This window comes from Pseudomonas sp. G3-39, from assembly GCF_054790485.1.
This window is the reverse complement of sequence record NZ_CP186497.1, coordinates 1,777,125-1,833,311: the sequence shown is the minus strand read 5'-3', so window position 1 is coordinate 1,833,311 and position 56,187 is coordinate 1,777,125. Positions and strand designations below refer to the sequence as shown.

Annotated in this window: 59 protein-coding genes (2 of these 59 running past the window's edge); 37 read left to right on the top strand and 22 right to left on the bottom strand. The window is 59.9% G+C overall.

All coding sequences use genetic code 11. The features are described 5' to 3' along the window. The 6 genes from ACOYXG_RS08350 to ACOYXG_RS08325 all read right to left on the bottom strand — a co-directional run. On the bottom strand, positions 1-114 hold the beginning of the coding sequence (locus ACOYXG_RS08350; protein ID WP_027613323.1) for a hypothetical protein. It extends 120 nt beyond the left edge of the window; 114 of the gene's 234 nt are visible here — the first part of the coding sequence; the start codon lies at positions 112-114; its stop codon lies off the left edge, out of view. Between the two features lie 289 nt (positions 115-403). Next, the gene (gene speE, locus ACOYXG_RS08345) at positions 404-1,279 is read right to left on the bottom strand and encodes a polyamine aminopropyltransferase (RefSeq protein WP_041068886.1); all 876 of its coding nucleotides are present in this window, start codon (positions 1,277-1,279) and stop codon (positions 404-406) included. A 255-nt stretch (positions 1,280-1,534) separates the two neighbouring features. After that, positions 1,535-1,726, bottom strand: a complete 192-nt coding sequence (locus tag ACOYXG_RS08340) for a PLDc N-terminal domain-containing protein (protein WP_007960694.1) — start codon at positions 1,724-1,726, stop codon at positions 1,535-1,537. Positions 1,727-1,797: 71 nt separating this feature from the next. After that, positions 1,798-2,328: a hypothetical protein gene (locus ACOYXG_RS08335; RefSeq protein WP_330207806.1), complete on the bottom strand. Its 531-nt coding sequence runs from the start codon at positions 2,326-2,328 to the stop codon at positions 1,798-1,800. Between the two features lie 158 nt (positions 2,329-2,486). Continuing rightward, complete coding sequence (locus tag ACOYXG_RS08330; RefSeq protein WP_027613325.1) at positions 2,487-3,005, bottom strand: ankyrin repeat domain-containing protein; 519 nt, start codon at positions 3,003-3,005, stop codon at positions 2,487-2,489. A gap of 97 nt (positions 3,006-3,102) precedes the next feature. Beyond that, the gene (locus tag ACOYXG_RS08325; protein ID WP_460356973.1) at positions 3,103-4,941 is read right to left on the bottom strand and encodes a long-chain-acyl-CoA synthetase; all 1,839 of its coding nucleotides are present in this window, start codon (positions 4,939-4,941) and stop codon (positions 3,103-3,105) included. 379 nt (positions 4,942-5,320) lie between these two features. Here ACOYXG_RS08325 and ACOYXG_RS08320 point away from each other — a divergent pair, with 379 nt between their 5' ends. After that, complete coding sequence (locus tag ACOYXG_RS08320) at positions 5,321-5,599, top strand: DUF3509 domain-containing protein (RefSeq protein ID WP_027613327.1); 279 nt, start codon at positions 5,321-5,323, stop codon at positions 5,597-5,599. Between the two features lie 193 nt (positions 5,600-5,792). Here the strand turns inward: ACOYXG_RS08320 and mtnC are convergent, their stop codons facing one another. From mtnC to aroC, 5 genes are all read right to left on the bottom strand, one after another. Then, positions 5,793-6,476, bottom strand: coding sequence for an acireductone synthase (gene mtnC, locus ACOYXG_RS08315; RefSeq protein ID WP_027613328.1), 684 nt, complete (start codon positions 6,474-6,476; stop codon positions 5,793-5,795). A 4-nt stretch (positions 6,477-6,480) separates the two neighbouring features. After that, complete coding sequence (locus tag ACOYXG_RS08310) at positions 6,481-7,026, bottom strand: 1,2-dihydroxy-3-keto-5-methylthiopentene dioxygenase (protein ID WP_027613329.1); 546 nt, start codon at positions 7,024-7,026, stop codon at positions 6,481-6,483. Positions 7,027-7,118: 92 nt separating this feature from the next. Further along, the gene (locus ACOYXG_RS08305) at positions 7,119-7,745 is read right to left on the bottom strand and encodes a methylthioribulose 1-phosphate dehydratase (protein ID WP_041068872.1); all 627 of its coding nucleotides are present in this window, start codon (positions 7,743-7,745) and stop codon (positions 7,119-7,121) included. Further along, a complete protein-coding gene (locus tag ACOYXG_RS08300; protein ID WP_086794744.1) occupies positions 7,742-8,887 on the bottom strand; it encodes an MFS transporter in 1,146 nt (381 codons plus the stop codon). Before ACOYXG_RS08300 ends, ACOYXG_RS08305 begins: the two co-directional genes overlap by 4 nt. 31 nt (positions 8,888-8,918) lie before the next feature. Then, positions 8,919-10,010 (bottom strand): chorismate synthase, encoded by a 1,092-nt coding sequence (aroC, locus tag ACOYXG_RS08295; RefSeq protein ID WP_027613332.1) that lies wholly within the window; start codon positions 10,008-10,010, stop codon positions 8,919-8,921. 130 nt (positions 10,011-10,140) lie between these two features. Between aroC and ACOYXG_RS08290 the strand changes: the two genes are divergently transcribed. After that, a complete protein-coding gene (locus ACOYXG_RS08290; RefSeq protein ID WP_414888137.1) occupies positions 10,141-11,094 on the top strand; it encodes an alpha/beta hydrolase in 954 nt (317 codons plus the stop codon). A gap of 99 nt (positions 11,095-11,193) precedes the next feature. Continuing rightward, positions 11,194-11,985 carry a hypothetical protein gene (locus ACOYXG_RS08285; protein ID WP_183782106.1) on the top strand — a complete coding sequence of 264 codons (792 nt, stop codon included), beginning with the start codon at positions 11,194-11,196 and terminating at the stop codon, positions 11,983-11,985. Between the two features lie 99 nt (positions 11,986-12,084). Here the strand turns inward: ACOYXG_RS08285 and prmB are convergent, their stop codons facing one another. Then, positions 12,085-12,993, bottom strand: a complete 909-nt coding sequence (prmB, locus tag ACOYXG_RS08280; protein WP_007960672.1) for a 50S ribosomal protein L3 N(5)-glutamine methyltransferase — start codon at positions 12,991-12,993, stop codon at positions 12,085-12,087. A gap of 238 nt (positions 12,994-13,231) precedes the next feature. Between prmB and ACOYXG_RS08275 the strand changes: the two genes are divergently transcribed. From ACOYXG_RS08275 to ACOYXG_RS08255, 5 genes are all read left to right on the top strand, one after another. Continuing rightward, the gene (locus tag ACOYXG_RS08275; protein WP_003223193.1) at positions 13,232-13,822 is read left to right on the top strand and encodes a cysteine hydrolase family protein; all 591 of its coding nucleotides are present in this window, start codon (positions 13,232-13,234) and stop codon (positions 13,820-13,822) included. Positions 13,823-13,952: 130 nt separating this feature from the next. Continuing rightward, positions 13,953-14,273 (top strand): hypothetical protein, encoded by a 321-nt coding sequence (locus tag ACOYXG_RS08270; protein WP_003223191.1) that lies wholly within the window; start codon positions 13,953-13,955, stop codon positions 14,271-14,273. Positions 14,274-14,347: 74 nt separating this feature from the next. Then, positions 14,348-14,905, top strand: a complete 558-nt coding sequence (locus ACOYXG_RS08265) for a Smr/MutS family protein (RefSeq protein ID WP_096797013.1) — start codon at positions 14,348-14,350, stop codon at positions 14,903-14,905. Between the two features lie 77 nt (positions 14,906-14,982). Continuing rightward, on the top strand, positions 14,983-15,528 hold the full coding sequence (folE, locus tag ACOYXG_RS08260) for a GTP cyclohydrolase I FolE (RefSeq protein WP_003442011.1): 546 nt from the start codon (positions 14,983-14,985) through the stop codon (positions 15,526-15,528). A 104-nt stretch (positions 15,529-15,632) separates the two neighbouring features. Beyond that, positions 15,633-16,004: a glutathione S-transferase N-terminal domain-containing protein gene (locus ACOYXG_RS08255; RefSeq protein WP_007960660.1), complete on the top strand. Its 372-nt coding sequence runs from the start codon at positions 15,633-15,635 to the stop codon at positions 16,002-16,004. A 167-nt stretch (positions 16,005-16,171) separates the two neighbouring features. Here the strand turns inward: ACOYXG_RS08255 and ACOYXG_RS08250 are convergent, their stop codons facing one another. After that, the gene (locus ACOYXG_RS08250; RefSeq protein ID WP_460356964.1) at positions 16,172-17,338 is read right to left on the bottom strand and encodes an aminotransferase-like domain-containing protein; all 1,167 of its coding nucleotides are present in this window, start codon (positions 17,336-17,338) and stop codon (positions 16,172-16,174) included. Between the two features lie 82 nt (positions 17,339-17,420). Between ACOYXG_RS08250 and ACOYXG_RS08245 the strand changes: the two genes are divergently transcribed. The 3 genes from ACOYXG_RS08245 to ACOYXG_RS08235 all read left to right on the top strand — a co-directional run bounded on the left by ACOYXG_RS08245 (position 17,421) and on the right by ACOYXG_RS08235 (position 20,251). Continuing rightward, on the top strand, positions 17,421-17,867 hold the full coding sequence (locus tag ACOYXG_RS08245) for a MarR family winged helix-turn-helix transcriptional regulator (protein ID WP_183782100.1): 447 nt from the start codon (positions 17,421-17,423) through the stop codon (positions 17,865-17,867). A 318-nt stretch (positions 17,868-18,185) separates the two neighbouring features. Beyond that, a complete protein-coding gene (locus ACOYXG_RS08240; protein ID WP_027613339.1) occupies positions 18,186-19,535 on the top strand; it encodes an NCS2 family permease in 1,350 nt (449 codons plus the stop codon). Between the two features lie 89 nt (positions 19,536-19,624). Beyond that, complete coding sequence (locus tag ACOYXG_RS08235; protein ID WP_003223174.1) at positions 19,625-20,251, top strand: LysE family translocator; 627 nt, start codon at positions 19,625-19,627, stop codon at positions 20,249-20,251. Between the two features lie 192 nt (positions 20,252-20,443). On the opposite strand, the gene uraH is transcribed toward ACOYXG_RS08235, so the two are convergent. After that, positions 20,444-20,797 carry a hydroxyisourate hydrolase gene (gene uraH, locus ACOYXG_RS08230; protein WP_003223171.1) on the bottom strand — a complete coding sequence of 118 codons (354 nt, stop codon included), beginning with the start codon at positions 20,795-20,797 and terminating at the stop codon, positions 20,444-20,446. Positions 20,798-21,217: 420 nt separating this feature from the next. On the opposite strand from uraH, the gene puuE reads away from it, so the two are divergent. From puuE to ACOYXG_RS08190, 8 genes are all read left to right on the top strand, one after another. Further along, complete coding sequence (puuE, locus tag ACOYXG_RS08225) at positions 21,218-22,144, top strand: allantoinase PuuE (protein ID WP_096797017.1); 927 nt, start codon at positions 21,218-21,220, stop codon at positions 22,142-22,144. Continuing rightward, a complete protein-coding gene (gene uraD, locus ACOYXG_RS08220) occupies positions 22,141-22,656 on the top strand; it encodes a 2-oxo-4-hydroxy-4-carboxy-5-ureidoimidazoline decarboxylase (protein WP_096797018.1) in 516 nt (171 codons plus the stop codon). The genes puuE and uraD overlap by 4 nt, the downstream gene beginning before the upstream one ends. 88 nt (positions 22,657-22,744) lie before the next feature. Next, positions 22,745-23,740, top strand: a complete 996-nt coding sequence (gene alc, locus ACOYXG_RS08215; RefSeq protein ID WP_003223166.1) for an allantoicase — start codon at positions 22,745-22,747, stop codon at positions 23,738-23,740. A gap of 117 nt (positions 23,741-23,857) precedes the next feature. Continuing rightward, the gene (locus ACOYXG_RS08210; protein ID WP_027613342.1) at positions 23,858-24,361 is read left to right on the top strand and encodes an ureidoglycolate lyase; all 504 of its coding nucleotides are present in this window, start codon (positions 23,858-23,860) and stop codon (positions 24,359-24,361) included. A gap of 51 nt (positions 24,362-24,412) precedes the next feature. Beyond that, complete coding sequence (locus tag ACOYXG_RS08205; RefSeq protein ID WP_414888174.1) at positions 24,413-25,729, top strand: urate hydroxylase PuuD; 1,317 nt, start codon at positions 24,413-24,415, stop codon at positions 25,727-25,729. A 169-nt stretch (positions 25,730-25,898) separates the two neighbouring features. After that, positions 25,899-27,257, top strand: coding sequence for a nucleobase:cation symporter-2 family protein (locus ACOYXG_RS08200; protein WP_047292943.1), 1,359 nt, complete (start codon positions 25,899-25,901; stop codon positions 27,255-27,257). A gap of 159 nt (positions 27,258-27,416) precedes the next feature. After that, the gene (locus ACOYXG_RS08195; protein WP_222015615.1) at positions 27,417-28,202 is read left to right on the top strand and encodes an outer membrane protein OmpK; all 786 of its coding nucleotides are present in this window, start codon (positions 27,417-27,419) and stop codon (positions 28,200-28,202) included. Between the two features lie 373 nt (positions 28,203-28,575). Continuing rightward, positions 28,576-29,361, top strand: coding sequence for an outer membrane protein OmpK (locus ACOYXG_RS08190; protein WP_027613346.1), 786 nt, complete (start codon positions 28,576-28,578; stop codon positions 29,359-29,361). 90 nt (positions 29,362-29,451) lie between these two features. Here the strand turns inward: ACOYXG_RS08190 and ACOYXG_RS08185 are convergent, their stop codons facing one another. Next, the gene (locus tag ACOYXG_RS08185) at positions 29,452-30,624 is read right to left on the bottom strand and encodes a patatin-like phospholipase family protein (protein WP_460356953.1); all 1,173 of its coding nucleotides are present in this window, start codon (positions 30,622-30,624) and stop codon (positions 29,452-29,454) included. A gap of 35 nt (positions 30,625-30,659) precedes the next feature. Continuing rightward, positions 30,660-31,595: a lipid A biosynthesis lauroyl acyltransferase gene (locus tag ACOYXG_RS08180; protein ID WP_460356950.1), complete on the bottom strand. Its 936-nt coding sequence runs from the start codon at positions 31,593-31,595 to the stop codon at positions 30,660-30,662. A gap of 117 nt (positions 31,596-31,712) precedes the next feature. Between ACOYXG_RS08180 and minC the strand changes: the two genes are divergently transcribed. The 10 genes from minC to ACOYXG_RS08130 all read left to right on the top strand — a co-directional run bounded on the left by minC (position 31,713) and on the right by ACOYXG_RS08130 (position 42,231). Next, the gene (gene minC / locus ACOYXG_RS08175; protein ID WP_027613349.1) at positions 31,713-32,450 is read left to right on the top strand and encodes a septum site-determining protein MinC; all 738 of its coding nucleotides are present in this window, start codon (positions 31,713-31,715) and stop codon (positions 32,448-32,450) included. Positions 32,451-32,649: 199 nt separating this feature from the next. After that, a complete protein-coding gene (minD, locus tag ACOYXG_RS08170) occupies positions 32,650-33,462 on the top strand; it encodes a septum site-determining protein MinD (RefSeq protein ID WP_007960626.1) in 813 nt (270 codons plus the stop codon). Continuing rightward, positions 33,462-33,716, top strand: a complete 255-nt coding sequence (gene minE, locus ACOYXG_RS08165) for a cell division topological specificity factor MinE (protein WP_003223146.1) — start codon at positions 33,462-33,464, stop codon at positions 33,714-33,716. The genes minD and minE overlap by 1 nt, the downstream gene beginning before the upstream one ends. A 91-nt stretch (positions 33,717-33,807) precedes the next feature. Then, a complete protein-coding gene (locus tag ACOYXG_RS08160) occupies positions 33,808-34,443 on the top strand; it encodes an RluA family pseudouridine synthase (protein WP_027613350.1) in 636 nt (211 codons plus the stop codon). 53 nt (positions 34,444-34,496) lie between these two features. Next, positions 34,497-35,594, top strand: a complete 1,098-nt coding sequence (locus ACOYXG_RS08155; RefSeq protein WP_103368929.1) for a hypothetical protein — start codon at positions 34,497-34,499, stop codon at positions 35,592-35,594. 172 nt (positions 35,595-35,766) lie between these two features. Beyond that, positions 35,767-37,056, top strand: coding sequence for a M18 family aminopeptidase (locus tag ACOYXG_RS08150; RefSeq protein WP_003223140.1), 1,290 nt, complete (start codon positions 35,767-35,769; stop codon positions 37,054-37,056). Positions 37,057-37,244: 188 nt separating this feature from the next. Further along, positions 37,245-37,421: a hypothetical protein gene (locus ACOYXG_RS08145; protein WP_007965354.1), complete on the top strand. Its 177-nt coding sequence runs from the start codon at positions 37,245-37,247 to the stop codon at positions 37,419-37,421. 77 nt (positions 37,422-37,498) lie between these two features. Further along, the gene (locus tag ACOYXG_RS08140) at positions 37,499-39,652 is read left to right on the top strand and encodes a mechanosensitive ion channel family protein (RefSeq protein ID WP_460356942.1); all 2,154 of its coding nucleotides are present in this window, start codon (positions 37,499-37,501) and stop codon (positions 39,650-39,652) included. A 66-nt stretch (positions 39,653-39,718) separates the two neighbouring features. After that, positions 39,719-41,053, top strand: a complete 1,335-nt coding sequence (locus ACOYXG_RS08135) for an amidohydrolase (RefSeq protein ID WP_460356939.1) — start codon at positions 39,719-39,721, stop codon at positions 41,051-41,053. Positions 41,054-41,295: 242 nt separating this feature from the next. Next, positions 41,296-42,231: an IS110 family transposase gene (locus ACOYXG_RS08130; RefSeq protein ID WP_103369841.1), complete on the top strand. Its 936-nt coding sequence runs from the start codon at positions 41,296-41,298 to the stop codon at positions 42,229-42,231. An 856-nt stretch (positions 42,232-43,087) separates the two neighbouring features. Here ACOYXG_RS08130 and ACOYXG_RS08125 read toward each other — a convergent pair. Beyond that, entirely contained in the window at positions 43,088-43,801 is a 714-nt protein-coding gene (locus tag ACOYXG_RS08125; protein ID WP_025113378.1) for a UTRA domain-containing protein, read from the bottom strand. 352 nt (positions 43,802-44,153) lie between these two features. On the opposite strand from ACOYXG_RS08125, the gene ACOYXG_RS08120 reads away from it, so the two are divergent. From ACOYXG_RS08120 to ACOYXG_RS08095, 6 genes are all read left to right on the top strand, one after another. Beyond that, complete coding sequence (locus ACOYXG_RS08120) at positions 44,154-45,221, top strand: ABC transporter substrate-binding protein (RefSeq protein WP_027613356.1); 1,068 nt, start codon at positions 44,154-44,156, stop codon at positions 45,219-45,221. 181 nt (positions 45,222-45,402) lie between these two features. Then, positions 45,403-46,209, top strand: coding sequence for an alkaline phosphatase family protein (locus ACOYXG_RS08115; RefSeq protein ID WP_460356935.1), 807 nt, complete (start codon positions 45,403-45,405; stop codon positions 46,207-46,209). Between the two features lie 5 nt (positions 46,210-46,214). Continuing rightward, a complete protein-coding gene (locus ACOYXG_RS08110; protein WP_163005303.1) occupies positions 46,215-47,051 on the top strand; it encodes an ABC transporter permease in 837 nt (278 codons plus the stop codon). Next, positions 47,038-47,838 (top strand): ABC transporter permease, encoded by an 801-nt coding sequence (locus ACOYXG_RS08105; RefSeq protein ID WP_007965346.1) that lies wholly within the window; start codon positions 47,038-47,040, stop codon positions 47,836-47,838. The genes ACOYXG_RS08110 and ACOYXG_RS08105 overlap by 14 nt, the downstream gene beginning before the upstream one ends. Continuing rightward, on the top strand, positions 47,835-48,824 hold the full coding sequence (locus tag ACOYXG_RS08100; RefSeq protein ID WP_003223124.1) for an ABC transporter ATP-binding protein: 990 nt from the start codon (positions 47,835-47,837) through the stop codon (positions 48,822-48,824). Before ACOYXG_RS08105 ends, ACOYXG_RS08100 begins: the two co-directional genes overlap by 4 nt. Before the next feature lie 34 nt (positions 48,825-48,858). Next, entirely contained in the window at positions 48,859-49,512 is a 654-nt protein-coding gene (locus ACOYXG_RS08095; RefSeq protein ID WP_460356931.1) for an HAD family hydrolase, read from the top strand. 178 nt (positions 49,513-49,690) lie between these two features. Here the strand turns inward: ACOYXG_RS08095 and ACOYXG_RS08090 are convergent, their stop codons facing one another. After that, positions 49,691-50,653: a zinc-binding dehydrogenase gene (locus ACOYXG_RS08090; RefSeq protein WP_103369824.1), complete on the bottom strand. Its 963-nt coding sequence runs from the start codon at positions 50,651-50,653 to the stop codon at positions 49,691-49,693. Between the two features lie 138 nt (positions 50,654-50,791). Here ACOYXG_RS08090 and ACOYXG_RS08085 point away from each other — a divergent pair, with 138 nt between their 5' ends. After that, positions 50,792-52,876 carry a carboxy terminal-processing peptidase gene (locus ACOYXG_RS08085; protein WP_167734107.1) on the top strand — a complete coding sequence of 695 codons (2,085 nt, stop codon included), beginning with the start codon at positions 50,792-50,794 and terminating at the stop codon, positions 52,874-52,876. A 133-nt stretch (positions 52,877-53,009) separates the two neighbouring features. Continuing rightward, positions 53,010-54,800, top strand: a complete 1,791-nt coding sequence (locus ACOYXG_RS08080; protein WP_460356928.1) for a bifunctional diguanylate cyclase/phosphodiesterase — start codon at positions 53,010-53,012, stop codon at positions 54,798-54,800. Between the two features lie 87 nt (positions 54,801-54,887). Here the strand turns inward: ACOYXG_RS08080 and ACOYXG_RS08075 are convergent, their stop codons facing one another. From ACOYXG_RS08075 to ACOYXG_RS08060, 4 genes are all read right to left on the bottom strand, one after another. Further along, the gene (locus ACOYXG_RS08075; RefSeq protein WP_027613364.1) at positions 54,888-55,304 is read right to left on the bottom strand and encodes a hypothetical protein; all 417 of its coding nucleotides are present in this window, start codon (positions 55,302-55,304) and stop codon (positions 54,888-54,890) included. Then, positions 55,304-55,474, bottom strand: coding sequence for a hypothetical protein (locus ACOYXG_RS08070; protein WP_238547078.1), 171 nt, complete (start codon positions 55,472-55,474; stop codon positions 55,304-55,306). The genes ACOYXG_RS08075 and ACOYXG_RS08070 overlap by 1 nt, the downstream gene beginning before the upstream one ends. Positions 55,475-55,632: 158 nt before the next feature. Continuing rightward, positions 55,633-56,043: a hypothetical protein gene (locus tag ACOYXG_RS08065; RefSeq protein ID WP_096797032.1), complete on the bottom strand. Its 411-nt coding sequence runs from the start codon at positions 56,041-56,043 to the stop codon at positions 55,633-55,635. Positions 56,044-56,047: 4 nt separating this feature from the next. Beyond that, positions 56,048-56,187 carry the 3' end of an RHS repeat-associated core domain-containing protein gene (locus ACOYXG_RS08060; protein ID WP_460356923.1) on the bottom strand. Its footprint extends 4,618 nt past the window's final position, so the window shows 140 of its 4,758 coding nt (coding positions 4,619-4,758); its start codon lies off the right edge, out of view; the stop codon is at positions 56,048-56,050.

Genomic DNA, 56,187 nt, shown 5'->3' with positions numbered 1-56,187 from the left:
CCGTTCCTTGATCAGGCGTGCAGCCTCGTCGTCGCTGGGGCATTCCGCGCGCTCGAACACCTCATCGACAATTTCACCATGATCGTCCACGAAAGTGACTTTCCACTTTTGCATCGGTGCCTCCTCGATCAAACCCGCAAATGGGCTTACTTCTATCTCGACTTTTGGCGAGATTGATCGTTCAAAAGGATTGCAGCAGACGAACATGAAAAAAAATTAACCGATGGGGAAACAGGCTTGTGTGGCGAGGGGATTCATCCCCGATGGGCGCGAAGCGTCCCTGAATTCAGCGAACGCATAGTGTCAGTTCCAACGCGTCTGCCGATTTTACGACTGCTGCGCAGCCGATCGGGGATAAATCCCCTCACCACAGGGGATCTATCACCGATCCGGGAATAGTGCGTCAGTCGTTGCTCGGCTTGTTGATCGCCTGCAACACGTACTGCGGCAGCGCGAATGCGCCGATGTGGATTTCCGGGTTGTAGTAGCGGGTGACGATGCCGCTGCCGATGAAGCGCTGTTGCAGGGTTTCACGGCTCAGTTTGCGGTAGGCCGGGTTGGTCGAGCCCCAGGCGAAGGTCATCGAACCGCCGATGTAGGTCGGCACGGCCGCCTGATAGAAGTGCCAGTCCGGGAACAGGCTGCGCAGGCGACCGGCAGTGGTTTTGACTTCGTCGATCTGCATGAACGGCGTGCCGTTCTGGGTCACGAGGATCCCGCCTTCGTTCAGGCAACGGTGGCACGCCTGATAGAAGTTCTCCGAGAACAGCACTTCGCCCGGGCCGATCGGGTCGGTGGAGTCGGAGATGATCACGTCGAATTTTTCCGTGGTGGTGGCGACGAAACGCATGCCGTCGTCGATCACCAGGTTCAGCCGTGGATCGTCGTAGGCGCCCTTGGAGTGGTTCGGCAGGAATTCCTTGCACATATCGACCACGGTGCCGTCGATCTCGACCATGGTGATGTGCTCGACACTGGCGTGTTTGGTCACTTCGCGCAGCATGCCGCCGTCGCCGCCGCCGATGATCAGCACGCGTTTGGCGGTGCCGTGGGCGAGGATCGGCACGTGGGTGAGCATTTCGTGGTAGATGAATTCATCGGCTTCGGTGGTCTGGATCACGCCGTCCAGCGCCATCACCCGGCCCATGCGCGGGTTCTGGAAAATCACCAGGTGCTGGTGTTCGGTGCGCACTTCGTGCAGCAGTTTTTCCATGCGAAAACGCTGGCCGTAGCCTTCGTAGAGGGTTTCCAGGTACTCGCTGGTTTTGGTGACGGTCATGGTCAAGTGCTCCGATGAATGCGCGGGCGCCAATCGTGGGGGACGATTGCCCGGGAAAGGCGCGCATTCTACGTTGCCGAAGATGACAGGTCGAACCTTCCTCCGACAGAGCACACTCTGGAGGTATCGCAAGACCAATGTGGGAGCGGGCTTGCTCGCGAAAGCGGAGTGTCATTCAACCTGTGTTTCGACTGAACAATCGCCTTCGCGAGCAAGCCCGCTCCCACAGGGGATCAGCGTGTTTTCGGGAAAGCGTCAGACCCGCACATTGCCCCGTGGCCCGGCGATCGCCCAGATGATCAGGCCAAGTACTGGCAGGAGGATGATCAGCAGAACCCAGAGGATTTTCATCCCGGTCTCGGCGCCGCTTTTCAGTACGTTGATGATCGCCCAGATATCGAGGGCGAGAATGATCAGGCCAATCAGACCGTTGAACGTGGAACCCATGGTGTCGCTCCAGAATAGTGGCATGCACTTTTAGGATAGACGGTCGCGCGCAGGGTTCCCTTTTATTGCGTTCAGACGTGAACGGCGACTTTCAGCGCTTCCAGCGAAGGCGCAGCAGCGATGCCGACTTCGGCGCACAGCTCCAGCACCCGTGGCACGTCGTTGCCGTAGACCAGCACCACTTGCAGCTCGTCGTCGAGCAACTGGCTGAAGTTCATCAGCGTGTAACCGCCGTTTTCCTTGTTCAGGCTGCTCATCTGCACCTGGATGCGATTGAGCGCAGTCAGCGCTTCGGTCTTGGCCAGTTGTTTGGGCTTGAGGTTGAAATCGACGCCCGGGCCGAACGAGGCGACGATCTGCGCGAACAGGTCAGCGTAGGTATCAGCCTGGAACAGCACGGTTTCCGGCAGGCTGCCGACCACCACCCACTCGCCCAGCGGGATCGGGAAGGTGTCGTCGTAGTTGATGTCCGGGTTGGCCGCCAGAAAGGCTTCGGCATCGGCATAGGCCTGCGCCGCTTCGTCCGCCACGTTCAGGATCTCGTCCTCGCCCATGCAGCCGGAGCTGATTTTGCTGATGAGTTCAACGAGTGCGGCTTTCATGAGGGCGGATCCTGTGGAAGGTTGAATTTGAGGGCGCGGAGGATAGCGCACAAAGCAAAAGATCGCAGCCTGCGGCAGCTCCTACAAGTTCCGCGCCCATTTGGCGAACGAATGTGAGACCTGTAGGAGCTGCCGCAGGCTGCGATCTTTTGACCTGATCAGGCCAGCAGTTTTTCCAGCTGCGCCGTGGTATCGACCGCGCCCATGGTGCGGGCCGCGTCCAGCGCGGTGACGCCATTGGCATCCTTGGCTTGCGGGTCGGCGCCCTTGCTGATCAGGTAATCAACGATTTCAACACGGTTGAACATCGCCGCCATCATCAGCGCGGTACGGCCGTCGAAGGACGAGCCTTCGATCTCGGCGCCCGCTTCCACCAGCGCCTTGACCACCGCCAGATCGCCCTTGAACGCGGCGCCGGCAATCGGGCTCTGGCCGTTGCCGTTGCGCATTTCCGGGTCGGCCTTGTGCTTGAGCAGCACCTGCACGGCGTCGACGTGGCCATAGTAACTGGCGAGCATCAGCAGGGTGTCGCCCTTGCTGTTTTTCAGGTTCACCGGCAAACCGGCGCTGATCAGCCGATCGAGCATCAGCGCATCACCTTCGCGCGCCTTGTTGAAAACCTGCTCGGTGAATTCGGCAGCTTCTTCAGGGGTCATCTGGCGGCTCTGGTCAGACATAGGGCAACTCCACTTTCGGTTATTCGCAAAGCCGACAGTTTCCCGAGCGCGACGATAGCTGTCACCCCCTTTTTCTCAAGTCGTGCCATAGCCAATCTCAATAGCGATATTTGCCCTGATGAATATCGGCCAGAATTTCGTCCGTCACTTGCACGTAAGTCTGGGTGCCAGGCAGCCACGCGTAAATCGGATCATCACCTGTCTGGCCGGGGTCGAAGCCCTCGTTTTTCAATCGGGTCTTTTGGTATTTGAAAGTCCCGGTGGTTTCCATTTTCACCTTCACCCGCAGGAATAGCGGCACCGCGTAGGCCGGCATGCGCTGGCGGGCGAACGCGAGCAATTCGGCGAAATCCAGGGTCGCCAGTGACTCGGCGGGCGTGATTGCGGCCATACCGGCGCGGCCATTGGTGTTGCGCACCTCCACGCCGTAGGCGACTGCCTCGGAGATAAGCGGATGTTGCAGCAAGAGGTTTTCCACTTCAGTGGTCGAGACATTCTCGCCCTTCCAGCGATAGGTATCGCCGAGGCGATCGACGAACTGCGCATGACCGAAGCCGATATTGCGCAGCAGATCGCCGGTGTTGAAGAAGCGGTCGCCCTTGCTGAACACGTCGTGCAGTACCACCCTGGCGGTTTTCTGCGGGTCGGTATAGCCATCCAGCGGTGCCTTTTCATCAATCCGCGCCAGCAGCAAGCCCTGCTCGCCCTTGCCGACCTTGCGCATGAAACCATCGGCGCTGCGCAACGGCTCACCGCTGTCGTGGTCGTACGCCACCAGCTCCCAGGCCATCAGCGAAAAACCGATGGTGTTGTCGAAGTTGAGAATGTTGCTGAAGCCGATGTTGCCGTCGCTTGCCGCGTACAGCTCACAGATGTGCTCGACGGCAAACCGGGTCTTGAATTCGGCCCAGGCGCCGGGACGCAAGCCGTTGCCGATCATCTTGCGCACCGGGTGACGGCTGTCGTCGGCGCTGGCCGGTTGATCGACCAGATAACGGCACAGCTCGCCGACATAGCCGATGGTGGTCGCGCGATAACGGCGCACGTCATTCCAGAACTGGCTGGCGCTGAACTTGCGACGGATCGCGAACCCGGAGGCGCCGTTGATCGCCGAGCCCCAGCACACGCATAGGCCGGTGGCGTGGTACAGCGGCAAGGTGCAATAGACGACGTCGTCGGGGCTCATGTTCAGGGCGATCATGCCGAAGCTGGCCGAGCTGCGCATCCAGCGGCCGTGCTTGAACACCCCGGCCTTGGGCAGGCCGGTGGTACCCGACGTGTAGATGTAAAAGCACGGATCGTTGAAGAACACTTCGCCGCTGCTGGGCGGGTTTTCAGCGCAAGCGTCGGCACTGGCGCTGATCAGGTTGATGTAGCCCTCGGGCGCAATACCCGGGTGGCTATAGGTGTCACGGTCAGCGATGAACCAGGTGCGCGACGCGGCGATCGACACTTGCTCGCGGATTGCAGAAAACGCTGGCTGCAGTTCCTCGCCAAGCACAATCGCCACCGGCGCCACCAGGTTCACGCTGTGGATCAGCGTGTCGCGGGTCTGCGAAGTATTGAGCAGCGCACTGACCGCGCCGAGTTTGGCCAGCGCCAGAATGGTCACCAGCAGCTCGGGACGGTTTTCGATGAACACCGCGACCACATCGCCCTTGCCGATCCCCTGCGCGCTCAGATAGTGGGCGATGCGATTGGCCCACTGGTTGACCTGCGCATAGGTCAGCAAGACGTTGTCCTGCAAGATCGCCTGCCCCTCTGGATTGCGCAGCGTTGCTTGCTCGAAGGTCCAGCCGAGGCCACACGTTTGGGTCGGATCCGTGACGTTGGCGACTTTCATGCCCTTGACCACCCGCGGGATGGCTTTGGCGATCGTCGGCAGTTTGCGGAGCATCATGCTCCAGGTAATCGTGTCGCTCGACGCGTGACGCATGGCAGCTCCCCGGTCGGCCTGGTTGGCCGGTTTTTTTATTGTTCGGGCTGTGGGCATGACCTGCGTTGTGGGCAAGGTCGAGATCGAAAATACGTCAGCGCTTCTCGGCCTGTACACGCGGTTTTTGCAATGTTTTGTATCCGCCCTGTCACGCCTGGCGGCGGTGATTACGACTTTGCCGTTTGGTTCCGTTCAACTCATGAGAATCCCGCAAAATGCAGGATGCACGATGGCCATTCATGCAGATTGCACGAGCCATGCAAATTTCACGATTTTTAACTTATTGATTTATATACGTTTTTATTTTTCGGTGTGCTGGCACAATCGCTGCAACCTCCTCTGCATGCTTGCCATTCAAGTGCATACGGAGCTGAAAGACATGAGCCTGATCCAAGAAAAATTTACCTCGCTGTTCTCCAACTTCAACGTCACCACTGCGCCACGTCCCGATGGCGGGATTCTGCTGACGCTGCGCAGCAGTGAAGGCAAAGTGTTCAAGCGCGCCCTGACGTATCAGCAAATGCACAACGCCGACCAACTGTCGTGGGCGATCAGCGCGATCCGTCGTGACCTGGCGGAAGAAGCCAGTGAGCTGCCGCAGATTGCGATGCTGCAAAGCCAGCAGCGCTTTGCCCTGCCGACGTATCACTCGCTGTAATTTGATTCGAGGTTTTAAACAGCCTTAAACAAAAACAGGCCGGGCAGTTTTCACTGTCCGGCCTGTTTTTTTGGCTGATGCAAAACTCCGTGTGGGAGCGGGCTTGCTCGCGAAAGCGGCGTGTCAGTCAAAAATATTTGGCTGACACACCGCTTTCGCGAGCAAGCCCGCTCCCACATTGGATTGAGGGTGGTTAGAAGGCTTCGGGTTCGATGCCGGTGAAGCTGTCGACGGTGATATGGCTTCCCAGCTCCCCACCCTCGCGCGCCAGGCCGCAGGTCTGCAGGCCTGCCGATTGAGCGGCATCCAGCTCCTCAACAATGTCGGACAGAAACAGAATGTCCTGCGGCTCGACACCAATCGCCTGTTGAATGTTGGTGTAAGACTGCGCCTCACGCTTGGGCCCCGACGTGGTATCGAAATACCCGCTGAACAGCGGTGTCAGATCTCCCGCCTCGGAGCAGCCAAAGATCAGCTTCTGCGCCTGGATCGAACCCGACGAATACACAAACAGTTGATAACCGGCCTGATGCCAGCGCTTGAGCGCTTCAACGGCATCCGGGTACACGTGGCCCTTCAACTGCCCGGCGTGATAACCCTGCGCCCAGACCATGCCTTGCAAGGCTTTGAGCGGCGTGGCTTTGCGATCTTCCTCGATCCAGCTCAAGAGAATTTCAACAACCCGTTCAACATCGGCCTGCGGTGCATTGCTGTCGCGGCGCACGGCGTCGAGTTGCTCAGCCACATCGGCACGTTCGGCGTTCTGTCGCACGAAGTCCGGCAGGTGTTTGGCCGCATACGGGAACAGCACATCAAAAACGAAACTCACCGCGCTGGTGGTGCCTTCAATGTCAGTGACAATGGCTTTGATCGGCATCGGCTCAGTCCTCCAGACGTGGGAAGCGCCCGGCGATGTCTTCGCCGGTGAAATTCGCGACCCAGCCTTCCGGGTTGTTGAACAGGCGAATCGCCACGAAGTGCGGGTGCTCGCCCATGTCGAACCAGTGCTTGGTACCGGCCGGCACCGAGATCAGGTCGTTCTTCTCGCACAACACCGCGTAGACATAATCGTCGATGTGCAGGGTAAACAGGCCACGACCGGCAACGAAAAAGCGCACTTCGTCTTCGCCATGGCGGTGTTCTTCAAGGAACTTGGCGCGCAGTTCGGCTTTTTGCGGGTGGTCGCTGTTGAGGCTGATCACATCGACGGTGATGTAACCGCGCTCGGTCATCAGTTTGTCGATCTGCTCCTGATAGGCGCTGATCACCTCCTCCTGGCTGGCGCCGGGCTGGATCTTCGCGGCGGCTTGCCAGCGGTCGAAGCGCACGCCCTGCTCGGCGAGCGTCGAGGCGATGTCTTCGAAATGGGTCAGCACCTTGTTCGGAATCTCGGGGCTGGATACGTGATAGACGGACAGGCTGCTCATGGGCAATTCCTCGGTATCGGCCTTGCCGTCCGGCTCTTGCAGACCGGTCGGGCAGTGCATTTGATCAGGCAAATGGGCGGCTTCTGGTGAAGTCAGCCTTGGCGGTTCATGACGCTGCGGGTTTTCAACTCGCATTCAAACAGAAATTCGAAGGCCTCGATCTGCCGCAGGGCATCGCTCATCTGCGCGCCCCAGGTGTAGAGGCCGTGGCCGCGAATCAGATAACCGACGCAATCGGGATGGGCGTCGAGCCAAGGCTGCACCTTGGCGGCGAGGCGCGCAATGTCCTGGTCGTTGTCGAAGATCGGCACGCGCACCCGCGATTCATGGGTGGAGATGCCGCTGAAGGCTTTTTGCAGTTCGTAGTCTTCGAACTCGATAAAGTCTTGCGGCGTCAGGCGCGACAGCACCGTGGCGTTCACCGAGTGGGTGTGCAGCACCGCACCGATCTCCGCGCGCCAGCTGTAGAGCTGGGTGTGCAGCAGGGTTTCGGCCGAGGGCTTTTTGCCCGGTTCCAGGCTGTTGCCGGACAAATCCGTGGCGAGCACGTCGTCCAGGCCCAACTGGCCCTTATGCTTGCCGGACACGGTCAGCAGCGCTTCGCTCGGCGACAGACGCGTCGAGTAATTGCTGCTGGTGGCCGGCGACCAGCCGCGACCATAAAGGAAACGCCCGGCGTCGACGATCTGCTGGGCGAGCTGTTCACGCGTAAGGCTCATGGCCTGTCCTCTTGCATACGTGTGGCAATGATAACGGCAGCAGCGAGCGCCGCGAGACTGGCAATACTAAAGGTCAATGTGGCGCCGAGGGCATTCCAGCTGTAACCGGAATACAACGCGCCGAGCGCGCCGCCAGTACCGGCCAGCGCGGCGTACAGCGCCTGGCCCTGACCTTGCTGACGCGCACCGAAACTACGTTGCACGAAGGCGATGGCAGCCGCATGAAAGCTGCCGAAGGTCGCCGCGTGCAGCACCTGGGCCAACAACAGTACCCAGAGGAATTCGGCGAACGAACCTAGCAGCAACCAGCGCAGCGCCGCCAGCAGAAAACTCGCCATCAGCACCCGACGCAAGGAAAAGCGCACGAGAATCCGGCTCATCGCCATGAACATCAGCACCTCGGCGACCACGCCCACGGCCCAGAGCATGCCGATTGTGCCGCGTGTGTAACCGAGGCGTTCAAGGTGCAAGGTCAGAAAGGTGTAATACGGGCCGTGGCTCATCTGCATCAGCGCGACACAGGCGTAAAACGCCAGCACACCGGGGCTGCGCAGCTGCTTGAGAAAGCCCTCCCCGCTCGGCCGATTACCTTGCGGTGGCTGCGCGTTCGGCACCCACAGGCTGCTGAGGACGATGCCGGCCATGATCAGCACCAGCGCCGCCGGGTAGATGTCGAGGCTCAGCCATTCGAACAAACGGCCCAGCGCGACCACGGTGATGATGAAACCGATCGAGCCCCACAGGCGAATCTGGCTGTAGCGCGCGGTTTGCCCCTGCAAGTGCGCGAGGGTGATGACTTCGAACTGCGGCAGCACCGCGTGCCAGAAGAACGCGTGCAACGCCATGACCATCGCCAGCCAGGCGTAGGTCTTGCTGACGAAAATCAGCGAGAACGTCAGCAGCGTACACACCGCACCGAAGCGCACGATGGCCAGGCGTTTGCCGGTGTAGTCGCCGAGCCAGCCCCAGATGTTCGGCGCCACACAGCGCATCAGCATCGGGATCGCCACCAGCTCGCCGATGCGCGCAGGGCTGAAGCCGAGATGATCGAAGTACAGCGCCAGAAACGGCGCTGTCGAGCCGAGCAAGGCGAAATAGAACAGATAGAAACTGGACAGCCGCCAGTACGGGAGCGCCGCCACGGTCAGACCGCGACGGCTTGGCGATCAACCATCAAAGCTGACCCAGCACCGGGGTGCTGACGCGCACGTCGGCGTTCTGCCCACGATGACGCAGCAGGTGATCCATCAGCACGATGGCCATCATCGCTTCGGCAATCGGCGTGGCGCGGATGCCGACGCACGGGTCGTGACGGCCCTTGGTGATCACATCTACCGGGTTGCCGTGGATGTCGATCGAACGGCCCGGGGTGGTGATGCTCGACGTTGGCTTCAGTGCCAGATGCGCGACGATCGGCTGACCGGACGAGATGCCGCCGAGGATGCCGCCAGCGTTGTTGCTGAGGAAACCTTGCGGGGTCAGTTCATCGCGATGCTCGGTGCCGCGCTGAGCGACGCAGGCGAAACCGGCGCCGATTTCCACGCCTTTCACCGCGTTGATGCTCATCAGCGCATGCGCCAGTTCAGCGTCGAGGCGGTCGAAAATCGGCTCGCCGAGGCCCGGCATCACGCCTTCGGCGACTACGGTGATCTTCGCCCCGACCGAGTCCTGATCGCGGCGCAACTGGTCCATGTAGGCTTCCAGTTCCGGGACCTTGTCCGGATCCGGGCTGAAGAACGCGTTCTGTTCCACCGAATCCCAGGTCTTGAACGGGATTTCGATCGGGCCGAGCTGGCTCATGTAGCCACGGATGACGATGCCCTGGCTGGCCAGATACTTTTTGGCAATCGCACCTGCCGCCACACGCATCGCGGTTTCCCGCGCCGAGCTGCGACCGCCACCACGGTAGTCGCGCTCGCCGTATTTGTGGTGGTAGGTGTAGTCGGCGTGCGCCGGGCGGAACAGATCCTTGATCGCCGAGTAGTCCTTGGACTTCTGGTCGGTGTTGCGGATCAGCAGGCCGATCGAGCAACCGGTGGTGCGGCCCTCGAACACGCCGGAAAGGATTTCGACTTCATCGGCTTCCTGACGCTGGGTGGTGTGGCGGCTGGTGCCTGGCTTGCGCCGATCGAGGTCGCGCTGCAGGTCTTCGAGGGAGATCTCCAGGCCCGGCGGGCAGCCGTCGACAATGGCGACCAACGCCGGACCATGGCTCTCGCCAGCGGTGGTGACAGTGAACAACTTGCCGTAGGTATTGCCGGACATGCAGGACGCTCCGTGAAATCAAACCCGAATTCGTGATGCGCGCCAGTATACGCAGGCTAACCGAGTAGTTCATCCTCGAACCTTAGTGGTGTTGGTGAGTCCAACCGGCACCTTGGCGAATGATGGCGTGATGATGCTGCGAGTTCTGATCTTGAGTCTTACCCTGTTTACCGGTTTTGCCCACGCGACTGTCCTGCAGCGCCCGATCTCTCTGGATACCGGGAGCGGTGAACTTTTCGGCTCGCTGTTGCTGCCAAAATCCGACAACCCAGTGCCGGTTGTCCTAATCCTTGCCGGCTCCGGTCCTACAGATCGTGACGGCAATAATCCCGATGGCGGGCGCAATGACAGCCTCAAGCGGCTGGCCTGGGTGCTGGCCAAACACAACATCGCCAGCGTGCGCTATGACAAGCGCGGGGTGGCTGCGAGCCGGCCGGCCACACCTGACGAGCGCAATCTGTCGGTGGAAGGCTACGTCGACGACGCCGTGGCGTGGAGCCAGAAGCTGAAAAACGATCCGCGCTTCGGCCCGTTGATTCTGCTCGGTCACAGCGAAGGTGCACTGATTGCCACCCTCGCCGCCCCGCGTGCCGACGCCGCTGCGCTGATTTCGCTGTCCGGCAGCGCCCGCCCGGTGGATCAGGTAATCCGCGAACAACTGGCCCGTAGCCTGCCGCCACCGTTGATGCTGCGCAGCAACCAGATTCTCGACAGCCTCAAGGCCGGTCACACCGATGCCGACGTGCCGGCGCCGTTGCAACCGATCTTCCGCCCGAGCGTGCAGCCGTATCTGATTTCGCTTTTCCGCCAGGACCCGGCCAAGGCTTTTGCGCAACTGAAGATGCCGGCGCTGATCGTCCAGGGCAGCAACGACATGCAGGTCGGCGTCGGCGATGCGCAGGCGCTGAAAGCCGCCAAACCCGACGCCGAACTGGTGGTGATCGAAGGCATGAACCACGTCATGCGCATCGTCCCCGCCGATGTGAAGCGGCAATTGGCCTCGTACAAGGACCCCAATTTGCCACTGGCGGCGGAACTGGGCGGCAAACTCATCGAATTTATTGACGGCATTCGCAACCGTTAACCGTAGTTTGCCCTCCAGTCCTGCAAAAAACGGCCGATAAGCCTTTGTCGCCAGCGTATCGGCTGGCGACAAGCAGGGCTTGGACAGGATCTCGCCGTTATGACTGATACCCCGACTTCACCCGACACCACCGCTGAAAAAGACGCACCGCCAGCGGTCGAGCTGCCATGGGCGGACGTCAGCGTCGAGCACCACAAGATGCTCCGCCTGGCCCCACTGCAGACTGACCGTCACACCGGTGGCCGGCCGTTGCGCTTTGTCGAGTTCGGCTACGCCGAGCGCAACAGCAAAGAACACAGCCTGATGCGCATGGCGATCAAACTGCCCGGTCAGCGCGTGCGTAAAGAGCAGAACCATCTGGATGTGTGGGTCAATCACACCAGCAAACGTGTGCACTTCGGCCCCGACAGCGGTTTGCAGATCGAACCGTTGAACCGTGGTATCGGTCGTTTCATGGCTGCACAAGGCATCAATTGGGCGAAAAAACGCTGGCCCGCCTACACCGTCGACGGCATGGACTTGAACAACAAGGACGCGCTGAACGAAGACACCCGCCTGCGTCGCGATCACTTCTTGCGCGTGCATGGTTTTGACGTGGTTTACGCCGACGCCCAGCATTTGAAGGGCAGCGTCAAAGAGGTACAGGTCGGTGACCTGTTGGGCGACTGGAACAGCGAGAAGCTGCAGATCGTCGAGATTCTCGAAGCGGCGCAGATGCTGCAACAGGCCGAGCAGAACCTGGCCGAGCAGGAAGTGAAGCTGAAGAAGCAGGAAGAGAAGGTCAGCAAGTTCAAGCGTGAAGACGCTGGTTTGCGCTTCACCATTACCTGTCTGGTGGCGTTTGCGGTGTTTCAGGCGGGGTTGTTGATCTGGATTGCCACACACCGCTGATGGCTTGAGACCGCGGCGCGGCTATTCGCGAGCAGGCTCGCTCCCACCTTGGAATGCACTTCCCTGTGGGAGCGAGCCTGCTCGCGAAGCTTTTAGCCTTTAGACGCGGGAAGCGAACAGCGCCTGATGCTCGCGGCACTGCTCCGCCGTCAGCATGAACACGCCATGTCCGCCGCGCTCGAAATCGAGCCAGGCGAAGTCGACTTCCGGGTACAACGCTTCGACGTGTACCTGACTATTGCCCACCTCAACGATCAACAGCCCCTTCTCGGTCAGGTGATCCGCCGCTTCGGCGAGCATCCGCCGTACCAGGTTCAGACCGTCATCTCCGCAGGCCAGACCCAGCTCCGGTTCGTGCTGGTATTCGTCCGGCATGTCGGCGAAATCTTCGGCATCAACGTACGGCGGGTTCGACACGATCAGGTCGAAACGCTGCCCCGGCAAGCCATCGAAACCATCACCCTGCACGGTGTACACGCGCTCATCGACGCCATGGCGCTCGATGTTCTGGTTGGCCACTTCCAGCGCTTCGAACGACAGATCCGCCAGCACCACTTCAGCGTTCTGGAATTCGTAGGCGCAGGCGATACCGATGCAGCCCGAGCCGGTGCACAGGTCGAGGATGCGTGCCGGCTCGTCGCCGATCCACGGTGCGAAGCGGTTTTCGATCAGCTCGCCAATCGGCGAACGCGGGATCAGCACGCGCTCATCGACGATGAACGACATGCCGCAGAACCACGCCTCGCCCAGCAAGTAAGCCGTCGGAATGCGCTCTTCGATGCGGCGCTTGAGCAGGCGTTGCAGGTTGACCAGTTCGTCGTCTTCCAGCGCACAGTCGAGGTAGCTGTCGGCGATCTCCCAAGGCAGGTGCAAGGCACCGAGCACCAGCTGCCGGGCTTCATCCCAGGCGTTGTCGGTGCCATGGCCGAAAAACAGATCCTCCCCATGGAAGCGGCTGACGGCCCAACGGATGTGGTCGCGCAGGGTACGAAGTCGGGAAGTGATCACGGGGCAGAACTCCAGAAAAAACGACTGGCGATTCTAGCAGCCAAAACGCGTCACGACGACGCGGGAAACATTCGCCGCCGACAGTAGGACTTTTCTGTTTTTTGCATCAGCTATTGAACAGAACGTGTAACTTGACAAGGCTGCAGGCCAATAACGACGCTGCCTACGATGGTAGCGGTTCACAGAACCGCTCAGCCAGAGGACAATGCCGCAAAAGCCCCACCCCAAGGAGCCCCGAATGTCCGTTCCAAAAACGATGTTTCAACTCAGCGGCCGCGGTTACGCAGCGGCCACACTGAGCCATGCCACCGTGGTCATCATCGATGCCCAGAAAGAGTACCTCAGTGGCCCGCTGGCCCTGAGCGGCATGGACGCGGCCGTCGCGAACATCAAACAACTGGTCGCCGCGGCCCGTGCAGCCGGTCGGCCGATCGTGCACGTGCGTCATCTCGGCACCGTCGGTGGCCTGTTCGACCCGCAGGGCGAACGCGGCGAATTCATCCCCGGCCTTGAGCCACAAGGTGATGAAACCATCATCGGCAAACTGCTGCCGAGCGCGTTCCACGGCACCGAACTGCTGGACCGTTTGCAGAATCTCGGCTCGCTGGATCTGATCGTCTGCGGCTTCATGAGCCACTCCAGCGTCAGCACCACCGTGCGCGCGGCGAAGAACCTGGGCTTCCGTTGCACGCTGGTCGAAGACGCCTGCGCCACCCGTGACCTGCCATTCAAGGGCCGCGTGCTCAGTGCCGCCGTGGTGCAGGAAGCGGAAATGGCGATCATGGCCGACAACTTCGCCACCCTTGCCCTGACTCAAGATCTGATCTGATCTGCTCTGATGAGCGGCTCACCGCGCCGCTCATCCGCAAAAGCCTCGCATTTGCTTCAATTGCCTTAGCCTCAGGAACAACCCGGTCAACTCCCGGTCGAAGGGCCGATACCCATTGAGGAAGGTCGGAATGAAGTTATCCGATGGATTTGACGCACGCCGCTTGCGGCCCAAAGGCCAAAGCAACTGGCGTTTTCGATTCGGCGCAGCGATCGCCGCCATTCTGGCGACGTTCGGTGTGCTGCTGGCGATGGCCGGTGCCGCCAGCCTGCTGGGACGCCCGCCGGCGCTCGGCGATTTGAATGCCACGCCGACGGGTTCGGCGATCATTCTCGCAGTCGGCTTGTTGTTCCTGTATTTCGGTGTGGCCCTGTGGCGCCGATGCCGGCGGCGCGCCCGGCAATCGCGGGAACTGAACATGTCCCCGCACCTGATGAAAAAACACGACTGACTCCACGGCCTGGCTTTTTGCCGGGCCGTTTTGTTTCGACTTGGGTAAACTGGCCGCCCTTCGCGGAGGCTGACATGCAAGACGACGATTTTTCCCTGTTCAAAAGTGCGATCCAAGGCGTCAAGCCGATCAAGCACGACCGCGCCGACACCGGCAAACCCAAGGCTGACCGCGCGCAGATCGCCAAACTGCGCCAGTCCGCCACCGTGCGCACCGACACCACCACCGTGGATGGCCTGTCCGATCAGTTCGTGATCGACGTCGGCCCCGAAGACGAGCTGATGTGGGCCCGCGACGGGGTGCAGGAAAGCCAGATGCGCAAGCTCAAGATCGGCCAGATCCCGTTCGAAGGCAGCCTCGACCTGCACGGCATGAACGTCGAAAAAGCCCGCGAGACCCTCTGGGCCTTTCTCGCCGAAGCGACCAAATTCGAAATCCGCTGCGTGCGCGTCACCCACGGCAAGGCCGTGCGCCTGGACGGCAAGCGGCCGATGATCAAAAGCCACGTCAACACTTGGCTGCGTCAGCATCCGCAAGTGCTCGGTTTCACCTCGTGCCAGGCGAAACACGGCGGTGCCGGTGCGGTGTACGTGATGCTCAAACGCACGATGATGGAAGGCCGCGACGAATAATCGCGTTACACCGAACTTGCAGGGTTGTGTCCGCCACCGTACCCTTGCCCTTTGCGAAAATCCCCACAGGTAGTTTCATGTCCCTGGAACAGAATTACACCGCGATTCTCGGCCAACTGGGCGAGGACGTGTCCCGCGAGGGCCTGCTCGACACGCCAAAGCGTGCCGCCAAAGCCATGCAGTACCTCTGCCGCGGTTATGAACAGACGCTCGAAGAGGTCACCAACGGTGCCCTGTTCAGCTCCGACAACAGCGAAATGGTGCTGGTCAAGGACATCGAGCTGTACTCGTTGTGCGAACACCACCTGCTGCCGTTCATCGGCAAGGCGCACGTTGCGTACATTCCGAGCGGCAAGGTGCTGGGCCTGTCGAAAGTCGCGCGGATCGTCGACATGTACGCCCGCCGCCTGCAGATCCAGGAAAACCTCAGCCGGCAGATCGCCGATGCGGTGATGCAAGTCACCGGTGCGCTGGGCGTGGCCGTGGTGATCGAGGCCAAGCACATGTGCATGATGATGCGCGGTGTCGAGAAACAGAATTCGTCGATGATCACTTCGGTGATGCTCGGTGAGTTCCGCGAAAACGCGGCGACTCGCAGCGAGTTCCTCAGCCTGATCAAGTAATCGGCTGCAGAAAAAAACCGGCGTTGATCGCCGGTTTTTTTTTCGCCCGTGAAAAATCGGGTAAGCTGCGCGCCCTTCTCTCTTTGCACCGTGAGGCTTTCAACGTGTTCGTAAAAGCGCTTCGTGTCGGCCTTGGCCAACTGATTATCTTCATCGACTTCATCACCCGCCCGGGCAAGAAACAGCGCCCGGCCGAGGTACAGGCGCAAGTCAACGCCGCCGCCAAAGGCCTGACCCTGTATCAGTTCCACGCCTGCCCGTTCTGCGTGAAAACCCGTCGTACGCTGCGTCGCCTGAATGTGCCGGTCGCACTGAAGGACGCGAAGAACAATGAACAGGATCGCCAGACCCTGCTGGACCAGGGCGGCAAGATCAAGGTGCCGTGCCTGCGCATTGAAGAGAACGGGCAGACGACCTGGATGTATGAGTCCAAGGTGATCATTGATTATCTGGATAAGCGGTTTGCGGCGGTCTGATATTGATGTTGTGTTGCTTATGACCCCATCGCTGGCAAGCCAGCTCCCACAGTGATCTGTAGCGTTCACATAACCTGTGGGAGCTGGCTTGCCAGCGATGAGGGCCGCAAGAACAACACATTACTCAGACAAAAATAAACCGGCCCTCGAGCCGGTTTATTTGTTTTTCACGCCGCTTTATTTATCTGCGCCTGCCTCACCACCGCCGCCAACCGCTTCAACCCTTCATCCAGTCGCGCCGGGTCGATGTGGCTGAAATTCAAACGCAGGTGCCCGAGGTTTTTATCCGGTTCGGGAAAGAACGGCTCGCCCGGCATGAACGCCACATCATTGGCCAGCGCCTCGTTGAGCAACGTCCGCGTATCCAGCGGTTGCTTCAGCGTCAGCCAGAAAAACAACCCGCCCTGTGGCATGTTCCAGTTCGCCAGATCGGAAAAGTGCGTTTCCAGCGCTGACTGGAAAGCATCCCGCCGCTGCCGGTAAAAGCCGCGCAACTCGCTCAGGTGCTGCTGATATTTTTCACTGCCGATCCATTGCAGCGCCTGCCACTGGCCGATGCGGTTGGTGTGCAGATCCGCCGATTGCTTGAGCTTGAGCAAATGCGGGAACAGGTCCGGGCTGGCGATCAGGTAGCCGACGCGCAAACCCGGCAGCAAGGTTTTCGACACGGTGCCGGTGTAGATCCAGCTGGCTTTCTGCAAACGCCCCGCAATCGGCTTGGCGCTGCCGCCATCGAACGTCAATTCGCGGTACGGCTCGTCTTCGATCAGGGTCACGCCGAATTCATCGAGCAATGCGGCGACCGCGGCACGCTTGGCTTCGCTGTAGCGCACGGCGGAGGGGTTCTGGAACGTCGGGATCAGGTAGATGAACGCCGGCCGGTGCTGCTCAAGGCGACTGCGCAGTTGGACCAGGTTCGGGCCATCGGCTTCTTGCGGCACGGTCAGGCAATCGGCGCCGAACAGCTGGAAGATCTGCAGCGCGGCCAGATAGGTCGGCGCCTCCAGCAGGATTTCGGTGCCTTTGTCGATGTATAACTTGGCCGCCAGATCCAAGGTCTGCTGGGAACCGCTGACCACCAGCACCTGACTCGCCTCGCACGCCAAGCCCAGCGCCCTCGCCTCCGCCGCCAGCGCTTCACGCAGCGCCGGCTCGCCTTCGCTCATGCCGTACTGACCAAGCGCCAGCGGCATCTCGGACCATTCGACTTTCGGCAGCATGGCTTCGGCCGGCAGGCCACCGGCGAACGACATCACCTCCGGGCGCTGGGCGGCGGCGAGGATTTCACGGATCAGAGAACTTTTAAGGCGCGAGACACGTTCGGAAAAAGCCATGGGAGTCACCGGTAGCGAGGCCTGGGAAAAATGAGTCAAACTGATTGACTGAAACTACGACAGCTTGAGCGAGTACGTCAACATGCTTGACCTTAAAAACCCCGCCAGCCAGCAACAGGCGATGGAAGCGTTTTTCTTCGGCTATCAGGCGTTCACCGCCAAGGCTGATGAAATGCTCGAGCGACGCGGCCTGTCCCGGGTGCATCAGCGGATTGTGTTTTTCATCGCGCGTTATCCAAATTTGAGTGTGAAGGAATTGCTGGGCTTGCTCGGCGTCAGCAAACAGGCGCTGAACATGCCGTTGCGCCAGTTGCAGGAAATGCATCTGGTGCAGAGCGTGGCGTCGGAGGCAGACAAGCGTAAGCGTCTGCTGGAGCTGACTACTGAAGGTGAGAAGTTTGAGCAGGCGTTGCGGCGTGAGCAGGTGAAATTGCTCGAGCGGGTGTTTGCTGAAGCTGGCGAGGCGGCGGTGAATGGGTGGTTGGCGGTGAATATGGCACTTGGGAGCTCCCAGTCACATCTTGATTGACTGGACTGGCCTCTTCGGGAGCAAGCCCCCTCCCACAGGGTTCTGCGGGTTACCCATGATTCGGGTCCACTGGAGATCCACTGTGGGAGGGGGCTTGCTCCCGAAGAGGCCAGAACAGGCGATATATCCCTATCGCCTGACCTTTCGTAAACAAAACCAAAAACAATATTTGCTTTATTTGTACACAAAAGCATAATCCACTGCGTGCGAGTTCCTGACCGCATGGTCAACAAATTCGCGTATGCCTCAAAGGGCTGCTGCCACCCCTCATGGGTCCGGCCCTGGAAATAACAATAAAACTCTTGAGGAGTACTCGCTGTGGAAAGCCGCAAATCCGAAGCATCGACGCTGGAACTCTCGCCGCCCTTACGCACAGGCGTGCTGGAGCGCATCTTCAAACTCAGCTTGCATGGCACCACGGTGAAGACCGAGCTGATTGCCGGTCTGACAACCTTCATCACCATGGCTTACATCATCTTCGTCAACCCGAACATCATGGCCGATGCCGGGATCGATCACGGTGCAGCCTTCGTCGCCACCTGCATCGCCGCCGCGCTCGGCTGCCTGCTGATGGGCCTGTACGCCAACTGGCCGGTGGGCCTGGCACCGGGCATGGGCCTCAACGCTTTCTTCACTTACACCGTGGTCGGCACCATGGGCTACAACTGGGAAACCGCGCTCGGTGCGGTATTCGTTTCCGGTGTGCTGTTCATGATCCTGACCTTCTCGCGGATTCGCGAATGGCTGCTCAACAGCATCCCGGTCAGCCTGCGCTTTGCGATGGGCGCTGGCGTCGGCCTGTTCCTCGGGCTGATTGGTCTGAAAACCGCTGGCATTGTCGTCGACAGCCCGGCCACCCTGATCAAACTCGGCTCCCTGCGTGAACCCGGCCCGCTGCTGGCGGCGATCTGCTTCCTGATGATCGCGATCCTCAGCTACCACAAAGTCTTCGGCGCGATCCTCATCAGCATCATCACCGTGACCCTCGCCGGTTGGGGCCTGGGCATCGTGCACTACGAAGGGATCATGTCGACCCCGCCAAGCCTGGCACCGACCTTCATGGCAATGAACGTCGCGGGTGTGTTCAACGTCAGCATGATCAGCGTGGTGCTGGCTTTCCTCTTCGTGCACATGTTCGACACCGCCGGCACCCTGATGGGCGTCGCCCAGCGGGCCAATCTGGTCAACGCTGACGGGCGTATCGAAAACCTTTCCCGGGCGATGAAAGCCGACAGCGCCTCCAGCGTCTTCGGCGCGGTGGTCGGTGTCCCTCCGGTAACAAGCTATGTGGAAAGTGCCGCTGGCGTAGCCGCTGGTGGTCGGACTGGTCTTACCGCAGTCACCGTGGGTGTGCTATTTATAGCCGCGATGTTTTTCGCACCGCTGGCCGGGATGATTCCGGCTTACGCCACCGCCGGTGCGCTGATTTATGTCGCGATGCTGATGATGGGCGGCATGGCCCACATCGAATGGGATGAAGCCACTGACGCCATCCCGGCGATCGTCACCGCGATCATGATGCCGCTGACCTTCTCGGTCGCCGACGGCATCGCGCTGGGCTTCATCACCTACGTGGCGTTGAAGGCCGGCACCGGCAAGTACAAGGAAATTTCCGTCAGCCTGTGGGTGCTCTGCGCGATCTTCATCGCCAAGTTCATCTTCTTGTAAGCGTCACGCGGTTCAAGCGTCAAACCAGCCTCACCCTCGCGGGTGGGGCTTTTGCACATTCTTGAGTACAACAAAAAAGGAGCAAAGTGATGAGTCTGGAAACCTGGCTGCTGTTCAGCGGCGCGGCATTGGTGGTGATCCTGATTCCGGGGCCGCTGTCATTGCTGATGATCAGCAACAGTCTGAACTACGGCTTGCGCCGCTCTTACCCGGCATTTCTCGGCGGCGTGATCGCCTCGATCTGCCTGCTCAGTGCTTCGGCGCTGGGGCTCGGCGCCCTGCTGCTGGCCTCGGAACAACTGTTCAGCGCCCTGAAAATCGTCGGCGCGCTGTACCTGTTCTACCTCGCCTGGCAGAGCTGGCAGCAATCGCGTCAGCCAGCGGTCGGTGCCGAAGTACCGCAAGCCGCGCCGGTGCCGCGTTTCCGCACATTGTTCGGCCGCGCGTTTGTCTTGGGCGCGAGCAATCCGAAGGACATTCTGTTTTTCGCCGCGTTTCTGCCGCAGTTCCTTAGCGCGCAACAGCCGTTCCTCCCGCAATTGCTGATCATGATCGCGACTTGGGTGGTGCTGGATCTGTGCTGCAAACTGGCTTACGGGCTGGGTGCACATGGCGCGGCGCGCTATCTGCGCAGCGGCAAGGGACAGAGCTGGTTCAACCGGGTGAGTGCCGGACTGTTCAGTGGTGCCGGTGCTGCGTCGCTGTTGAGCCGCTGACAGCAAAAGCTTCGCGAGCAAGCCCGCTCCCACATTTGGAATGCATTCCCTTGTGGGAGCGGGCTTGCTCGCGAAGGCGTCAGACCAGACAGCACTTTCCTCCAAGCGAAAAAAAGCCCGCAGTGTGAGCGGGCGAAAGACCAAAGAAGCTATATGCGCAGTCGCTTCCCGGTGGGGGCAGCTGCTTGGGGGTCAGCTGCCCCGATAGGTGGAATAGCTGTAAGGCGAGATCAGCAGGGGTACGTGGTAATGATCCTGCTCGGCGGAGATGCCGAAACGCAGCACCACCACGTCGAGGAACGCCGGTTCCGGCAGTTGCACGCCACGGGCGCGGTAGTAATCGCCGGCGTGGAACTGCACCTGATAGACCCCGGTGCGGTAGTCATCGCCTTGCAGCAGCGGCGCATCGACCCGGCCATCGCTGTTGGTTATCGCACTGGCGACCAATTCCAGGTGCGAACCTTCAACGCGGTACAGCTCGACCTTGATCGAGCTGCCCGGGCAACCGTGTGCAGCGTCCAAAACGTGTGTTGTCAAACGTCCCATTGATTCTGCGCGCCTGGCCGCAAAGAGCAGTCAGACTTCGCGCCTCCCGAAGTCAGGTAAAAAGGAGACCGCACCGATTCGGAGCACGAAAAGTTGCGGCGAGCGACTGATTAAGACACTTTTCAAAAAAATTGTACACAATAAAAACGACATTTTTCACCTCATCCCCGCCATTCGGGCGTTTGCCCCTGATCTGCCCTCAAGCGCCTGGCTATTGAACCTCACAACCATTAGCTGACTGATCAGGCAGGTTTCTTGCAGGTTTACGCCATTAACAGCAAAAGATGACAGTCGGTGAAAAATGCGAAAATTCAGGCTTACAAATTGCGAATAAAGTTGTATACAATCAGCCCATCGCTGTGACGCCAGCCTGTGCAGGCCGTTACACAAACCTGTCAACGAATAAGAAGGAAGACTGCAGTGAGCGCTGACTACCCACGCGACCTGATCGGTTACGGCAGTAACCCTCCTCACCCACACTGGCCGGGCAACGCGCGCATCGCCCTGTCCTTCGTGCTCAATTACGAAGAAGGCGGCGAGCGCAACATTCTGCACGGCGACAAAGAATCCGAAGCCTTCCTCTCCGAGATGGTTGCTGCTCAACCGCTGCAAGGCGCGCGCAACATGAGCATGGAATCGCTTTACGAGTATGGCAGCCGCGCCGGCGTCTGGCGGATCCTGAAACTGTTCAAGGAATTCGACATTCCCCTGACCATCTTCGCCGTGGCCATGGCCGCCCAGCGCCACCCGGACGTGATCCGCGCGATGGTTGAAGCCGGTCACGAGATCTGCAGCCACGGCTACCGCTGGATCGACTACCAGTACATGGACGAGGCGCAGGAGCGCGAGCACATGCTCGAAGCGATCCGCATCCTCACCGAACTCACCGGCGAGCGCCCACTGGGCTGGTACACCGGCCGCACCGGCCCGAATACCCGGCGCCTGGTGATGGAAGAAGGCGGTTTCCTCTACGACTGCGACACCTACGACGACGACCTGCCTTACTGGGAACCGAACAACCCGACCGGCAAGCCGCACCTGGTGATCCCGTACACCCTCGACACCAACGACATGCGCTTCACCCAGGTGCAGGGTTTCAACAAGGGCGACGATTTCTTCGAATATCTCAAAGACGCGTTCGACGTACTGTACGCCGAGGGCGCCGAAGCGCCGAAGATGCTTTCGATCGGTCTGCACTGCCGGCTGATCGGCCGTCCGGCGCGTCTGGCCTCGCTCAAGCGCTTCATCGAATACGCCAAAAGTCATGAACAGGTGTGGTTCAGCCGTCGCGTCGACATCGCGCGTCACTGGCACGAAACCCACCCGTACCAAGGGGCCGCCCAATGAGCCGCTTTCAAACCCTGCAACCGTCGACCCTGAGCCGCGACGCCTTCGTCAAAGCCTTCGCCGACATCTACGAACATTCGCCATGGGTGGCCGAGAAGGCCTACGACCTGGGCGCGGACGCGTCGATCAACGAGATCGAAACCCTGCACCAGCGCATGAGCGACATCTTGTTGAGCGCCGATCACGCCAGTCAACTGGCACTGATCAATGCTCACCCGGACCTGGCCGGCAAAGCTGCCGTCCAGGGCCAACTGACCGAAGCCAGCACCAATGAACAGGCTGGCGCCGGTATTCACCAATGCACGGCCGAAGAGTTTCAGCGCTTCACCGAGCTGAACGACGCCTACAAGGCCAAGTTCAAGTTTCCCTTCATCATGGCGGTAAAAGGCAGCAACCGGCATCAGATCCTCGCGGCGTTCGAAACGCGCATTCACAACTCGGTCGACACCGAATTCAAATGCGCGCTGGCGGAGATCAACAAGATCGCCCTGTTCCGTTTACTGACTCTCTAGCGAAGCCTGGCCCGAGTGCATCAAACGCGGAGAGCACCCAGGGCCTTGCAAGCATCCCCAGCCAACTTATTAAAGGCAGACAAGAAGAATGAAAGCTTACGCCGTACCTTTCGAGAAGTTCGTCAACCTGGCCGATGCCCGTCTGGGCACCAAAATCATCTCGGTCACCGATGACTGGTTCGCAGACGCCAATCGTCTGTTTCAGCCGACCCCGGCCGTGTGGAAGGAGGGGGTGTTCGACGACAACGGCAAGTGGATGGACGGCTGGGAATCGCGTCGCAAGCGCTTTGAAGGCTACGACAGCGCGGTAATCCGCCTGGGCGTACCGGGTTCGATCAAAGGCGTGGACATCGACACCTCATTCTTCACCGGCAACTTCCCGCCATCGGCCTCACTGGAAGCGTGCTTCCTGGCCTCGGGCGAGCCGGACGAAAACACCCAGTGGACTGAAGTGCTGTCGGCCGTCGAGCTGCAAGGCAACAGCCACCACTACCACGAAATCAGCAATGACCAAGCGTTCAGCCACTTGCGCTTCAACATCTACCCGGACGGCGGTGTCGCCCGTCTGCGTGTGTACGGCATTCCGTTCCGCGACTGGTCGGCTGTTGGGGACAACGAACAGGTTGACCTGGCAGCAGCCCTCAACGGTGGCCGCGCCCTCGCCTGCTCCGACGAACACTTCGGTCGCATGAGCAACATCCTCAACCCGGGCCGTGGCATCAACATGGGCGACGGCTGGGAAACCGCACGTCGTCGCACCCCAGGCAATGACTGGGTGATCGTCGCGCTGGGCCATCCGGGCGAGATCGAAAAAATCATCGTCGACACCCTGCACTTCAAGGGCAACTACCCGGACACCTGCTCGATCCAGGGCGCGTTCGTCAAGGGCGGCACCGACAGCCAGATCGAAACCCAGTCGCTGTTCTGGCGTGAACTGCTGCCGAGCCAGAAGCTGGAAATGCACGCCGAACACACCTTCGTCGAGCAGATCAAGGCGCTGGGACCGATCACCCACATCCGTCTGAACGTGTTCCCGGATGGTGGCGTGAGTCGCCTGCGCGTTTTGGGCAAGGTCGCGAAGTAAGCAGTGAAACCATTCGCGAGCAGGCTCGCTCCCACAGAAGCCTGCATTCCAAATGTGGGAGCGAGCCTGCTCGCGAAGGCGTCAGAACAGTCAACACAGAATTCGGAAAAGAACAGCATGCGCACACTAACGATTGAACCGCTGACCAAAGAAGCCTTCGCCCCCTTCGGTGACGTGATCGAAACCGACGGCAGCGACCACTTCATGATCAACAACGGTTCGACCATGCGCTTCCACAAACTGGCGACGGTCGAAACCGCTACGCCTGAGGACAACGCGATCATCAGCATCTTCCGCGCCGACGCGCAGGACATGCCGCTGACCGTGAGCATGCTGGAACGCCATCCGCTGGGCAGCCAGGCTTTCATTCCGCTGCTCGGCAACCCCTTTCTGATCGTGGTCGCGCCACTTGGCGATGTACCTGTATCAGGCTTGGTCCGCGCCTTCGTCACCAACGGCAGGCAGGGCATCAATTACCATCGCGGCGTCTGGCACCACCCGGTGCTGACGATCGAAAAGCGGGATGACTTCCTGGTGGTTGATCGCAGTGGCACAGGCAACAACTGCGATGAGCATTTTTTCAAAGAGGATGAGCGTTTGATCCTCGCCCCCCACCAATAAGAGAAGGTCTGATCACTCGACAACAAGAGTGACAGGCGAGAGGTAAAGACTGTGGAAGCACATCTGTTGGAATGGCTGAACCTGAGCGTGCGCTGGGTTCACATGATCACTGGCGTGGCCTGGATCGGCGCGTCGTTCTACTTCGTCTGGCTGGAGAACAACCTCAACCGCGTCAACCCGAAAACCGGTCTTGCCGGTGATCTGTGGGCAATCCACGGCGGCGGTATCTATCACCTGGAAAAATACAAACTGGCCCCACCGTCGATGCCGGAGAACCTGCACTGGTTCAAATGGGAAGCCTACTTCACCTGGATGTCGGGGATCGCGCTGCTGTGCGTGGTGTTCTACTCCAATCCCGTGCTCTACCTCGTGGCACCCGGCAGCGGCCTGACCGGCCCTGAAGGCGTGGCCATCGGCATCGGTTCGCTGATCGCCGGCTGGTTCATCTACGACTTCCTCTGCGATTCGGCTCTGGGCAAGAAACCCGCCCTGCTCGGCTTCATCCTGTTCGTGCTGATCATCGGCGCGGCGTATGGCTTCAGCAAGGTGTTCAGCGGTCGTGGTGCGTATCTGCACGTCGGCGCGATCATCGGCACCATCATGGTCGGCAACGTGTTCCGCATCATCATGCCGGCGCAGCGTGCACTGGTCGCGGCGATTGCCGAGAACCGCACGCCGGACCCGGCGCTGCCGGCCAAAGGCCTGCTGCGTTCGCGTCACAACAACTACTTCACCCTGCCGGTGCTGTTCATCATGATCAGCAACCACTTCCCGAGCACTTACGGCAGCCAGTACAACTGGTTGATTCTGGCCGGGATCGCGGTGTTGGCGGTGTTGGTGCGTCACTACTTCAACACCCGTCACGACAGCCACAAGTTTGCCTGGACCCTGCCGGTGGCAGCGGTGGGCATGATCAGTCTGGCGTACGTCACCGGCCCTGCGCCGATGTCGACCGCGCCGGACGTGGCCAAGGCACCCGCGAAAATCGAGTACCAGCCACTGCCGGAAACGGCACTGGGCGGTGGCGCGAAACCGGCTGAAACGGCGGCACCTGCAGCGCCAGCAGCAGCCCCTGCTGCGGCACCGGCGCAAGCGTCCAACGCAGGTCCTGCGTTCGACAAGGTGCACAACGTGATCCAGGAACGCTGCGCGGTCTGCCATTCGGCCAAACCGACCAGCCCGTTGTTCAGCGCGGCGCCCGCCGGTGTGATGTTCGACACCCCCGAGCAGATCCGCCAGAACGCGGCGCGGATCCAGGCGCAAGCCATCACCACGCAGATCATGCCACTGGGCAACATCACGCAGATGACCCAGCAGGAACGTGACCTGATCGGTGCATGGATCGCGCAGGGAGCCCAGACCAACTAAGCAGTAAAAGCATCGCTGGCGAGCCAGCTCCCACAGGGTTTTGCAGTGCCTGTGTGGGAGCTGGCTTGCCAGCGATTAGCCGCAACGCGGTTTACCTGATGCAAAGAAACAGCTGTGAGCCACCCGGCAGCTGTTCAATCACAAGAATAAAAAAGATCCGAGGTGTTGCATGTCCGAGCTGTCCAAAGCGCGCATCCCCGACGCACCCGCCATTCAGCGTTTGCCCCTTTTGCAACTGATCCTGGTCGGTTTGCAACATGTTCTGCTGATGTACGGCGGTGCCATCGCGGTGCCGTTGATCATCGGACAGGCCGCTGGCCTGAGTCGTGAAGAAATTGCCTTCCTGATCAACGCCGACCTGCTGGTCGCCGGTATCGCCACCATCGTCCAGTCGCTGGGTATCGGCCCGATGGGCATCCGCATGCCGGTGATGATGGGCGCCAGTTTCGCCGCCGTCGGCAGCATGGTCGCCATGGCCGGCATGCCCGGTATCGGTCTGCAAGGGATCTTCGGTGCAACCATCGCCGCCGGGTTCTTCGGCATGCTCATCGCGCCGTTCATGTCCAAGGTCGTGCGTTTCTTCCCGCCTTTGGTGACCGGCACAGTCATCACCTCGATCGGTTTGTCGCTGTTCCCTGTGGCCGTGAACTGGGCCGGTGGCGGGGCCGCTGCGGCACAGTTCGGCTCACCGATTTATCTGGCCATCGCCGCGCTGGTGCTGGCGACCATTCTGTTGATCCACCGCTTCATGCGCGGCTTCTGGGTGAATATTTCCGTGCTGATCGGCATGTGCCTGGGCTACGTGCTCTGCGGCGCCATCGGCATGGTCGACCTGAGCGGCATGGCCAACGCGCCATGGGTTCAGTTCGTCACTCCGCTGCACTTCGGCATGCCGAAATTCGAACTGGCGCCAATCCTGTCGATGTGCCTGGTGGTGGTGATCATCTTCGTCGAGTCCACCGGGATGTTTCTCGCGCTGGGCAAGATCACCGGTCAGGAAGTCTGCCCACGGATGCTGCGTCGCGGCCTGCTGTGCGATGCCGGCGCCTCGTTCGTTGCCGGTTTCTTCAACACGTTCACCCATTCCTCGTTCGCGCAGAACATCGGCCTGGTGCAGATGACCGGCGTGCGTTGCCGTTCGGTGACCATCGTTGCCGGTGGCCTGCTGATCGTGCTCAGCCTGCTGCCGAAAGCGGCATTCCTGGTGGCGTCGATTCCGCCGGCGGTGTTGGGCGGTGCGGCGATCGCGATGTTCGGCATGGTTGCTGCCACCGGGATCAAGATCCTGCAAGAAGCCGACATCGGCGACCGGCGTAATCAACTGCTGGTGGCGGTGAGCATCGGCATGGGCCTGATCCCGGTGGTGCGTCCGGAGTTCTTCGCGCATCTGCCGCTGTGGATGAGCCCGATCACCCACAGCGGCATTGCCATGGCCACCCTCAGCGCGCTGACGTTGAACCTGCTGTTCAACATCCTCGGCGGCGCCGAACGCGCAGCGATCAACGACTGCCACGCACATCAGCATTAACCAAGTCACCACAAAACCTTGTGGGAGCGAGCCTGCTCGCGAAAGCGTTGTGTCATTCAACAGTGATGGCGACTGACACGCCCTCTTCGCGAGCAGGCTCGCTCCCACAGGGGACGTGCAACACCCTGCCTCAACAATAAAAACAAGAGGGAGCAACCGATGATTCGCACGCAAACCAGCGTTCTGTTGAGTGGCGGCCTGCTGGCCGCGAGTCAGGCCATGGCCGGCGATTTACTGCTGTGGCAGACCAACAGCCTGAGCTACCTGTACGGCAAGAACTTCGCGATCAACCCGTCGATCCAGCAGACGGTGACGTTCGAGCACGCCGACAAGTGGAAGTACGGCGACAACTTCCTGTTCGTCGACAAGATCTTCTACAACGGTCAGGAAGACCGCAACAAAGGCCCGCACACCTTCTACGGCGAATTCACCCCGCGTTTCTCGTTCGGCAAAATCTTCGACCGGAAAATCGAGTTCGGCCCGATCAAGGACGTGCTGCTGGCGATGACCTACGAGTACGGCGAAGGCGACAGCGAGGCCTACCTGATCGGCCCCGGCTTCGACCTGAAAGTACCCGGCTTCAACTACGTGACCCTGAACATTTTCCGCCGCCAGACCGAAGGCCCGCGCCCCGGCGACGGCGTCTGGCAGATCACTCCGGGCTGGTCGTACAGCGTGCCGCTGGGCAACTCCGACCTGTTGATCGACGGCTATCTGGACTGGGTCGTCGACAACGACCAGAACTCGCGCGGCACCTACCACGCCAACCTGCACATCAATCCACAGATCAAATACGACCTCGGCAAAGCCCTGGGCTGGAGCCAGAAGCAGCTGTACGTCGGCACCGAATACAGCTACTGGAAGAACAAATACGGCGTCGAAAGCAGCCACAACCTCGACACAAACCAGAACACCGCCAGCCTGCTGGTGAAGGTGCACTTCTGAGATGGCCCGCAACCGTGCCCCATACCTGTCGTCGGTGCTCTGTTGCGGGGCACTTGAGAGCTGGCCGAGGAGTCAGTATTCTCCGCGGCCTCTTGAATTCGGTCTAAAAAAAAGCCCGGATTTAATTCCTGACCGACGAGCCAACTTATCCCGGCCCCGGTCAGTACCGAGGCATCCCGAAAACACGCGCAATCGACTGTTTTTCAGCAGCCGAACGGGCGTTTTTTTGCTTTTCGAAAGCGTTGGCCCAGCTCTTGCTATCACCAGCGAAGCTGACCGATCGGATGACTTTTGCAGCGACGAAAAAAGGCGCCACACCAGAGCGCCGATCTTAAAAAAATAAACGTGGAACACCTACTTTGGGAGCAACCGAATGAAACGTATGTGCACCAGCCTGATGCTCGCGGGATCGATGCTGGCCGGCGGCGAGGCCATGGCCGACGGCCTGCTGCAATGGCAGAACAACAGCCTGACCTACCTCTACGGCAAAGACTTCAAGGTCAACCCGGCGATCCAGCAGACCGTCACCTTCGAGCACGCCGATGCCTGGAAGTACGGGGACAACTTCCTGTTCGTCGACAAGATCTTCTACAACGGCAAGCCGGATGGCGGCGTCGGCAACAACACTTACTATGGCGAATTCAGCCCACGCCTGTCGCTGGGCAAGATCCTCGACCAGAAGATCGAATTCGGTCCGGTCAAGGATGTGCTGCTGGCGATGACTTACGAGTTCGGTGAAGGCGACGTCGAGTCGTACCTGATCGGCCCGGGTTTTGACCTGGCGATTCCAGGCTTCGACTACTTCCAGCTGAACTTCTACCAGCGCCACACCGAAGGCTCGCGCGCCGGTGACAACGTCTGGCAGATCACCCCGGTCTGGTCCTACACCATTCCGGTTGGCGACTCGAACATCCTGATCGACGGTTTCATGGACTGGGTGGTCGACAACGACGTCAACAGCAAAGGCGAATACCACGCCAACCTGCACTTCAACCCACAGGTCAAATACGACCTGGGCAAGGCGCTGAATTTCGGCGAGAAGCAGCTGTACGTCGGTGTTGAATACGACTACTGGAAAGACAAGTACGGGATCGACGACACCCGTGCGTTCACCACCAATCAGAACGTGACCAGCTTCCTGGTGAAGTTCCACTTCTGATCTTAAAAGCTTCGCGAGCAGGCTCGCTCCCACATTCGACCGAGTTCCAATGTGGGAGCGAGCCTGCTCGCGAAGGCTTCACCGCAAATCTCAGACTGGAACCACCGACTCGGTGATCCCCAGAAACCGGCACAACTCCTCTCGCTTGGCCAACGCATCGCGCCGTCCCAGGTCGATCAGTTCGCTGCAATACCCCGCCTCGAACAGCAGATAACTCAGCACCCCTGCCCCACTGGTCTTGGTCGCCCCCGGCCCACGCAAAAACAGACGCAATGCCGCCGGCAATTCCTGTCGATGTCGCGCCGCGATCTCGTCGATCGGCTGACTCGGCGCAATCACCAGCACTTCCACTGGCGCCACACCCAACTCTCGGGTCGGCACGCCCTCGGGCATCAGGTGGCTGAACTGGTTCAGACGCTGCAGCAACTCGATGTCGCTCTCCAGGCTGTCAATGAACGTGCTGTTGAGCATGTGTCCGCCAATCTGCGCCAGCGTTGGCTGCTGACCGCTGTAGGCGCGCTCCAGCGGCTGCTGCGGATCAAACCCGCGCGGGTTGCCGCTGACGCCCACCACCAGCACCCGACTCGCGCCCAGGTGCAGCGCCGGGCTGATCGGTGCCGACTGGCGTACCGCGCCGTCGCCGAAATATTCCTCACCGATTTTTACCGGGGCAAACAGCAACGGGATCGCTGAACTGGCCAGCAGATGGTCCACCGACAATTGCGCCGGCACGCCGATCCGCCGATGGCGCAACCACGCATCGATCGTGCCGCCGCCCTGATAGAAGGTCACCGCCTGCCCCGATTCGTAGCCGAACGCGGTCACCGCCACCGCATGCAATTGCTTGCGGGCGATGGATTCGGCGATGCCGGGCATGTGCAGTTTTTCATTGAGCAGGTCGCGCAGCGGCGAACTGTTGAGCAGCGCCACCGGCAGTTGGCGACCGATGCCGAGCAGGCTGTGACTGACAAAGCGGCTGGCCTGACGGATCACCCCCGGCCAGTCGCTGCGCAGCACCCGATGGCTGCGAAAGCCCTGCCAGAACAGTGTGAGGCGTTCGATGGCGGCGCGAAAATCGGTGGCACCACTGGCCAGGCTGACCGCATTGATCGCCCCGGCCGAAGTGCCGACGATCACCGGAAACGGATTGTCCGCGCCCAGCGGCAGCAATTCGGCAATCGCCGCCAGCACCCCCACCTGATACGCCGCCCGAGCCCCGCCGCCGGAAAGAATCAAACCTGTGACCGGTTCCGCTGGGCTCATCGCAACGCTCCATGGTGCTTGAAAGGGTGAGTGAATCAGCCGCGCCGTTTCGGGTAAAGCTTCGGCTCGCCCGGTGGACGGCTCTTGAAGCGGCGATGCGCCCACAAGTATTGCTCAGGGCAGGCACGCAGCGCACTTTCCACCCACTGGTTGATGCGGATGCAGTCGGCCTCTTCGGTTTCACCCGGGAAGTCTTCCAGCGGCGGGTGGATCACCAGTTTGTAACCGCTGCCATCCGCCAGACGCTCCTGAGTAAACGGCACCACCAGCGCTTTACCCAAGCGGGCGAATTTGGTGGTCGCGGTCACGGTCGCAGCCTGAATGCCGAACAGCGGCACGAAGATGCTTTGCTTGGCACCGTAGTCCTGATCCGGTGCGTACCAGATCGCCCGGCCCGAACGCAGCAATTTGAGCATGCCACGCACGTCGTCACGCTCCACCGCCAGCGAATCGAGATTGTGCCGCTCACGGCCCCGACGCTGGACGAAGTCGAATAACGGGTTTTTGTGCTCGCGGTACATGCCATCGATGGTGTGCTGCTGGCCGAGCAACGCGGCGCCGATTTCCAGGGTGGTGAAGTGCGCGGCCATGAGGATCACGCCCTTGCCTTCGCGCTGGGCGTTTTGCAGATGCTCCAGGCCTTCGACGTGGGCCAGTTTGGCCAGACGCTCACGGGACCACCACCAACTCATCGCCATTTCAAAAAAAGCGATGCCGGTGGAGGCGAAGTTTTCCTTGAGCAGGCGTTTACGCTCGGCGGCGGATTTTTCCGGGAAGCACAGCTCGAGATTGCGCTTGGCGATACGCCGCCGGTCGCCGGCCACGCGATACATCAATGCGCCCAGCACACGACCGATCGTCAGTAAAACCGCATACGGCAACTGCACGACCAGCCACAACAGCCCCAGACCGCACCAGAGCGGCCAGAAGCGGGGAGAAAGATAGGCTCTTCGAAAACGCGGGCGATCCATTAAAGCTTCCGTAAATTCAGTGGCCGCGCATTCTACATCGTTCGACCCGGCTTGCGGCTCGCGGGCGTTCTCGTTATAAGTCTCGGCACTTTTAGTGACAAGCCGTTGTATGCCGATATGAGCCAAAACGAATCGCCAGACCGAGATCCCGTGTTCCAGTTGAAGGGCAGCATGCTGGCCATCACGGTGCTGGAACTGTCCCGCAACGACCTCGACAGCCTTGATCGGCAACTGGCCGCCAAAGTCGCCCAGGCGCCGAATTTCTTCAGCAATGCACCGCTGGTCCTGGCGCTGGACAAACTGCCGCCCGGCGAAGGCGCGGTCGATCTGCCCGGCCTGATGCGCGTATGCCGTCAACATGGCCTGCGCACCCTGGCGATCCGCGCCAGCCGTATCGAAGACATCGCTGCCGCCATCGCCATCGACATCCCGGTGCTGCCGCCGTCCGGCGCCCGCGAGCGACCGCTGGAAGCGCCGGAACCGGAAGTCAAAAAGAAGCCGGAAAAGCCGCCGGAGCCAACGGTCAAACCGACCCGCGTCATCACCACGCCAGTACGTGGTGGCCAACAGATATATGCCCAGGGTGGCGATCTGGTGGTGGTGTCCTCGGTCAGTCCGGGGGCGGAACTTCTGGCCGATGGCAACATCCATGTATACGGCCCGATGCGCGGTCGCGCACTGGCCGGCGTCAAAGGCGACACCAAGGCCCGGATTTTCTGTCAGCAATTGAGCGCTGAACTGATCTCCATCGCCGGGCATTACAAGGTTTCCGAAGATTTGCGCCGCGATCCACTGTGGGGCTCCGGCGTCCAGGTCAGCCTGTCGGCCGACGTGTTGAACATCATTCGGCTTTAACGGATACTGCCGCATTTTCCAAGCATCTCTAAAACGTAGCGAAAACGGCTCAAACGAAGTAGGAAAAAGGAACAAGCAGCGTTTGCCCCCGGCAATTGCGACTTGCGCCGAATTCCAGCCAAGGCTGTCCGACTGCAGTAGTTTTCAAGAGATGTTTTTCAGGGGCTAAAAAGTCCTTCTTCCTTAGGGGTGAAACACCTTGGCCAAGATTCTCGTGGTTACATCCGGCAAGGGTGGTGTGGGTAAGACCACCACCAGCGCCGCTATCGGTACCGGCCTCGCTCTGCGCGGCCACAAAACAGTGATCGTCGACTTCGACGTGGGCCTGCGTAACCTCGACCTGATCATGGGTTGCGAGCGTCGCGTGGTGTACGACTTCGTCAACGTGGTCAACGGCGAAGCCAACCTGCAGCAGGCCCTGATCAAAGACAAGCGCCTGGAAAATCTCTACGTGCTGGCCGCCAGCCAGACCCGCGACAAAGACGCGCTGACCCAGGAAGGCGTGGAAAAAGTCCTGATGCAGTTGAAGGAAGACTTCGACTTCGTGGTCTGCGACTCCCCGGCAGGCATCGAGAAAGGCGCACACCTGGCCATGTATTTCGCCGACGAAGCGATCATCGTGACCAACCCGGAAGTGTCCTCGGTACGTGACTCCGACCGCATGCTCGGCCTGCTGGCCAGCAAATCGCGTCGTGCCGAACTCGGCGAAGAGCCGATCAAGGAACACCTCCTGCTGACCCGTTACAACCCGCAGCGCGTCAGCGATGGCGAAATGCTGGGCGTCGAAGACGTGAAGGAAATTCTGGCCGTGACCCTGCTGGGCGTCATCCCTGAGTCGCAGGCGGTCCTGAAGGCTTCCAACTCGGGCGTCCCGGTGATTCTCGACGACCAGAGCGATGCCGGTCAGGCCTACAGCGATGCCGTTGATCGTCTGCTGGGCAAAGAAAAAGAACATCGTTTCCTCGATGTTACGAAGAAGGGATTCTTCGAGCGCCTGTTTGGAGGTAGGTAATGAACCTTTTTGACTTCTTTCGTGCCAACAAAAAGCCAAGTACCGCCTCGGTAGCGAAAGAGCGTCTACAGATCATCGTGGCGCATGAGCGCGGCCAGCGCAGCACGCCGGATTACCTGCCAGCCTTGCAGAAGGAACTGGTCGACGTGATCCGCAAGTACGTCAACATCGGCAACGACGACGTACATGTTGCACTGGAAAGCCAGGGCAGTTGCTCGATTCTGGAACTCAACATCACCCTGCCAGATCGCTGAGTCGATCCGGCAGGAACGACGGCGGCTCAGGGCCATTCCCATCGCGGAATGGCCCTGAGCCGCCGTTGGCATTTGTTACGAGGCTGTTTTAATGCCGTTGTCCAACATCCGCATCATTCATCAGGACGCCGCCGTACTGGTGGTCGACAAACCGACGTTGCTGCTCTCGGTGCCCGGTCGCGCCGACGACAACAAGGACTGCCTGATCACCCGCCTGCAGGAAAACGGCTACCCGGAAGCGCGCATCGTTCATCGCCTGGACTGGGAAACCTCCGGCATCATTCTGCTGGCCCGTGACGCGGATACTCACCGCGAACTGTCGCGGCAGTTTCACGATCGTGAAACAGAGAAAGCCTACACTGCGCTCTGCTGGGGTCAGCCGGAGCTGGACAGCGGCAGCATCGACCTGCCGCTGCGCTACGATCCGCCGACCAAACCGCGGCACGTGGTCGACCACGAATTCGGCAAGCATGCGCTGACCTTCTGGCGCGTACTGGAACGTTGCGGCGACTGGTGCCGCGTCGAACTGACGCCGATCACCGGTCGCTCGCACCAGTTGCGTGTGCACATGCTGTCCATCGGTCACCCGCTGCTGGGCGACGGGCTGTACGCCCATGAGCAGGCCTTGGCGGCCTGGCCGCGTCTGTGCCTGCACGCCAGCATGCTGAGCTTCACCCACCCGCAAACCGGCGAGCGTTTGCGCTTCGAATGCCCGGCACCGTTTTAAGCGCTGCCTGAGTGGCGGCGCTGTTTTCTTTTGGACAAGGATTCTGTTTTCGGATGAGTTGTATTGATTCCCTGGTAACTCCCCTCACGAAAGTTCGTCATCAACTGCTTTACCTGGTTTACGGCAATCAGGATGTGTACCGGCGCGAAGCCAAGTTCAGCATCCTGACCGTCCTGTCCCAGGCTAAAAACGGCGAGCGTCCGGCGATCCGCATTCTCACCGATCGCCCCGATGACTATGCGGGCTGGCCGGTCGACACAGTGTTGCTGGACGAAGCGACCCTGACCCGCTGGCAAGGCACCCACGGCTATCACCATCGCCGCAAGGCCTGCGCCATCGCCGCGGGCATGCAGTGGGCGGAAAAAACCCTGTTCGTCGACACCGACACCCTGTTCACCCGCCACCCGAGCCAACTGTTCAAATTCATCGAGCCGAATCGCTCGGTGATGGATCGCTTCGAGTACGACTGGAAAGATGTGCACCAGCGTCCCGACTATCAAAAACTCGGTCGCGACCTGCGCAGCCACGGCGTGACGCCGGATAACGGTTTCAAGCTCTACAACAGCGGCTTGTGCGGCGTGACCGACAGCGACTCAGCGCTGTTCGAAGAGTCGATCCGCCTGATTGATGAGTGGACACTCGGCGGCTTCGAAATCCACACCATCGAACAGATCGCCCTGTCGTACGCCATGCGCGAGCGTCAGGTGGTGGAAGCGCGCAAACACGTCTACCACTACTTCGCGGAAAAACGTTTCTTCCACGCGATGCAGACGTACTTCTTCTCCCAGCACGGCGAGCAGTTCAGCCAGCGCCTGGTGGATCTGTGCAGCGATGTGCCACGGGTCAAGCCGTTCCCCTCGGCCTGGCGCCGATTGAAAATCAAATGGAAGCTGCGCCACCAGAAAGGCGCCCTGCGCAAGGTCGGTCGTGATCTGCTGTACGGCAGCGCCGCGCCGGAAGATCCGTACTACAGCGTTTGCCGACACGAATGGTGGGAATGCGCCTCGCGGGAAATTCTGCGTTGGGACGAGAGCCAGCAGAAAAAACTGCTGAGCCAGAAGTCCTGGCCGCAACAGCTGCCGCGTCCGGATAAACCGGAAGATGAAAAAGTCATCATGAACTATTTGAAAAAACGCGTAGCCGCCCGCTGATCCACATTACTCCCTGTGGGAGCGCGCTTGCTCGCGAAAGCGGTGTGTCATCCAAAAATCTGCATCTGACCCACCGCTTTCGCGAGCAAGCCCGCTCCCACCCCGATCCTGCCCGGATTCAATTCCCGGGCCGATGCGTTAAACTCGCGCCCATTGCTGTCTGGAGCTTCTTATGCGCGAAGAGTTGAACCAAGGCCTGATCGACTTCCTCAAGGCCTCCCCTACCCCGTTCCACGCCACCGCCAGCCTTGTTCAGCGTCTGGAGGCCGCCGGTTACGTGCGCCTCGACGAGCGCGAGCCGTGGACCACCGAGGCCAACGGCCGCTACTACGTCACCCGTAACGACTCCTCGATCGTCGCGATCAAAATGGGCCGCAACTCGCCACTGCACGACGGGATCCGTCTGGTCGGCGCCCACACCGACAGCCCGTGTCTGCGGGTCAAGCCGCAACCGGAACTGCAACGTCAGGGCTTCTGGCAACTGGGCGTTGAAGTCTACGGCGGCGCGCTGCTGGCGCCGTGGTTTGACCGCGACCTGTCGCTGGCCGGGCGCGTCACCTTCCGTCGCGACGGCAAGGTCGAAAGCCAACTGATCGACTTCAAGGCGCCGATCGCGATCATTCCCAACCTGGCGATTCACCTGAACCGTGAAGCCAATCAGGGCTGGGCGATCAACGCGCAGACCGAGCTGCCGCCGATCCTCGCGCAATTCGCCGGTGACGAACGTGTCGACTTCCGCGCCGTACTGACTGATCAACTGGCCCGCGAACATGGCCTGAACGCCGATGTGGTGCTGGATTACGAGCTGAGCTTCTACGACACCCAGAGTGCGGCGATCATCGGCCTGCATGGCGACTTCATCGCCGGTGCGCGCCTGGACAACCTGCTGTCGTGCTACGCCGGCCTGCAAGCCCTGCTCACTGCCGACACCGAAGAAACCTGCGTGCTGGTGTGCAACGACCACGAAGAAGTTGGCTCCTGCTCGGCCTGCGGTGCCGATGGCCCGATGCTCGAACAGACCCTGCGCCGCCTGCTGCCGGAAGGTGACGAGTTCGTCCGCACCATCCAGAAATCGCTGCTGGTCTCGGCCGACAATGCCCACGGCGTGCACCCGAACTACGCCGAGAAGCACGACGCCAACCACGGTCCGAAACTCAACGCCGGCCCGGTGATCAAGGTCAACAGCAACCAGCGCTACGCCACCAACAGCGAAACCGCCGGGTTCTTCCGCCACCTGTGCATGGCCGAAGAAGTGCCGGTGCAGAGCTTCGTGGTGCGCAGCGACATGGGCTGCGGCTCGACCATCGGCCCGATCACCGCCAGCCACCTGGGCGTGCGCACCGTCGACATCGGCCTGCCGACCTTCGCCATGCACTCGATCCGCGAACTGTGCGGCAGCCACGATCTGGCGCACCTGGTCAAAGTGCTGAGCGCGTTCTACGCCAGCCGCGAGTTGCCTTAAAAGCTTCGCGAGCAGGCTCGCTCCCACAGTTTGGAATGCATTCCAGGGTGGGAGCGAGCCTGCTCGCGAAAGCGGTAGTCCAGACAACACAATTTCATCATTGGACTGACTCAATTCTGATACACATCAGAACCGCTCCGCCAAAAGCGACCTAGACTTAAATCATCCCCTTCGACAAGGCAGTCACCATGATTTCGATGTCCTCCTTCCACGCCATGCTCATTCCGATTCTGTCCGGGATGATCCTGCTGGCGATCGGCTTCAACTTCCGCGACAAGAACGCCGGTGTGTTTGCCATGTGGGTCGGCATGCTGATGATCCTGGCGACCGTGGTCTACAAGATCCTCGCCAAACTCAACGAATAAATCCGCGCCCGGCTCGCATTGATTCTGGCTGCCTCGTACACTCGCTCAATTCGCCCCTTTGCGAGGTTGACCGCCTAGTGTTCGCTCGTCTGTTTGCTCTGCCCTGCCTGCTCCTTGTCTGCCTGATGACGCTGCTGCCGTTGGCCCCTGCCCAGGCGGTCGGTCTGCCGGGGCTGCTGAACACCACCAAGACGCAGCCGGAGGCGCAAGAGCCGCTGGGCCAGTCGCTGGATGAAGTCATCAAGTCGCTGGAAAACGACAAGCAACGCACGCAATTGCTGAGCGATCTGAAAAAGCTGCGCGACGCCACCAAGAAAGCCCAGGCTTCACCGGAAGAAGGCGTGCTGGGCCTGATCGGCGGCACCCTGGCCAGCTTCGAGAAACAGTTCTCCGGTGACGACAGCCCGCTGACCCGCTGGTCCGACGAGTTCGATCTGGCCAGGGACGAACTCGACAACCTGATGTTGCCGGCCAGCGAATGGCTGCCGATCATCTTCGGCTTCGCGGTGATCCTGATGGTCTGGAGCCTGCTCGCCGCCGCGCTGATCTGGCTCGGTCACCGGGTGCGCATGCGCTTCGGCCTGACCGAAGAACTGCCGCAGCATCCCAAGGCCCTCGACATGCTGCGCTTCGCCCTGCGCAAGCTCGGGCCGTGGTTGATTGCATTGGTCATCACCGTTTACATGAGCTACGCGCTGCCGTCGTCATTGGGTAAAAGCCTGGCGATGGTGCTGGCTTATGCGCTGGTGGTCGGCACCTGTTTCTCGGCGATCTGCGTGATCGCCTTCTCGCTGCTCGACGGCCCGCACCGGCACCGGGCGTTGTACATCCTGCGGCATCAGGCGTTCCGTCCGTTGTGGCTGATCGGCAGCTTCGCCGCATTCGGTGAAGCGCTGAGTGACCCGCGCCTGGTCGAAGGCCTCGGCGTGCACCTGGCGCACACCACCGCGACCATCACCAACGTGCTCGCAGCGCTGTTCACCGGGCTGTTCATCCTGCGTTTCCGCCGGCCGATCGCGCACCTGATCCGCAACCAGCCATTGTCCCGTCGCCTGACCCGCCGCGCCCTCAGCGACACCATCGATATCCTCGGCACCTTCTGGTACGTGCCGGCGCTGGTGCTGGTCGGCATCTCGCTGTTCGCCACCTTCGTCTCCGCCGGCGACACCAGCACCGCCCTGCGCCAGTCGCTGATCTGCACGGTGCTGCTGGTGATGTGCATGGTGATCAACGGCCTCGTGCGCCGTCATTCACTCAAACCGCAACGCGGGCCGAAGCGCCATGCGTTGTACTCGGAGCGCCTGAAAAGCTTCTTCTACACCCTCGCCCACCTGCTGGTGTGGCTGATCTTCATCGAGCTCGGCCTGCGCGTATGGGGCAAATCGCTGATCGGCTTTGCCGAGGGCGAAGGGCATGACGTCAGCGTCCAACTGTTCAGCCTGATCGGTACGCTGATTTTCTCCTGGCTGATCTGGATCCTCGCCGACACCGCCGTGCACCACGCCCTCACCCGCTCGCGCAAAGGCCTGGCGAATGCCCGCGCGCAGACGATGATGCCGCTGATCCGCAACGTGCTGTTCGTGGCGATTTTCATCATCGCGCTGATCGTCGCCCTGGCGAACATGGGCATGAACGTCACGCCACTGCTGGCCGGTGCCGGTGTGATCGGTCTGGCCATCGGTTTCGGTGCACAGTCGCTGGTGGCGGACCTGATCACCGGTCTGTTCATCATCATCGAAGACTCGTTGGCCATTGATGACTACGTCGACGTCGGCGGCCACCTCGGCACTGTCGAAGGCCTGACCATCCGCACCGTGCGCCTGCGCGACATCGACGGCATCGTCCACACCATCCCCTTCAGCGAAATCAAAAGCATCAAGAACTACTCCCGGGAATTCGGCTACGCGATCTTCCGCGTCGCGGTGCCGTACAACATGGAAATCGACGACGCGATCAAACTGATGCGCGACGTCGGCCAGAAAATGCGCACCGACCCGCTGCAACGGCGGAACATCTGGTCGCCGCTGGAGATTCAGGGCGTGGAAAGTTTCGAATCCGGCAGCGCGATCCTGCGCGCCCGCTTCAAGACTGCACCGATCAAACAATGGGAAGTTTCCCGAGCGTTCAACCTGTCGCTCAAGCGCCATCTGGACGAAGCCGGACTCGATCTGGCGACGCCACGCATGAGCGTCCAGGTCATCACTGCCGGCGGTGGCCAGCCGAAGGAATAGCACTTCGCGCAGACACTCGGGTCACAGGCAGGGAAGCCAGAAAAACAATAACCATGGAGACACCCGATGCAGCTGACACGTATCGCCCAGACCGTTCTGTTCACTCTGCTGGCCGGCACCGCCAGCGCTGCCACCCTGGACAGCACCCGCGAACAGATCGCCACGCAAGCCAAGGCACTTGAACCGCAACTGCTGGAAACCCGCCGCGATATCCACGCGCATCCGGAACTGGGCAACACCGAGAAACGCACCGCGGAACTGGTCGCCAGACAACTGAAGGCCATGGGCCTGGAAGTCAAAACCAACGTCGCCCGCACCGGCGTGGTTGCCATCCTCAAGGGCGCACTGCCCGGCCCGACCGTGGCCCTGCGCGCCGACATGGACGCGTTGCCGGTCAAGGAAGTCGCCGACCTGCCCTTCGCCTCGAAAGCCAAAGGCACTTATCTGGACAAAGAAGTCGACGTGATGCACGCCTGCGGCCACGACGCCCACACCGCGATCCTGTTGAGCACGGCGAAAATTCTTACGGGCATGCGCGACACCCTGCCCGGCACCGTGGTCTTCTACTTCCAGCCCGCCGAAGAAGGCCCGAGCGACTTCATCCCCGACGGCAAAAACACCTGGGGCGCGAAAATGATGGTGCAGGAAGGCGTGATGAAATCCCCCAAACCCGACGCCGTCTTCGGCCTCCACGTCTGGGCCGGCGTCCCCGCCGGCCAGATCGCCTACCGCCCCGGCGCCACTCTGGCCAGCTCCGACGACCTGCGCATCAAAATCCTCGGCAAACAGACCCACGCCGGCCGCCCGTGGGACGGCATCGACCCGATCACCGTCGGCGCACAAACCATCGTCGGCCTGCAAACCGTGGTCAGCCGCCGCACCGACATTTCGTCCTACCCGTCGGTGGTCAGCATCGGCACCATCAACGGCGGCACCCGCTACAACATCATTCCCGAGTCCGTGGACATGAGCGGCACCATCCGCTCCTACGACTACGGCATCCGCCAGAAACTCCACGCCGACGTGCGTCAGACCATCGAGAAAATCGCCGAAAGCGGCGGCGCGAAAGCCGACGTCACCATCATCGAAAAATACGACCCCACGATCAACAACCCGGCACTGACGGAAAAAATGCTGCCGACGTTGAAGTGGGCCGCCAAGGATGACGTGGTCAATGCGCCGCTGGTGGGCGGCGCGGAAGACTTCTCGTTCTTTGCCAAGGAAGTGCCGGGGTTATTTGTGTTTCTCGGGGTGACACCACGGGATCAGGACATGAGCAAGGCGGCGCCGAATCACAATCCGGGATTCTTTGTGGATGAGTCGGCGCTGGTGGTTGGAGTGAGGACGATGGCGTCGTTGGCGACGGATTATTTGTATGCCAATGCAGGGGCGAGCAAGTAGAGATGAAGTTACAGTGGGGGCGCCTTCGCGAGCAGGCTCGCTTGTATGTTTAGACTTGAAGGGGTGGGCGGGACTACAGACTCGATTCTGACTCTGACCAGTACAGACCGTGGGAGACTTCTCGTCCCGCCCCTTCTACCCAAAGCGCCAATAAGGAATTCATCGGTAAACCGACGATAGAGACAAGCCAGCGCAACGGTAGACCCCAACAAGCTCTTAAACCCTAGCTCCGAGGATTCGTCATGACAATCCTTACTTCGCAGACGGTTGTTGGTATCGATATCGCCAAGGCCGAAATCGTTGTCTATCGCGCCGACTTGGAAACCATTGAAGCGGTCAAGAATGATCGTGCCGCCCTCAAACGTTGGCTCAAAACTCTGCCCGCGCAAAGCGCTATCGCTGTCGAAGCCACCAATATCTACCATTTGGAGACTGTTGATCTGGCTCATGCGATGGGACATCAGGTCTATGTGGTGGATGCTTATCGAGTCAGCCACTATCGTCGCGGTGTCGGTCAGCGAGCCAAAAATGATCCCTGCGATGCACGCGTGCTCGCACGCTATCTGACGAATGAACAAAGCAAACTGCGGCTTTGGAACCCGCCTCCTAAAGCCTACACCGTACTGAAAAGCTTGCTGCACAGACGCGCGACGCTGATTCAGAACCATACGGGTCTGATGTTGAGCTGGGCCGACGAACCCTTGCTGAAGAAAGAACGTACGGCTCAGCAAAAGGCATTCGAGCGATCCGACAAGGTCATTCAAAAACTGCTGCGCAAAGTCAGCAAAGAGGCCGGTATTGATGACAATATTGACCGCTGCAAAGCAATCGAGGGCGTGGGAGAGCTGACTGCGACTGGGTTGGCAACGACCTATATGCGCGGTGACTTTGCCAACAGCGACGCGTTCATCGCGTTTTTGGGTATGGATCTGACGGTGGACGATTCGGGGAAAAAGAACGGCCCGAGGTTCCTGAGCAAAAAAGGAGATCCGGAGATCCGTCGATTAGCCTACAACGCCGCAATGGCGGCGTGTCGCTCAACCAAGTGGAAGCCTTTTTACGAGTCATACTTGGCCAGAGGCTTCTCGAAAACACAGGCATTGGTAGCTCTTGCTCGCAAGCTCTGCCGAGTGGCATTCACCCTGATGAAGAATCAGGGCGAATACCGATCAGTTTGAGATTCTAGGGTTGCTGAGCAACATAGAATCTCCCACATTTGACCGTGTGCAGCCTGTTAGAGATTGGTCGGCTGTCAGGCCGCCATCGCTGGCAAGCCAGCTCCCACAGTGGGATTGGGTGCAGGCAGTTGGAGATTGGTCGGCTGGGAGGTCACCATCACTGGCAGGCCAGCTCCCACAGAGAGATTGGGTGCAGGCAGTTAGAGATTGGTCGGCTGTCAGGCCGCCTTCGCGAGCAGGCTCGCTCCCACAGTGGGATTGGGTGCAGGCAGTTGGAGATTGGTCGGCTGTCAGGCCGCCTTCGCGAGCAAGCTCGCTCCCACAGTGGATGGGTGTGGGCTGTTGGAGTTGGTCGGCTGGGAGGTCACCACCACTGGCAGGCCAGCTCCCACAGTTGGATTGAGTGCAGGCAGTTGGTGATTGGTCGGCTTTCAGGCCGCCATCGCGAGCAGGCTCACTCCTACAGAAAAGCAAAAGCCGACCGCCGGCTCTTCACCACTCAAATGGCCGAGTGTCAGCTCGCCGAAAGCTCTTGATCTTGACTCACCGGCCCGTCGGCAGGCTGAGCGGAGGGATTGATCCGGGGGTGGGAGCGAAGCGACCGTTCGACGAAGTCGAACACATCGAGAGGAGGTGCAGCGAAGCAAACCGGAGGCGATGCGCCCGGATCGATCCCGGAGCGAAGGAACCCCGAGCTTTAGCGAGCGGGCCGAACGTCAGGGCACAGACCTTTGGTTCCTTTGGGGCGTTTGCCAAAGGGACTCGCTGTAAAAGCGAAACCGCCAGTGGCAACACCCGAAGCAACGGATATACACCCAAAACCCCAAGAACCTGGTCGGCCCAAAGGCCGCCAAGGTCAAACAACATCTACACCAACGTGAATCGCATCATGCCGCCAAAACTCCAGATCACAATCAATCAACCGCTCATGCTGATCATAATTGACCCGAGCAATCCGTAACCCCGGACTCCCGACAGAAACCCGCAAAGCCGCCGCCGCATCCACCGACAACGACGTCGGCACAATCTCGAACCGCACCCGCCCATAGTGCAAATCGTAATGCCGCGCATAAAGCTCGGTCATCGACTGATTCAAATCAAACCCCAGAATCCCCGGAAAATACTGCGGATTCAGATAGTGCTCCACATACAAAACCAACCGTCCGTCAATCCGCCGCGACCGGCAAATCTGAATCACGCTCGACAAAGCAGGCAACTGCAACAACGCACAAACCGCCACCGATGCCGGCTGCAACCGCGCCGAAATCACCTCGGTCGACGGCACCCGCCCCTGCGCACTGACCATCGCGTGAAAATGACTGCGCTGCATCAGGTTGTACGCCAGACGCGGCGGTGAAACGAACCAGCCACGGCGCTCCTCGCGATAGATCTGCCCCTGCGCCTCCAACTGCAACAAGGCCTCACGCACCGTAATGCGCGTGGTGCCGAACAACTCACTGAGCTTGCGCTCGGCCGGCAACTTGCTCCCGGGCGCGAGCAGGCCGTGATCAAGTTGCTCCTGCAGCACCTGACCAATCGCTGTCACCGCTTTTGTTGCCTCATCGCGCATCAACGTTACCTATCTGGACTAGACCAGCACTGTTTCGGGGCAAAAACCGTACGGCCTGCAAGCCGTTTCCTTGTATTGCAAGCCTAGGCAGTGCAGATGACCGAGAGATGACAAACCCGCCCGACGGTCGCCCTCATGACTTGCAATACATCGGCCAAGTGCCTTGTCCGCCGGGGCTTTGACCTTGGTCTACGCTTACCGGGCAAGCGCCGAAACCGGGCCAATAAAAGGCCTGCCGGGCGACCGCCGACATCAAAGTGTCATCCAGCCCCCTTAAATTGGCTCAGGTATTGCTGACCTAGACCAACACAAACCGCAATCGCAGCGTTGAACACGACCAAGGAGCTTCGGAATGAAACAGCTTTTCCTGGCAACACTGTTAGGCTCGACCATTGCAATGTGCACCTCCGCCATGGCGGCGGGTACCGACCTGAAAACCCTCGAAGCCGCTGCGAAAGCGGAAGGCGCCGTCAACAGCGTCGGCATGCCCGATGACTGGGCCAACTGGAAAGGCACCTGGGAAGACCTGGCCAAGACCTATGGCCTGAAACACATCGACACCGACATGAGCTCGGCCCAGGAAATCGCCAAGTTCGCCGCCGAAAAAGACAACGCCACTGCCGACATCGGCGACGTCGGCGCGGCCTTCGGCCCGATCGCGGTCAAACAGGGCGTGGTGCAACCGTACAAACCAAGCACCTGGGATCAAGTCCCGGACTGGGCCAAGGACAAGGACGGCAACTGGGCACTGGCCTACACCGGCACCATCGCCTTCATCGTCAACAAGAAGCTGCTGCACGGCTCCGAAGTGCCAACCAAATGGGCCGACCTCAAGGGCGGCAAATACAAGGTTTCCATCGGTGACGTGAGCACCGCCGCGCAAGCCGCCAACGGCGTACTGGCCGCTGCCCTGGCCAACGGTGGCGACGAGAAAAACATCCAGCCGGCCCTGCTGCTGTTTGCAGACATCGCCAAGCAAGGTCGCCTGTCGATGGCCAACCCGACCATCGCCACCATGGAAAAAGGCGAGATCGAAGTCGGCGTGGTCTGGGACTTCAACGGCCTGAGCTACAAGGCCAAGATGGCCAACCCGGATGACTACGTGGTGCTGATCCCGTCGGATGGCTCGGTGATTTCCGGCTACACCACGATCATCAACAAATACGCGAAAAACCCGAACGCCGCCAAGCTGACCCGCGAATACATCTTCAGCGACGCCGGCCAGACCAACCTCGCCCGCGGCAATGCTCGTCCGATCCGCGCCGAACACCTGCAACTGCCGGAAGACGTGAAGGCCAAGCTGCTGCCGAACGAGCAGTACAAGAAGGTCACGCCGATCAAGGACGCCGACGCCTGGGAAAAAACCTCCAAGGCCCTGCCGCAGAAGTGGAACGAAGAAGTCATCGTAGAGATGAAGTAATCCTGTAAATCCCCACTGCTGGATCCATTGGAGATCCAAATGTGGGAGCGGGCTTGCTCGCGAATGCGGTGGATCAGTCAAGCATCTATTGACTGACACTCCGCCTTCGCGAGCAAGCCCGCTCCCACAGGGGATCCAGGTTGAATCTGAAATTTCCTGTTTTCGCGGAGTTTTTGCCCCTATGAAGCACAACGTCATCCTTGTCGTGCTCGACGGTCTCAATTACGAGGTCGCGCGTCACGCCATGGGGCATCTGCAGGCTTACGTTGGCGCAGGACGCGCCGCGCTCTATCAGTTGGAGTGCGAGTTGCCGGCCCTGTCCCGACCGCTTTACGAATGCATCCTTACCGGCGTGCCGCCGATCGACAGCGGCATCGTCCACAACAACGTTGCGCGCCTGTCCAACCAGCGCAGCATCTATCACTACGCCCGCGACGCCGGCCTGAAAACCGCCGCAGCGGCCTATCACTGGGTCAGCGAGTTGTACAACCGCTCACCGTTCCTAGCGGCCCGCGACCGTCATACCGACGATCCAGCGTTACCGATCCAGCACGGGCATTTCTACTGGAGTGACCACTACCCGGATTCGCACCTGTTCGCCGACGCGGAACACCTGCGCCTGCGCCATGCGCCGAACTTCCTGCTGATCCACCCGATGAACATCGACGACGCCGGCCACAAGCACGGCCTCGATTCCGCGCAATACCGCAACAGCGCGCGCTCGGCGGACATCATCCTGGCCGACTACCTGCAAGGCTGGCTCGACGCGGATTATCAGGTGCTGGTGACTGCCGATCACGGCATGAACAACGACCGCTCGCACAACGGCCTGCTGCCGGAAGAGCGCCAGGTGCCGCTGTTCGTCCTCGGCAACGCCTTCAGCCTGAATGCTGACGCCGCGCCGAAGCAGACCGAGATCTGCGGCACCGTCTGCGAACTGCTCGGCGTCCCTCACGACAAACCTGTGTGCCGGGAGCTGCTCAAGTGAATGCCATGACTCGCGGCAAATGGCTCGCGGCCCTGTGTCTGGTGCCGTTCGCGCTGTTCTTTATCGTGTTCGAAATCGCCCCGCTGGTCTGGGTGATGATCAACAGCCTGCAATCGGAAGAGTTCGGCTGGGGCTTCGCCAACTTCAGCAAGATCTTCAGTTCGAAGTTCTATCTGCAGGCGATTCAGTACAGCCTGGAGATCAGTTTCTGGTCGAGCGTATTCGGCATCATCATCGCCGTGCTCGGTGCGTATTCGTTGCGCCGGGTCGACTCGAAACTGCGCAACTTCGTGAATGCCTTCGCCAATATGACCAGCAACTTCGCGGGGGTGCCGCTGGCGTTCGCGTTCATCATCCTGCTCGGCTTCAACGGCAGCATCACGATCATGCTCAAGCAGGCCGGGATCATTCAGGACTTCAACCTGTACTCGAAAACCGGTCTGATCATCCTCTACACCTACTTCCAGATTCCCCTCGGCGTGCTGCTGCTCTACCCGGCGTTCGACGCCTTGCGTGAAGACTGGCGCGAATCCGCCGCGCTGCTCGGCGCCAACGGCTGGCAGTTCTGGCGCCACATCGGTCTGCCGGTGCTGACCCCGGCACTGCTCGGCACGTTCGTGATCCTGCTGGCCAACGCCCTCGGCGCCTACGCCACGGTGTACGCCTTGACCACCGGCAACTTCAACGTGCTGCCGATCCGCATAGCGGCAATGGTTTCCGGGGATATTTCCCTCGATCCGAATCTCGCCAGTGCCCTGGCCGTGGTGCTGGTGGCGCTGATGACCATCGTCACCGTCGTGCATCAACTGCTGCTGAAGAGGAGCTACCATGTCTCGCGCTGAATCCGGCCCGGCCGGTGTCTACCACCGCGTCGTGGTTTATCTGCTGTTCGCGATTCTGCTGCTGCCGCTGGTAGGCACGCTGATCTACTCGATTGCCAGCAGCTGGTCGGCGACCATCCTGCCCAGCGGTTTCACCTTCAAGTGGTACCTCCAGTTGTGGAGCGACCCGCGCTTCCTGCATGCCTTCGGCCAGTCGCTGCTGGTGTGCGTCGGCGCGCTGGTGCTGTCGGTGGTGCTGATCCTGCCGCTGCTGTTCGTGGTGCATTACCACTTCCCGAAACTCGATGCGCTGATGAACATCCTGATCCTGCTGCCTTTCGCGGTGCCGCCGGTGGTGTCGTCGGTGGGTCTGTTGCAACTGTACGGTTCCGGGCCGCTGGCGATGGTCGGCACACCGTGGATTCTGATCGGTTGCTACTTCACCGTGGCGCTGCCGTTCATGTACCGGGCGATCACCAACAACCTGCAGGCGATCAACCTGCGCGACCTGATGGACGCCGCGCAACTGCTCGGCGCCAGCACCTTTCAGGCGGCATTTCTGGTGGTGCTGCCGAACCTGCGCAAGGGCCTGATGGTCGCGTTGCTGCTGTCGTTCTCGTTCCTGTTCGGTGAGTTCGTGTTCGCCAACATCCTCGTTGGCACGCGCTACGAAACCCTGCAGGTGTACCTGAACAACATGCGCAACAGCAGCGGCCACTTCACCAGTGCGCTGGTGATCTCGTACTTCTTTTTCGTGCTGGTCCTGACCTGGATCGCCAACATCTTGAACAAGGACAAAAGCGAATGAGCTATGTCAGCGTCCAACACCTGCAGAAAAACTACGCGGGCACTACGGTGTTCAGCGACATCAACTGCGAGATCAACAAGGGTGAATTCGTCACCCTCCTCGGCCCATCGGGTTGCGGCAAGTCCACGCTGCTGCGCTGCATAGCCGGGCTGACGCCGGTGGATGGCGGCAAGATCCTGCTTGATGGCGTCGACATCGTGCCGCTGAGCCCGCAGAAACGCGGGATCGGCATGGTGTTCCAGAGCTACGCGCTGTTCCCCAACATGACCGTCGAACAAAACGTTGCCTTCGGCCTGCGCATGCAGAAGGTCAATGCCGACGACAGCCACAAGCGTGTCGCCGAGGTGCTGAAACTGGTTGAGCTCAACGACTTCGCCAGTCGTTATCCGCATCAGCTCTCCGGCGGCCAGTGTCAACGCGTTGCCCTCGCCCGCTCGCTGGTGACTCGCCCACGCCTGTTGCTGCTGGATGAACCGCTGTCGGCGCTGGATGCGCGTATCCGCAAACACCTGCGTGAACAGATCCGGCAGATCCAGCGCGAACTCGGCCTGACCACGATTTTCGTCACCCACGATCAGGAAGAAGCATTGACCATGTCCGACCGGATTTTCCTGATGAACCAAGGGAAGATCGTGCAGAGCGGCGATGCCGAAACCCTCTACACCGCACCAGTGGACATATTCGCCGCAGGCTTCATCGGCAACTACAACTTGCTTGACGCCGACAGCGCCTCGAAGTTGTTGCAACGGCCGATCAACCACCGCATCGCGATTCGCCCGGAAGCCATCGAACTGAGCCTCAATGGCGAACTCGATGCGCAGATCCGCAGCCACAGCCTGCTCGGTAACGTGATCCGCTATCGGGTCGAAGCGCGCGGTGTGGAACTGGTGGTGGACGTGCTCAACCGCTCGGCGGCGGATCTGCATCCCGACGGTCAGCGTCTGGCGCTTTCCATCGATCCGACGGCCCTGTGTGAGGTAGCCTGATGACTTTGCTGACGTTGAAGAGAGAACTGCACTGATGGCCCTGGCAATTTTTGATCTGGACGAAACCCTGATCCACGGCGACTGCGCCACCCTCTGGAGCGAGCAGATGGGGCGCCTGGGCTGGGTCGATCCCGAGTCGTTCATGCGCAAGAACAACGAGCTGATGGACGCCTACAGCCATGGCAAATTGCGCATGGAAGAATTCATGGCGTTCAGCCTCGAACCGATGGTCGGCCGTACCCCGGAAGAGGTCGAACACCTGGTCGGCCCATGGGTGGAAGACTTCATCGAACCGATCATCTTCAGCGACGCCACCAAAACCATCGCCGCCCACCGCAAGGCCGGCGACCGGATTCTGGTGATCTCGGCTTCCGGCACGCACCTGGTCAAACCGATCGCCGAGCGCCTGGGCATCGACGAAATTCTCGGCATCGAACTGGAAGTCGCGCACGGTGTTTACACTGGCCAGACCGTCGGCACGTTGACCTACCGCGAAGGCAAGATCACTCGCCTGCTGGAATGGCTGGACGCCGAGGAAGAGAATCTGGAAGGCGCGAGTTTCTACTCCGACTCACGCAATGACTTGCCGTTGCTGCTGAAGGTGGATTTCCCGCATGTGGTGAATCCGGATCCGGTCCTGCTGGAGCACGCCGAAAAATCCGGCTGGCCGATCCATCTCTGGAAATAACCAAAGATCCAGATATGGATTATTGACTGTGGCAAGGGAGCTTGCCGAAAAATCCGGCTAAACATCGATCCAAATGTGGGAGCGGGCTTGCTCGCGAAGGCGGAGTGTCAGTCGATAAATTCTTGTCTGATTCACCGCCTTCGCGAGCAAGCCCGCTCCCACAGGTTTTTCGGTGTTTTCAGGTCAGGCTTTCGTCGACCACCAGCACCAGTTTGCCGGCAACTTTGTTGCTCGCCAGCTCGGCAAACGCCGCTTCGGCGTCTTTCACCGGGAAGGTTTTCGCCAATTGCGGACTCAACCGCCCTTCGGCAAACAGCGGCCACACATGCTGGCTCAAATCGCTGAACAGGTCGGCCTTGAACTGATCGTCGCGACTGCGCAACGTCGAACCGAGCAACTGCACGCGCTTGGCCAGTACCTGTGCCAGGTCCAGTTTCGCCTCACGTCCGCCCATCAGGCCGATCAGTACCCAGCGTCCGTCCAGCGCCGTCAGCTTGAGGTTCAGTGCCGCATAGTTGCCGCCGACCGGATCAAGGATCACGTCAAACGGCCCGAAGTCGCGCAGGCTCTCCAGATCATCGCTGCGCACCGCGCCGCCTTGGGCGCCGAGCGCCTCACAGTAGGCCAATCGCTCAGCCGACCCGACGCTGACCCAACAGGGATTGCCGAACGCCTTGCATAGCTGAATGGCGGCTGAACCAATTCCACTGGCCCCGGCGTGCAGGAGAACCTTCTCGCCGGGTTTCAGCGCCGCCAGTTGAAACACGTTGAGCCAGACCGTTGCATAAACCTCGGGTAATGCCGCGGCCTCGATCAACGAAACACCCTCGGGCAACGGCAGCACGTGCCGTCCATCGACCACCACCTCCTCGGCCATTCCGCCCCCGGCCAGCAAGGCGCAGACCCGGTCGCCGACCTGCCAGGACGAGCCGGCGCCGACTTCGCTGATCACCCCGGAACACTCCAGACCGAGCACCTGACTGGCGCCCGGCGGCGGTGGATAAAGCCCGGCTTTCTGTAATAAATCGGCGCGATTGAGGCCCGCAGCCGCCACGCGAATGCGCACTTGTCCTACATCACATGCCGGACTCGGCTCTTCAAGCCATGCCACTTGACCTTCAACGCCTTGCAATGCCTTCACAGTGCCTCCATAGTGAGTCTGGACTGAGCCCGAAGCTGTAGCGCCGGGCTTTTTGCATTATGCGACCGGCTCTCGTAGAACCGGCGACTTCAAAGACGGCCTAATATGCGTTATCAATTGTCCCCGCGTCGAATCAGCATGAAGCATTTGCTCCCCAGCACCGCCCTCGCTCTTTTCATCGGTATCGGCTTGTTGCCGGTGTCGGGCACTACATTCGCAGCCAACAGCTGGGACAAGTTGCAGCCGGATCGCGACGAAGTGATCGCCAGCCTCAACGTCGTCGAGTTGCTCAAGCGTCACCACTACAGCAAGCCGCCGCTCGACGATGCGCGCTCGGTGATCATCTACGACAGCTACATCAAGCTGCTGGACCCGTCGCGCAGCTACTTCATGGCCAGCGACATCGCCGAATTCGACAAGTGGAAGACCCAGTTCGACGACTTCCTCAAAAGCGGCGACCTCAACGCCGGGTTCACCATCTACAAGCGCTATCTGGACCGCGTCAAGGCGCGCCTGGACTTCGCCATTGCGGAGCTGAACAAGGGCGTCGACAAGATGGACTTCACTACCAAGGAAACCTTGCTGATCGATCGCAAGGACGCCCCTTGGCTCAAATCCACCGCTGAACTCGACGACCTGTGGCGCAAACGCGTCAAGGACGAAGTGCTGCGGCAGAAGATCGCCGGCAAGGATTCCAAGCAGATCCAGGAAACCCTGACCAAGCGCTACAAGAACCAGTTGGCGCGTCTGGACCAGACCCGCGCGGAAGATATCTTCCAGGCGTACATCAACACCTTCGCCATGTCCTACGACCCGCACACCAACTATCTGTCGCCGGATAACGCGGAGAACTTCGACATCAACATGAGCCTGTCCCTGGAGGGCATCGGCGCCGTGTTGCAGAGCGACAACGATCAGGTGAAAGTCGTGCGCCTGGTGCCGGCAGGCCCGGCCGACAAGACCAAGCAGGTTGCACCGGCCGACAAGATCATCGGCGTTGCCCAGGGCAACAAAGAGATGGTTGACGTGGTGGGCTGGCGCCTGGACGAAGTGGTCAAGCTGATCCGCGGCCCGAAAGGCACCGTGGTGCGCCTGGAAGTGATTCCGGCCAGCAATGCGCCGAACGACCAGACCAGCAAGATCGTGCCGATCACTCGCGAAGCGGTGAAGCTTGAAGACCAGGCGGTGAAAAAATCCGTGCTGAACCTGAAACAGGACGGCAAGGACTACAAGCTCGGCATCATCGAGATCCCGGCCTTCTACCTCGACTTCAAGGCGTTCCGTGCCGGTGATCCGGACTACAAGAGCACCACCCGTGACGTCAAGAAACTGCTGACCGAACTGCAGAAAGAGAAAGTCGACGGCGTGGTCATCGACCTGCGCAACAATGGCGGCGGTTCTCTGCAGGAAGCCACCGAGCTGACCAGCCTGTTCATCGACAAGGGCCCGACCGTACTCGTGCGTAACGCCGATGGCCGCGTCGATGTGCTGGAAGATGAAAACCCGGGCGCGTTCTACAAAGGCCCGATGGCACTGTTGGTCAACCGCCTGTCCGCCTCGGCTTCGGAGATCTTCGCCGGCGCCATGCAGGACTACCATCGTGCATTGATCATCGGTGGCCAGACCTTCGGCAAAGGCACCGTGCAGACCATTCAGCCGCTGAACCATGGCGAACTGAAACTGACCCTGGCCAAGTTCTACCGGGTTTCCGGGCAGAGCACCCAGCATCAGGGCGTACTGCCGGACATCGACTACCCGTCGATCATCGACACCAAGGAAATCGGCGAAAGCGCCCTGCCGGAAGCCATGCCGTGGGACACCATCAAGGCAGCGATCAAGCCGGCCTCCGATCCGTTCAAGCCGTACCTGGCGCAGCTCAAGTCCGAGCATGACGCACGCAGCGCCAAAGACGCCGAGTTCGTGTTCATCCGTGACAAACTGGCCCTGGCGCAGAAGTTGATGGAAGAGAAAACCGTCAGCCTCAATGAAGCAGACCGTCGTGCCCAGCACGCGGACATCGATGCCAAGCAACTGGCCATGGAAAACATCCGTCGCAAAGCCAAAGGCGAAGAACCGCTCAAAGAGCTGAAGAAAGAAGATGAAGACGCGCTGGCTGCGGCTGAGCCCGACAAGGTCAAACCAGAAGACGACGCCTACCTGAGCGAAACCGGGCGCGTGCTGCTGGATTACCTGAAGCTGAGCAATCAGGTGGCCAAGAAGTAAGATGATGGCAATTTAGTGGTGACGCTCCCCGGAGCGTCATCAAACAGTCATCATTCTGTCGTGAAATAAAGGACTGGGAGCGCCTCTTCAAGCAAGAGCGCTCCCAGTCCTTTTTTTATCGCCAGAGATTGCCATGACCACGACCGAACAGCTGAGTGCCTTGAGCTCGATCCTGACTCAAAGCGGTTTGCACAGCCTGTTCCAGCCGATCATCTGTCTCTCCGAGCGTCGCATTCTCGGCTACGAAGCTCTCACTCGCGGCCCGTCCAACAGCCCTCTGCATTCGCCAATCGCGCTGTTCGCGGTGGCGCGTCAGGCCGGCCGCCTGAGCGAACTGGAAATTGCCTGCCGCCAGTCTGCCTGCCGTCGTTTCAACGAGCAGCAACTGCCGGGCAAGCTGTTCCTCAACGTCTCGCCGGAATCCCTGCTCGAAGCCGCGCACCAACCGGGGCGGACCTTGCAACTGCTGCAAGACTTCGGCATCCCACCGAGTCAAGTGGTGATCGAACTCACCGAACAGACGCCGATCGACGATTTCCAGTTGCTGCAAACTGCCCTGCATCACTATCGGGCGATGGGCTTTTCGATTGCACTGGATGACTTGGGTGCCGGCTATTCGAGCTTGCGTCTATGGTCGGAGTTGCGCCCGGATTACGTGAAGATCGACCGCCACTTCATCGACGGTATTCATCAGGACGCATTGAAGCGCGAGTTCGTCGGCTCGATCCTGCAAATCGCCAAGGCCTCGCGGGCGCAGGTGATTGCCGAGGGGATCGAGTTGCCGGAAGAACTGGCGGTGCTGACCGAGATGGGCGTCGATCTGGTGCAGGGTTACCTGCTCGGTCGTCCGCAGGAGCATCCACCCCGCGATGCCCGGGCCCTGATGCCGAAACACGACAGCAGCACCGTGGCGTTGAACGACGAAGGCAGCGACCTCAGCGCCCTGCTCAACGACCAACCGGCGGTGCATCGCGACACACCAACCGCCACGGTGCTGGAAGCTTTCCGCCGCCAGGCCAATCTGAACTCACTGGCGGTGCTCGACGAACAGGGCCAGCCGTGCGGCATCGTCCATCGCCATTCGTTGTCCGACGCACTGCTCAAACCGTTCGCCACCGACCTGTTCGCACGCAAACCGATCAGCCGCCTGATGAACGACGACTTCCTCGCCGTGGAAATGAGCCAGTCGCTGCAACAGGTCAGCCGCCTGATCACCAGCCGCGCCCGGCAGCGCATCGAAGAAGATTTCATCATCACCCTCAACGGCGGTTATCTGGGCCTTGGCCGGGTGATCGACGTGCTCAAACTGATCACCGAACTGAAAATCCAGCAGGCACGCTACGCCAACCCGCTGACCCTGCTACCCGGCAACGTGCCGATCCAGCAATGCCTGACCCGCCTGCTGCAACAGGGCCGTGAATCGATCATCTGCTACGTCGACATCGACAGCTTCAAACCCTTCAACGACATCTACGGCTACGGCCGTGGCGACGAAGTCCTGCTGTGCCTGGCGCAATGTCTGAACGAACGCGTCGACCCTTCCCGCGACTTCGTCGGCCACATCGGCGGCGACGACTTCCTTCTGGTACTCGGCCCGGAAGACTGGCGCAAACGCCTCAACCAACTGCTCGACGACTTCCAGAGCCAATGCCGCCGCTTCTATCGCCCTGAGCATCTTGAGGCCGGCTGCTTCATCGCGCCGAATCGCCAGGGTGTGCGGCAGGAGTTTCCACTTCTATCGTTATCGATCGGCGTAGTCCACCTGCAACCCGAGGCCTGCGCAGAACTGGATGCGAGTCAACTGGCGGAGATGGCTTCGCAGGCGAAACATCATGCGAAGAATGTTCCGGGGTATAGCGTGCATGTGATTGATAGTCTCAGTGCTGCCGACCTTCAACTGCCGCAGCTGATGGGCCAGCGCTGACTCTCCAGACGACACAGATCCCTGTGGGAGCGGGCTTGCTCGCGAAGGGGTCAGTAGCATCACTCAAGATTCCGCTTCTAATGCCGGCTACCACGTGGAGCAGTCTTCCTGACTGGCGAGATACAACTCATCAATCCAAACTTCGGAGAGAATAGAGTACACATGCTCAAAAAAACTCCTGGGATCTTTTATTTCATTCCAGCCAAGTGGAAGCAATGAATGAGAAAAAGGATCATGTTTAAAAACCTCAGAGAGCTTACTCGCTTCGCCATCCAGAGCCTCACCCAATACAAAAAACAAGACAAACTTGTGCCGATGAGTCAAACCCGAAAATCTTCTCACAATAAATTTATAAATTAATTCCGCTCTATCTGAAGGACACTCAGGATCGTACTCTGCCAACTCTGCGCCCAGCGTCTCTTCGCGATCGTATATATCAAACCCACCAAGAAAGTGCTTCAACTTAGGACTGTATGGAACATCAAGATAGGGATGCATCAACATCAAACGTGCTCCACCGGATATAGAGCGAAAGGTTGCAATGTTTCAAAGTCAAATTTCATTTCAAACCCATTCATTTTTTGAATGTAGCGGGGTTCTGATGGATCTGATGGGTTAGGTTCGTACCCTTCCCCCACATCTTCGGCAGCCATTCTCACAACCAAATTACCCATGCTGTCTTCTCCCGTGAATCGCGACATCTTCCGTGCCTCTCTTGTCATCGCTTCATTTAAAGCATTCAACTGCGCTCGATGGGTTAAAAACCGCGAACTGTAAACACCTCTGAACATCTTCTATTACCACTCCACACCAGCATCATCAGCTAACGCACTTACCAAGTAGCTTGATCTTCCAAACCAGCCTTCTTCAACTCGGCACCCCACTCAACCATAGCTATCCGATATATATCTTCAAAAAAAACCCTTGAATCGACCATTTCATCCCAACCATCCGGAAATGAACAATAAGCCTCAGGATCATACTGGAATAAGGATCTAAAATCGTACCTCTCGTCTTGCAACGCAAACTTGAGACACTCCACAAGCAAAAATTTTTGACGATACGACCTATTCATAGGTATGCAATACTTTAAAATAAGTTCCTCCCTATCTACGACTGTGTTCGGATTATATCTTTCAAGCTCCACCCCCAAGGTTTCTTCGCGATCATACACATCAAAACAACACAAAAAATATGCTGGGGTCGGTAGATAAGGCTTCGACGTTTCAGGATCAATGTACATAAAATCACTCCGTTGGATAAAGAGTAAATGGTAGGTTTGTTATGGGGTCGAACTTCATTTCGAACCCTCCCATATTGGTAATTAATCGAGGGTTTTCTTTATCCCTTCTATTTGGCTTATAACCTTCCCCAGCGTTAGGAAGCC

Coding starts and splice junctions, on each gene's coding strand:
- speE (WP_041068886.1), bottom strand. CDS start 1,279: ATGACCGTCACCAAAACCAGCGAGTACCTGGAAACCCTCTACGAAGGC.
- ACOYXG_RS08340 (WP_007960694.1), bottom strand. CDS start 1,726: ATGGGTTCCACGTTCAACGGTCTGATTGGCCTGATCATTCTCGCCCTC.
- ACOYXG_RS08335 (WP_330207806.1), bottom strand. CDS start 2,328: ATGAAAGCCGCACTCGTTGAACTCATCAGCAAAATCAGCTCCGGCTGC.
- ACOYXG_RS08330 (WP_027613325.1), bottom strand. CDS start 3,005: ATGTCTGACCAGAGCCGCCAGATGACCCCTGAAGAAGCTGCCGAATTC.
- ACOYXG_RS08325 (WP_460356973.1), bottom strand. CDS start 4,941: ATGCGTCACGCGTCGAGCGACACGATTACCTGGAGCATGATGCTCCGC.
- ACOYXG_RS08320 (WP_027613327.1), top strand. CDS start 5,321: ATGAGCCTGATCCAAGAAAAATTTACCTCGCTGTTCTCCAACTTCAAC.
- mtnC (WP_027613328.1), bottom strand. CDS start 6,476: ATGCCGATCAAAGCCATTGTCACTGACATTGAAGGCACCACCAGCGCG.
- ACOYXG_RS08310 (WP_027613329.1), bottom strand. CDS start 7,026: ATGAGCAGCCTGTCCGTCTATCACGTATCCAGCCCCGAGATTCCGAAC.
- ACOYXG_RS08305 (WP_041068872.1), bottom strand. CDS start 7,745: ATGAGCCTTACGCGTGAACAGCTCGCCCAGCAGATCGTCGACGCCGGG.
- aroC (WP_027613332.1), bottom strand. CDS start 10,010: ATGTCCGGCAATACCTACGGCAAGTTGTTCACTGTCACCACCGCTGGC.
- ACOYXG_RS08290 (WP_414888137.1), top strand. CDS start 10,141: ATGATGCTGCGAGTTCTGATCTTGAGTCTTACCCTGTTTACCGGTTTT.
- ACOYXG_RS08285 (WP_183782106.1), top strand. CDS start 11,194: ATGACTGATACCCCGACTTCACCCGACACCACCGCTGAAAAAGACGCA.
- ACOYXG_RS08275 (WP_003223193.1), top strand. CDS start 13,232: ATGTCCGTTCCAAAAACGATGTTTCAACTCAGCGGCCGCGGTTACGCA.
- ACOYXG_RS08270 (WP_003223191.1), top strand. CDS start 13,953: ATGAAGTTATCCGATGGATTTGACGCACGCCGCTTGCGGCCCAAAGGC.
- ACOYXG_RS08265 (WP_096797013.1), top strand. CDS start 14,348: ATGCAAGACGACGATTTTTCCCTGTTCAAAAGTGCGATCCAAGGCGTC.
- folE (WP_003442011.1), top strand. CDS start 14,983: ATGTCCCTGGAACAGAATTACACCGCGATTCTCGGCCAACTGGGCGAG.
- ACOYXG_RS08250 (WP_460356964.1), bottom strand. CDS start 17,338: ATGGCTTTTTCCGAACGTGTCTCGCGCCTTAAAAGTTCTCTGATCCGT.
- ACOYXG_RS08245 (WP_183782100.1), top strand. CDS start 17,421: ATGCTTGACCTTAAAAACCCCGCCAGCCAGCAACAGGCGATGGAAGCG.
- ACOYXG_RS08235 (WP_003223174.1), top strand. CDS start 19,625: ATGAGTCTGGAAACCTGGCTGCTGTTCAGCGGCGCGGCATTGGTGGTG.
- uraH (WP_003223171.1), bottom strand. CDS start 20,797: ATGGGACGTTTGACAACACACGTTTTGGACGCTGCACACGGTTGCCCG.
- uraD (WP_096797018.1), top strand. CDS start 22,141: ATGAGCCGCTTTCAAACCCTGCAACCGTCGACCCTGAGCCGCGACGCC.
- alc (WP_003223166.1), top strand. CDS start 22,745: ATGAAAGCTTACGCCGTACCTTTCGAGAAGTTCGTCAACCTGGCCGAT.
- ACOYXG_RS08210 (WP_027613342.1), top strand. CDS start 23,858: ATGCGCACACTAACGATTGAACCGCTGACCAAAGAAGCCTTCGCCCCC.
- ACOYXG_RS08200 (WP_047292943.1), top strand. CDS start 25,899: ATGTCCGAGCTGTCCAAAGCGCGCATCCCCGACGCACCCGCCATTCAG.
- ACOYXG_RS08195 (WP_222015615.1), top strand. CDS start 27,417: ATGATTCGCACGCAAACCAGCGTTCTGTTGAGTGGCGGCCTGCTGGCC.
- ACOYXG_RS08190 (WP_027613346.1), top strand. CDS start 28,576: ATGAAACGTATGTGCACCAGCCTGATGCTCGCGGGATCGATGCTGGCC.
- ACOYXG_RS08185 (WP_460356953.1), bottom strand. CDS start 30,624: ATGAGCCCAGCGGAACCGGTCACAGGTTTGATTCTTTCCGGCGGCGGG.
- ACOYXG_RS08180 (WP_460356950.1), bottom strand. CDS start 31,595: ATGGATCGCCCGCGTTTTCGAAGAGCCTATCTTTCTCCCCGCTTCTGG.
- minC (WP_027613349.1), top strand. CDS start 31,713: ATGAGCCAAAACGAATCGCCAGACCGAGATCCCGTGTTCCAGTTGAAG.
- minE (WP_003223146.1), top strand. CDS start 33,462: ATGAACCTTTTTGACTTCTTTCGTGCCAACAAAAAGCCAAGTACCGCC.
- ACOYXG_RS08160 (WP_027613350.1), top strand. CDS start 33,808: ATGCCGTTGTCCAACATCCGCATCATTCATCAGGACGCCGCCGTACTG.
- ACOYXG_RS08155 (WP_103368929.1), top strand. CDS start 34,497: ATGAGTTGTATTGATTCCCTGGTAACTCCCCTCACGAAAGTTCGTCAT.
- ACOYXG_RS08150 (WP_003223140.1), top strand. CDS start 35,767: ATGCGCGAAGAGTTGAACCAAGGCCTGATCGACTTCCTCAAGGCCTCC.
- ACOYXG_RS08145 (WP_007965354.1), top strand. CDS start 37,245: ATGATTTCGATGTCCTCCTTCCACGCCATGCTCATTCCGATTCTGTCC.
- ACOYXG_RS08135 (WP_460356939.1), top strand. CDS start 39,719: ATGCAGCTGACACGTATCGCCCAGACCGTTCTGTTCACTCTGCTGGCC.
- ACOYXG_RS08130 (WP_103369841.1), top strand. CDS start 41,296: ATGACAATCCTTACTTCGCAGACGGTTGTTGGTATCGATATCGCCAAG.
- ACOYXG_RS08125 (WP_025113378.1), bottom strand. CDS start 43,801: ATGCGCGATGAGGCAACAAAAGCGGTGACAGCGATTGGTCAGGTGCTG.
- ACOYXG_RS08120 (WP_027613356.1), top strand. CDS start 44,154: ATGAAACAGCTTTTCCTGGCAACACTGTTAGGCTCGACCATTGCAATG.
- ACOYXG_RS08115 (WP_460356935.1), top strand. CDS start 45,403: ATGAAGCACAACGTCATCCTTGTCGTGCTCGACGGTCTCAATTACGAG.
- ACOYXG_RS08110 (WP_163005303.1), top strand. CDS start 46,215: ATGACTCGCGGCAAATGGCTCGCGGCCCTGTGTCTGGTGCCGTTCGCG.
- ACOYXG_RS08105 (WP_007965346.1), top strand. CDS start 47,038: ATGTCTCGCGCTGAATCCGGCCCGGCCGGTGTCTACCACCGCGTCGTG.
- ACOYXG_RS08100 (WP_003223124.1), top strand. CDS start 47,835: ATGAGCTATGTCAGCGTCCAACACCTGCAGAAAAACTACGCGGGCACT.
- ACOYXG_RS08095 (WP_460356931.1), top strand. CDS start 48,859: ATGGCCCTGGCAATTTTTGATCTGGACGAAACCCTGATCCACGGCGAC.
- ACOYXG_RS08085 (WP_167734107.1), top strand. CDS start 50,792: ATGAAGCATTTGCTCCCCAGCACCGCCCTCGCTCTTTTCATCGGTATC.
- ACOYXG_RS08080 (WP_460356928.1), top strand. CDS start 53,010: ATGACCACGACCGAACAGCTGAGTGCCTTGAGCTCGATCCTGACTCAA.
- ACOYXG_RS08075 (WP_027613364.1), bottom strand. CDS start 55,304: ATGTTGATGCATCCCTATCTTGATGTTCCATACAGTCCTAAGTTGAAG.
- ACOYXG_RS08070 (WP_238547078.1), bottom strand. CDS start 55,474: ATGGGTAATTTGGTTGTGAGAATGGCTGCCGAAGATGTGGGGGAAGGG.
- ACOYXG_RS08065 (WP_096797032.1), bottom strand. CDS start 56,043: ATGTACATTGATCCTGAAACGTCGAAGCCTTATCTACCGACCCCAGCA.